Annotated in this window: 59 protein-coding genes and 2 pseudogenes; 39 read left to right on the top strand and 22 right to left on the bottom strand. The window is 66.3% G+C overall.

Going from position 1 to position 54260, the window contains the following annotated elements; translation table 11 throughout:
* Positions 1 to 488: 488 nt before the first annotated feature.
* From VE25_RS05875 to VE25_RS05845, 7 genes are all read left to right on the top strand, one after another.
* Positions 489 to 1976 carry a replicative DNA helicase gene (locus VE25_RS05875; RefSeq protein WP_046107659.1) on the top strand — a complete coding sequence of 496 codons (1488 nt, stop codon included), beginning with the start codon at positions 489 to 491 and terminating at the stop codon, positions 1974 to 1976.
* Between the two features lie 16 nt (positions 1977 to 1992).
* Positions 1993 to 3129: an alanine racemase gene (gene alr, locus VE25_RS05870; protein ID WP_046107658.1), complete on the top strand. Its 1137-nt coding sequence runs from the start codon at positions 1993 to 1995 to the stop codon at positions 3127 to 3129.
* Complete coding sequence (locus VE25_RS05865) at positions 3126 to 3641, top strand: AAA family ATPase (RefSeq protein ID WP_046107657.1); 516 nt, start codon at positions 3126 to 3128, stop codon at positions 3639 to 3641. Before alr ends, VE25_RS05865 begins: the two co-directional genes overlap by 4 nt.
* A gap of 82 nt (positions 3642 to 3723) precedes the next feature.
* Complete coding sequence (gene radA / locus VE25_RS05860; RefSeq protein ID WP_046107656.1) at positions 3724 to 5112, top strand: DNA repair protein RadA; 1389 nt, start codon at positions 3724 to 3726, stop codon at positions 5110 to 5112.
* Between the two features lie 161 nt (positions 5113 to 5273).
* Positions 5274 to 5912: a CvpA family protein gene (locus VE25_RS05855; protein ID WP_046107655.1), complete on the top strand. Its 639-nt coding sequence runs from the start codon at positions 5274 to 5276 to the stop codon at positions 5910 to 5912.
* A 169-nt stretch (positions 5913 to 6081) separates the two neighbouring features.
* Positions 6082 to 7572, top strand: coding sequence for an amidophosphoribosyltransferase (gene purF / locus VE25_RS05850; RefSeq protein ID WP_244466871.1), 1491 nt, complete (start codon positions 6082 to 6084; stop codon positions 7570 to 7572).
* On the top strand, positions 7572 to 8306 hold the full coding sequence (locus VE25_RS05845) for an SDR family NAD(P)-dependent oxidoreductase (RefSeq protein ID WP_046107653.1): 735 nt from the start codon (positions 7572 to 7574) through the stop codon (positions 8304 to 8306). Before purF ends, VE25_RS05845 begins: the two co-directional genes overlap by 1 nt.
* A 47-nt stretch (positions 8307 to 8353) precedes the next feature.
* Here VE25_RS05845 and VE25_RS05840 read toward each other — a convergent pair whose 3' ends face one another.
* The 5 genes from VE25_RS05840 to VE25_RS05820 form a co-directional block, all read right to left on the bottom strand.
* Entirely contained in the window at positions 8354 to 9637 is a 1284-nt protein-coding gene (locus tag VE25_RS05840; RefSeq protein WP_083988745.1) for a hemolysin family protein, read from the bottom strand.
* 331 nt (positions 9638 to 9968) lie between these two features.
* Positions 9969 to 11378 (bottom strand): ribosome biogenesis GTPase Der, encoded by a 1410-nt coding sequence (gene der / locus VE25_RS05835; RefSeq protein WP_046107652.1) that lies wholly within the window; start codon positions 11376 to 11378, stop codon positions 9969 to 9971.
* A gap of 36 nt (positions 11379 to 11414) precedes the next feature.
* On the bottom strand, positions 11415 to 12149 hold the full coding sequence (locus tag VE25_RS05830) for a tetratricopeptide repeat protein (protein WP_046107671.1): 735 nt from the start codon (positions 12147 to 12149) through the stop codon (positions 11415 to 11417).
* Positions 12150 to 12296: 147 nt separating this feature from the next.
* The gene (locus tag VE25_RS05825) at positions 12297 to 13073 is read right to left on the bottom strand and encodes a class I SAM-dependent methyltransferase (protein WP_201776046.1); all 777 of its coding nucleotides are present in this window, start codon (positions 13071 to 13073) and stop codon (positions 12297 to 12299) included.
* Positions 13074 to 13362: 289 nt separating this feature from the next.
* The gene (locus VE25_RS05820; RefSeq protein ID WP_052731750.1) at positions 13363 to 13989 is read right to left on the bottom strand and encodes a TetR/AcrR family transcriptional regulator; all 627 of its coding nucleotides are present in this window, start codon (positions 13987 to 13989) and stop codon (positions 13363 to 13365) included.
* A 100-nt stretch (positions 13990 to 14089) separates the two neighbouring features.
* Here VE25_RS05820 and VE25_RS05815 point away from each other — a divergent pair, with 100 nt between their 5' ends.
* From VE25_RS05815 to VE25_RS05800, 4 genes are all read left to right on the top strand, one after another.
* Positions 14090 to 14935 carry an NAD(P)H-binding protein gene (locus VE25_RS05815; protein ID WP_046107650.1) on the top strand — a complete coding sequence of 282 codons (846 nt, stop codon included), beginning with the start codon at positions 14090 to 14092 and terminating at the stop codon, positions 14933 to 14935.
* Between the two features lies 1 nt (position 14936).
* Positions 14937 to 15413 (top strand): anthrone oxygenase family protein, encoded by a 477-nt coding sequence (locus VE25_RS05810; protein WP_046107649.1) that lies wholly within the window; start codon positions 14937 to 14939, stop codon positions 15411 to 15413.
* Positions 15414 to 15459: 46 nt separating this feature from the next.
* Entirely contained in the window at positions 15460 to 16449 is a 990-nt protein-coding gene (locus tag VE25_RS05805; RefSeq protein ID WP_046107648.1) for an AraC family transcriptional regulator, read from the top strand.
* Between the two features lie 70 nt (positions 16450 to 16519).
* Positions 16520 to 17725: an MFS transporter gene (locus tag VE25_RS05800; protein WP_046107647.1), complete on the top strand. Its 1206-nt coding sequence runs from the start codon at positions 16520 to 16522 to the stop codon at positions 17723 to 17725.
* Here VE25_RS05800 and VE25_RS05795 read toward each other — a convergent pair.
* The gene (locus VE25_RS05795) at positions 17661 to 18617 is read right to left on the bottom strand and encodes a LysR family transcriptional regulator ArgP (RefSeq protein WP_046107646.1); all 957 of its coding nucleotides are present in this window, start codon (positions 18615 to 18617) and stop codon (positions 17661 to 17663) included. The genes VE25_RS05800 and VE25_RS05795 overlap by 65 nt on opposite strands.
* An 86-nt stretch (positions 18618 to 18703) precedes the next feature.
* Between VE25_RS05795 and VE25_RS05790 the strand changes: the two genes are divergently transcribed.
* Positions 18704 to 19309, top strand: coding sequence for a LysE/ArgO family amino acid transporter (locus VE25_RS05790; protein WP_046107645.1), 606 nt, complete (start codon positions 18704 to 18706; stop codon positions 19307 to 19309).
* An 8-nt stretch (positions 19310 to 19317) separates the two neighbouring features.
* Here the strand turns inward: VE25_RS05790 and VE25_RS05785 are convergent, their stop codons facing one another.
* Positions 19318 to 19929: a cysteine hydrolase family protein gene (locus VE25_RS05785; protein WP_046107644.1), complete on the bottom strand. Its 612-nt coding sequence runs from the start codon at positions 19927 to 19929 to the stop codon at positions 19318 to 19320.
* A gap of 40 nt (positions 19930 to 19969) precedes the next feature.
* Between VE25_RS05785 and VE25_RS05780 the strand changes: the two genes are divergently transcribed.
* On the top strand, positions 19970 to 20545 hold the full coding sequence (locus VE25_RS05780; protein ID WP_152664518.1) for a DNA-3-methyladenine glycosylase: 576 nt from the start codon (positions 19970 to 19972) through the stop codon (positions 20543 to 20545).
* Here VE25_RS05780 and VE25_RS05775 read toward each other — a convergent pair.
* Both VE25_RS05775 and VE25_RS23745 read right to left on the bottom strand, forming a co-directional pair.
* A pseudogene (locus tag VE25_RS05775) lies at positions 20542 to 21396 on the bottom strand (SDR family oxidoreductase); the annotation flags it as partial. The gene VE25_RS05780 and the pseudogene VE25_RS05775 overlap by 4 nt on opposite strands.
* Positions 21397 to 21415: 19 nt before the next feature.
* Positions 21416 to 21751 (bottom strand): hypothetical protein, encoded by a 336-nt coding sequence (locus tag VE25_RS23745; RefSeq protein ID WP_046107641.1) that lies wholly within the window; start codon positions 21749 to 21751, stop codon positions 21416 to 21418.
* A 191-nt stretch (positions 21752 to 21942) separates the two neighbouring features.
* On the opposite strand from VE25_RS23745, the gene VE25_RS05765 reads away from it, so the two are divergent.
* The 6 genes from VE25_RS05765 to VE25_RS05740 all read left to right on the top strand — a co-directional run bounded on the left by VE25_RS05765 (position 21943) and on the right by VE25_RS05740 (position 28629).
* A complete protein-coding gene (locus tag VE25_RS05765) occupies positions 21943 to 22947 on the top strand; it encodes a DNA topoisomerase IB (protein ID WP_046107669.1) in 1005 nt (334 codons plus the stop codon).
* Between the two features lie 84 nt (positions 22948 to 23031).
* The gene (locus VE25_RS05760) at positions 23032 to 23598 is read left to right on the top strand and encodes a cytochrome c oxidase assembly protein (RefSeq protein ID WP_083988743.1); all 567 of its coding nucleotides are present in this window, start codon (positions 23032 to 23034) and stop codon (positions 23596 to 23598) included.
* Positions 23591 to 24706: a c-type cytochrome gene (locus VE25_RS05755; protein ID WP_046107640.1), complete on the top strand. Its 1116-nt coding sequence runs from the start codon at positions 23591 to 23593 to the stop codon at positions 24704 to 24706. Before VE25_RS05760 ends, VE25_RS05755 begins: the two co-directional genes overlap by 8 nt.
* Positions 24703 to 25689 carry a cytochrome c oxidase subunit II gene (gene coxB / locus VE25_RS05750; RefSeq protein ID WP_046107639.1) on the top strand — a complete coding sequence of 329 codons (987 nt, stop codon included), beginning with the start codon at positions 24703 to 24705 and terminating at the stop codon, positions 25687 to 25689. The genes VE25_RS05755 and coxB overlap by 4 nt, the downstream gene beginning before the upstream one ends.
* On the top strand, positions 25686 to 28238 hold the full coding sequence (locus VE25_RS05745) for a cbb3-type cytochrome c oxidase subunit I (RefSeq protein WP_046107638.1): 2553 nt from the start codon (positions 25686 to 25688) through the stop codon (positions 28236 to 28238). Before coxB ends, VE25_RS05745 begins: the two co-directional genes overlap by 4 nt.
* 4 nt (positions 28239 to 28242) lie before the next feature.
* Positions 28243 to 28629, top strand: coding sequence for a hypothetical protein (locus tag VE25_RS05740; RefSeq protein ID WP_152664516.1), 387 nt, complete (start codon positions 28243 to 28245; stop codon positions 28627 to 28629).
* An 86-nt stretch (positions 28630 to 28715) separates the two neighbouring features.
* On the opposite strand, the gene VE25_RS05735 is transcribed toward VE25_RS05740, so the two are convergent.
* A complete protein-coding gene (locus VE25_RS05735; RefSeq protein WP_046107636.1) occupies positions 28716 to 29144 on the bottom strand; it encodes a CBS domain-containing protein in 429 nt (142 codons plus the stop codon).
* A 115-nt stretch (positions 29145 to 29259) separates the two neighbouring features.
* Here VE25_RS05735 and VE25_RS23285 point away from each other — a divergent pair, with 115 nt between their 5' ends.
* Positions 29260 to 29574 (top strand): DUF2934 domain-containing protein, encoded by a 315-nt coding sequence (locus VE25_RS23285; protein WP_083988742.1) that lies wholly within the window; start codon positions 29260 to 29262, stop codon positions 29572 to 29574.
* Between the two features lie 78 nt (positions 29575 to 29652).
* Here the strand turns inward: VE25_RS23285 and VE25_RS05725 are convergent, their stop codons facing one another.
* Positions 29653 to 30144 (bottom strand): YciE/YciF ferroxidase family protein, encoded by a 492-nt coding sequence (locus tag VE25_RS05725; RefSeq protein WP_046107635.1) that lies wholly within the window; start codon positions 30142 to 30144, stop codon positions 29653 to 29655.
* 258 nt (positions 30145 to 30402) lie between these two features.
* Between VE25_RS05725 and VE25_RS05720 the strand changes: the two genes are divergently transcribed.
* Positions 30403 to 31161 carry a Crp/Fnr family transcriptional regulator gene (locus VE25_RS05720; RefSeq protein ID WP_052731749.1) on the top strand — a complete coding sequence of 253 codons (759 nt, stop codon included), beginning with the start codon at positions 30403 to 30405 and terminating at the stop codon, positions 31159 to 31161.
* Here VE25_RS05720 and VE25_RS05715 read toward each other — a convergent pair.
* Entirely contained in the window at positions 31151 to 31645 is a 495-nt protein-coding gene (locus VE25_RS05715; RefSeq protein ID WP_052731748.1) for a response regulator, read from the bottom strand. The genes VE25_RS05720 and VE25_RS05715 overlap by 11 nt on opposite strands.
* Before the next feature lie 186 nt (positions 31646 to 31831).
* On the opposite strand from VE25_RS05715, the gene VE25_RS05710 reads away from it, so the two are divergent.
* The 4 genes from VE25_RS05710 to VE25_RS05695 all read left to right on the top strand — a co-directional run bounded on the left by VE25_RS05710 (position 31832) and on the right by VE25_RS05695 (position 36665).
* Positions 31832 to 34378 carry a membrane-bound PQQ-dependent dehydrogenase, glucose/quinate/shikimate family gene (locus VE25_RS05710; RefSeq protein ID WP_046107634.1) on the top strand — a complete coding sequence of 849 codons (2547 nt, stop codon included), beginning with the start codon at positions 31832 to 31834 and terminating at the stop codon, positions 34376 to 34378.
* Between the two features lie 63 nt (positions 34379 to 34441).
* Positions 34442 to 34978: a superoxide dismutase family protein gene (locus tag VE25_RS05705; RefSeq protein ID WP_046107633.1), complete on the top strand. Its 537-nt coding sequence runs from the start codon at positions 34442 to 34444 to the stop codon at positions 34976 to 34978.
* A 30-nt stretch (positions 34979 to 35008) separates the two neighbouring features.
* Positions 35009 to 36073 carry an AI-2E family transporter gene (locus tag VE25_RS05700; protein ID WP_052731747.1) on the top strand — a complete coding sequence of 355 codons (1065 nt, stop codon included), beginning with the start codon at positions 35009 to 35011 and terminating at the stop codon, positions 36071 to 36073.
* Positions 36060 to 36665 (top strand): HD domain-containing protein, encoded by a 606-nt coding sequence (locus VE25_RS05695; protein ID WP_201776045.1) that lies wholly within the window; start codon positions 36060 to 36062, stop codon positions 36663 to 36665. The genes VE25_RS05700 and VE25_RS05695 overlap by 14 nt, the downstream gene beginning before the upstream one ends.
* On the opposite strand, the gene VE25_RS05690 is transcribed toward VE25_RS05695, so the two are convergent.
* Positions 36662 to 36901 carry a hypothetical protein gene (locus VE25_RS05690; RefSeq protein WP_046107632.1) on the bottom strand — a complete coding sequence of 80 codons (240 nt, stop codon included), beginning with the start codon at positions 36899 to 36901 and terminating at the stop codon, positions 36662 to 36664. The genes VE25_RS05695 and VE25_RS05690 overlap by 4 nt on opposite strands.
* Before the next feature lie 11 nt (positions 36902 to 36912).
* Positions 36913 to 37182: a hypothetical protein gene (locus tag VE25_RS05685; RefSeq protein ID WP_046107631.1), complete on the bottom strand. Its 270-nt coding sequence runs from the start codon at positions 37180 to 37182 to the stop codon at positions 36913 to 36915.
* A gap of 153 nt (positions 37183 to 37335) precedes the next feature.
* Here VE25_RS05685 and VE25_RS23100 point away from each other — a divergent pair, with 153 nt between their 5' ends.
* Both VE25_RS23100 and VE25_RS05675 read left to right on the top strand, forming a co-directional pair.
* Complete coding sequence (locus VE25_RS23100) at positions 37336 to 37521, top strand: hypothetical protein (protein ID WP_046107630.1); 186 nt, start codon at positions 37336 to 37338, stop codon at positions 37519 to 37521.
* A 66-nt stretch (positions 37522 to 37587) separates the two neighbouring features.
* Positions 37588 to 38049 carry a YbhB/YbcL family Raf kinase inhibitor-like protein gene (locus tag VE25_RS05675; RefSeq protein ID WP_046107629.1) on the top strand — a complete coding sequence of 154 codons (462 nt, stop codon included), beginning with the start codon at positions 37588 to 37590 and terminating at the stop codon, positions 38047 to 38049.
* 12 nt (positions 38050 to 38061) lie between these two features.
* Here VE25_RS05675 and VE25_RS05670 read toward each other — a convergent pair whose 3' ends face one another.
* The gene (locus tag VE25_RS05670; protein ID WP_046107628.1) at positions 38062 to 38250 is read right to left on the bottom strand and encodes a DUF3008 family protein; all 189 of its coding nucleotides are present in this window, start codon (positions 38248 to 38250) and stop codon (positions 38062 to 38064) included.
* Between the two features lie 131 nt (positions 38251 to 38381).
* On the opposite strand from VE25_RS05670, the gene VE25_RS05665 reads away from it, so the two are divergent.
* Positions 38382 to 38624: a hypothetical protein gene (locus VE25_RS05665; RefSeq protein ID WP_046107627.1), complete on the top strand. Its 243-nt coding sequence runs from the start codon at positions 38382 to 38384 to the stop codon at positions 38622 to 38624.
* Here the strand turns inward: VE25_RS05665 and VE25_RS05660 are convergent.
* The 4 genes from VE25_RS05660 to VE25_RS22915 form a co-directional block, all read right to left on the bottom strand.
* On the bottom strand, positions 38611 to 39588 hold the full coding sequence (locus tag VE25_RS05660; protein ID WP_046107626.1) for a TIGR03885 family FMN-dependent LLM class oxidoreductase: 978 nt from the start codon (positions 39586 to 39588) through the stop codon (positions 38611 to 38613). The two genes, VE25_RS05665 and VE25_RS05660, sit on opposite strands and share 14 nt — an antisense overlap.
* The gene (locus VE25_RS05655) at positions 39585 to 41216 is read right to left on the bottom strand and encodes an alpha-amylase family protein (RefSeq protein ID WP_046107625.1); all 1632 of its coding nucleotides are present in this window, start codon (positions 41214 to 41216) and stop codon (positions 39585 to 39587) included. Before VE25_RS05655 ends, VE25_RS05660 begins: the two co-directional genes overlap by 4 nt.
* Before the next feature lie 74 nt (positions 41217 to 41290).
* Positions 41291 to 41785 (bottom strand): hypothetical protein, encoded by a 495-nt coding sequence (locus tag VE25_RS21710; RefSeq protein ID WP_052731746.1) that lies wholly within the window; start codon positions 41783 to 41785, stop codon positions 41291 to 41293.
* Between the two features lie 16 nt (positions 41786 to 41801).
* Positions 41802 to 41954 (bottom strand): hypothetical protein, encoded by a 153-nt coding sequence (locus tag VE25_RS22915; RefSeq protein ID WP_160299951.1) that lies wholly within the window; start codon positions 41952 to 41954, stop codon positions 41802 to 41804.
* 110 nt (positions 41955 to 42064) lie between these two features.
* Between VE25_RS22915 and VE25_RS05645 the strand changes: the two genes are divergently transcribed.
* Both VE25_RS05645 and VE25_RS05640 read left to right on the top strand, forming a co-directional pair.
* Complete coding sequence (locus VE25_RS05645; protein ID WP_046107624.1) at positions 42065 to 42505, top strand: DUF2267 domain-containing protein; 441 nt, start codon at positions 42065 to 42067, stop codon at positions 42503 to 42505.
* A 33-nt stretch (positions 42506 to 42538) separates the two neighbouring features.
* Positions 42539 to 44254 (top strand): annotated as a pseudogene (locus tag VE25_RS05640) (HAD family hydrolase).
* 3 nt (positions 44255 to 44257) lie between these two features.
* Here VE25_RS05640 and VE25_RS23095 read toward each other — a convergent pair.
* Positions 44258 to 44602 carry a DUF2934 domain-containing protein gene (locus tag VE25_RS23095; protein ID WP_046107623.1) on the bottom strand — a complete coding sequence of 115 codons (345 nt, stop codon included), beginning with the start codon at positions 44600 to 44602 and terminating at the stop codon, positions 44258 to 44260.
* Between the two features lie 173 nt (positions 44603 to 44775).
* Between VE25_RS23095 and VE25_RS05630 the strand changes: the two genes are divergently transcribed.
* The gene (locus VE25_RS05630; RefSeq protein WP_046107622.1) at positions 44776 to 45033 is read left to right on the top strand and encodes a DUF2188 domain-containing protein; all 258 of its coding nucleotides are present in this window, start codon (positions 44776 to 44778) and stop codon (positions 45031 to 45033) included.
* A gap of 15 nt (positions 45034 to 45048) precedes the next feature.
* On the opposite strand, the gene VE25_RS05625 is transcribed toward VE25_RS05630, so the two are convergent.
* Positions 45049 to 45324 (bottom strand): hypothetical protein, encoded by a 276-nt coding sequence (locus VE25_RS05625; protein ID WP_046107621.1) that lies wholly within the window; start codon positions 45322 to 45324, stop codon positions 45049 to 45051.
* 131 nt (positions 45325 to 45455) lie between these two features.
* On the opposite strand from VE25_RS05625, the gene VE25_RS05620 reads away from it, so the two are divergent.
* Together VE25_RS05620 and VE25_RS05615 are read left to right on the top strand one after the other, a co-directional pair.
* Positions 45456 to 45863 carry a VOC family protein gene (locus VE25_RS05620; RefSeq protein WP_046107620.1) on the top strand — a complete coding sequence of 136 codons (408 nt, stop codon included), beginning with the start codon at positions 45456 to 45458 and terminating at the stop codon, positions 45861 to 45863.
* A 9-nt stretch (positions 45864 to 45872) separates the two neighbouring features.
* Positions 45873 to 46070 (top strand): hypothetical protein, encoded by a 198-nt coding sequence (locus VE25_RS05615; protein ID WP_046107619.1) that lies wholly within the window; start codon positions 45873 to 45875, stop codon positions 46068 to 46070.
* A gap of 222 nt (positions 46071 to 46292) precedes the next feature.
* On the opposite strand, the gene VE25_RS05610 is transcribed toward VE25_RS05615, so the two are convergent.
* Positions 46293 to 47156 (bottom strand): Type 1 glutamine amidotransferase-like domain-containing protein, encoded by an 864-nt coding sequence (locus tag VE25_RS05610; protein ID WP_201776044.1) that lies wholly within the window; start codon positions 47154 to 47156, stop codon positions 46293 to 46295.
* A gap of 223 nt (positions 47157 to 47379) precedes the next feature.
* On the opposite strand from VE25_RS05610, the gene VE25_RS05605 reads away from it, so the two are divergent.
* The 6 genes from VE25_RS05605 to VE25_RS05580 are packed head-to-tail and all read left to right on the top strand — an operon-like array spanning position 47380 to position 54209.
* Positions 47380 to 47802: a Rid family hydrolase gene (locus tag VE25_RS05605; protein WP_046107618.1), complete on the top strand. Its 423-nt coding sequence runs from the start codon at positions 47380 to 47382 to the stop codon at positions 47800 to 47802.
* A gap of 22 nt (positions 47803 to 47824) precedes the next feature.
* Complete coding sequence (locus tag VE25_RS05600; RefSeq protein WP_046107617.1) at positions 47825 to 48994, top strand: NAD(P)/FAD-dependent oxidoreductase; 1170 nt, start codon at positions 47825 to 47827, stop codon at positions 48992 to 48994.
* A gap of 40 nt (positions 48995 to 49034) precedes the next feature.
* A complete protein-coding gene (locus VE25_RS05595; protein ID WP_046107616.1) occupies positions 49035 to 50585 on the top strand; it encodes an ABC transporter substrate-binding protein in 1551 nt (516 codons plus the stop codon).
* Entirely contained in the window at positions 50585 to 51526 is a 942-nt protein-coding gene (locus VE25_RS05590; RefSeq protein ID WP_046107615.1) for an ABC transporter permease, read from the top strand. Before VE25_RS05595 ends, VE25_RS05590 begins: the two co-directional genes overlap by 1 nt.
* The gene (locus tag VE25_RS05585) at positions 51523 to 52428 is read left to right on the top strand and encodes an ABC transporter permease (protein WP_083988740.1); all 906 of its coding nucleotides are present in this window, start codon (positions 51523 to 51525) and stop codon (positions 52426 to 52428) included. The genes VE25_RS05590 and VE25_RS05585 overlap by 4 nt, the downstream gene beginning before the upstream one ends.
* Positions 52425 to 54209, top strand: coding sequence for an ABC transporter ATP-binding protein (locus VE25_RS05580; protein ID WP_046107614.1), 1785 nt, complete (start codon positions 52425 to 52427; stop codon positions 54207 to 54209). The genes VE25_RS05585 and VE25_RS05580 overlap by 4 nt, the downstream gene beginning before the upstream one ends.
* Positions 54210 to 54260 lie beyond the last annotated feature (51 nt).

Genomic DNA, 54260 nt, shown 5'->3' with positions numbered 1-54260 from the left:
GTGGCAGGTCGGGCGGTTCACTCGTGGCCACGGGACCGTCTCATCTGCCACCGGGTTCTGGGAGCGGGTGTCTGCCGGGGGTCGCCCCGGCAGAGGCCGAAGTGGCGAGGACGGGCGGTCATCCCAAACAGCGCAAAGACATCGCTGGGCCGTCTCTTGTCGCCCCGGTCAAGAAATCCCCGTGCAACGGGCGGGTGAAAGCCCACCTTTCCTTTTTGAAGCTTCGGTCCCCGGGTATAAGCCCGCCCGTTGCCGCCCACCTTCAACCGCAGGCCACAAGGCCGGGCGGCTCTTGCGCGCGCCTGCGAAAAGCCATCTGGCCGAATCGCCCTGCCCCGGCCATGAAGATCTGCAACGCTGTGATTCGGCGTTCCCCGATTTGCCCGGTGTTCACAGGCACCCATGCACCGCAGTCCCGCGCGGACGCGTGGGCGTCGACTTGCCGGGGCCTGGTGGTTAAAGAACGTTAAGGTTTGGAGAGGGCGAGAATGGCGGAGGTTCAGAGGCTGCACCCGACGGCAGAGGAGAAATCCTTCCGTCTCGCCCCGCACAACATCGAGGCCGAGCAGGCGCTGCTGGGCGCCATCCTCGTCAACAACGAGGCGTTCTACCGCGTCTCGGATTTCCTCGAGCCCGAGCACTTCTACGAGCCGATCCACCGCGAGATCTACGAGGTCTGCGCCAAGTTCATCCGCGCGGGCAAGTCCGCCGACCCGATCACCATCAAGACGCACCTGCCCGACGCGCTGACCGCCGACATGACCATGCCGCAATATCTGGCGCGGCTGGCTTCGGAGGCGACGACCGTCATCAACGCGGCCGACTACGGCCATGCCGTGCACGACCTGGCGCTGCGGCGGGCGCTCATCCTCATCGGCGAGGAAATGGTCTCGACCGCTTACGATTCGGAGGTCGACCAGCCGCCCGAAAAGCAGATCGAGGAGGTGGAGGGCGCCCTCTTCCAGCTCGCCGAGAAGGGCCGCTACGACGGCGGCTTCCAGCCGTTCAATGCGGCGCTGACCGAATCCATCCGCATGGCCGCCGAGGCCTACCAGCGCGACGGCGGGCTTTCGGGCATCGCCACGGGCCTCACCGAACTCGACCGGCAGATGGGCGGCCTGCAACGCTCGGACCTCATCGTGCTGGCCGGACGTCCGGCCATGGGCAAGACCTCGCTCGTCACCAACATCGCCTTCCACGTCGCCAAATCCTGGCGCAACGAGGTGCAGCCGGATGGGCACAACAAGACCGTCGACGGCGGCGTCGTCGGCTTCTTCAGCCTGGAAATGAGCTCGGAACAGCTCGCCACGCGTATCCTGGCCGAGCAGGCGAGCATCTCGTCCTCCGACATAAGGCGCGGGCGCATCCACGACAGCCAGTACAACAAGCTCGTCGACACCTCGAACCTGATGGCGCGCATCCCGCTCTATATCGACGACACCGGCGGCATCTCCGTCGGCCAGCTCGCCGCGCGCGCCCGCAGGCTCAAGCGACAGAAGGGCCTCGACCTTCTCGTCGTCGACTACCTGCAACTGCTCTCGGGCTCGGCCAAGAGCTCGAGCCAGGGGCGCGTGCAGGAGCTGACCGAGATCACCACCACGCTCAAGGCGCTCGCCAAGGAGCTCGAGGTGCCGATCATCGCGCTCAGCCAATTGTCGCGTCAGGTCGAGGCGCGCGACGACAAGCGCCCGCAGCTTGCGGACCTGCGCGAATCGGGCTCCATCGAGCAGGACGCCGACGTGGTGATGTTCGTCTATCGCGAGGAGTACTACCTCAAGAACAAGGAGCCCAAGGAAGGCACGCCGGAACATTTGACCTGGCAGGGAGAAATGGAGAAGGTGCACGGCGTCGCCGAAGTGATCATCGGCAAGCAGCGCCACGGCCCCACCGGCTCGGTGCCGCTTTCCTTCGAGGCACAGTTCACCCGCTTCGGCAATCTCGCCCGGGCAGACTATCTGCCCGAACGTATGGAATAGGATGAAATAAGCGGGAATGGCCGCAGTCACGACGGGTCTTGGGGGCCAGCTGACCATCGATCTCGGGGCCCTGGCCCGTAACTGGCGCGCGCTCGACACCGTTTCGGCGGGCGCGCTGACGGCGGCCGTGGTCAAGGCCGATGCCTATGGCATGGGCATCCCCGAATCGGTCAAGGCGCTCTCGGCCGCCGGCGCGCAATTCTTCTTCACCGCCACGGTCGACGAGGCGCTCGCCGTGCGCGCGACCCTGCCGCTGGCGCATATCTTCGTGCTCAACGGACTCTATCCGGGGGCGGCCAATCTCTACGTGCGCCAGCGCCTCATGCCCGTCCTCTCCTCGATGGCGATGCTCGAGGAATGGCTCGCCAAGTGCATCGAGCGGAACGAGGCGTTCCCCGCCGCCTTCCATTTCGATACGGGCATGAACCGGCTGGGCTTTCGCCTCAACGAGGCGATCGCGGTGCGCGAGCGCATCGAGCAGCTCGGCTTTTCGCCGCAGATGATCATGAGCCATCTCGCCTGCGCCGATCAGCCCAACCACGAGAAGAACCGCACGCAACTGGCGCTCTTCCAGTCGATTCTCACCCATTTTCCGCAGGTGCCTGCCTCGCTTGCCAATTCGGCCGGGCTGATGACCGGGCGGGACTATCACTTCCAGATGGTGCGGCCGGGCATCGCGCTCTATGGCGGACGGGCGGTCAGCGGGCGCAAGAACCCGATGGCGAACGTCGCGACGCTCCACGTGCCGATCCTGCAGGTCAAGGAAGGCCGCACCGGCGAGACCGTCGGCTACGGCGCGACATTCACCCTCTGGCGCGAAAGCAAGCTCGCCATCATTTCGCTCGGCTATGCCGACGGGTTCTTCCGCGCGCTCTCGGGCACCAATTCGCGGCCCGGCGGCAAGGTGTGGCTGCGCGGCAAGCTCTGCCCGGTGATCGGGCGGATCTCGATGGACCTGACCATCGTCGACATCACCGACCTCGGTCCCGACCTGCCGGCGCCCGGCGAAGGGGTCGAGGTCTTCGGTCCTCACATCAGCGTCGACGACCAGGCCGACGCCTGCGGCACCATCGGCTATGAGCTGCTGACCGCCATGAAGGGGCGCTACACGCGCAACTATGTCAGCGGCGCCGGCGACACGCCTCAGCAATGAACCCCGTCTACATCATCACCGGCGCCATGGCGGCGGGCAAATCCACTGTCGCCAAAGCCCTGGTGCAGCGGTTCGAAAGATCCGCTCACGTCGGCGGCGACGCCTTCCTGCGCATGATCGTCAAAGGGGCGGCCGTCATGGGGCCGGTTCTCGACGCGGAGGCGCGGGCCCAGCTGACCCTGCGGCAGGAGATCGCGACCGATGTCGTCCGGCGCTACCACGCCGCCGGCTTCGCCGTCGTCTACCAGGACATTCTGATCGGCCAGGATCTCGTGGCCGCCGTCGATCGGCTGGCCGACCTCGCGCCGCGCGTGGTCGTCCTCGCGCCCAACCCGCAAACATTGGCCGAGCGGGACGCCGCCCGAGCCAAAACCGGATACGTTCCCGGCTTCCCGCCCGAGGTGCTCTCACAGGCATTGGCCAACGAGACGCCGCGGATCGGACTCTGGCTCGATACATCCGAGCTCGATGTGGACGAGACGGTAGCAGCTATCCTGCATCACCACTGGTAGACCAAAGTTCGTGTTTTGTTCTTGAACGCATGAGCGCGAAAAGCTAGCCTGCGTTCGATTCCACGGAACAGGACGCCTGCCCTTGGCCAAATCCCGATCCTCCTTCGTCTGCCAGAACTGCGGAGCCGTCTCGGCGCGCTGGGCCGGGCGGTGCGATTCGTGCGGCGAATGGAACACCATCGTCGAGGAGCTGGTCGATTCAGGCGTCGGCGCCGGGCCGAAATCGGCCAAGGCCAACGGTAAGCCGACTCAGCTGGTGCCGCTCGCCGGGGAGACCGAGAGCGCGGCGCGGGTGATGACCGGCATCGCCGAGCTCGACCGGGTGACCGGCGGCGGATTCGTCAAGGGCTCGACGCTGCTCGTCGGCGGCGACCCGGGCATCGGCAAGTCGACGCTGCTGCTGCAGTCGGCGGCAGCGCTCGCCTCGCACGGGCGCAAGGTCGTCTACGTCTCAGGCGAAGAGGCGGTGGCGCAGGTGCGGCTGCGCGCGCAGCGACTGGGACTCGGCGAAGCCGAGGTGCTGCTCGCGGCCGAGACGAACGTGGAAATCATCCTCGCGACCCTCGAGCATGGGAATGCGCCGGACCTCGTCATCATCGATTCCATCCAGACCCTGTGGACCGACCGGGTCGAGAGCGCGCCGGGCACGGTGACGCAGGTCAGGACGTCCGCCCAGGCGCTGACGCGGTTCGCCAAGAAATCCGGGGCGGCCGTGGTGCTCGTCGGGCACGTGACCAAGGACGGGCAGATCGCGGGTCCCCGGGTCGTCGAGCACATGGTCGATGCCGTGCTCTATTTCGAGGGCGATTCCAGCCACACGTTCCGGATCCTGCGCGGCGTCAAGAACCGATACGGCGCGACCGACGAGATCGGCGTCTTCGAGATGACGGCGCTTGGCCTGAAACAGGTCGCCAATCCGTCCGCCCTCTTCCTCGACCAGCGCGACGAGGGCGCGGCCGGCTCGGCGGTCTTTGCCGGCATGGAGGGCACCCGCCCGATCCTCATCGAGATTCAGGCGCTCGTCGCCCCCTCCCCGCTCGGCACGCCGCGGCGGGCGGTGGTCGGCTGGGATTCTTCCCGGCTCTCGATGGTGCTGGCCGTCCTCGAAACGCGCTGTGGCGTGCGGATCGGGGCCAACGACATCTACCTCAATGTCGCGGGCGGCTTGAAGATCAACGAGCCGGCCGCGGACCTCGCGGTTGCGGCCGCGCTCATCTCTTCGCTCACCAACTCGCCCTTGCCGCCGGATTCCGTCTATTTCGGCGAAATCTCGCTCGCAGGCGGCATCCGCCCGGTGGTGCACGCGTCGCTGCGCCTGCGCGAGGCGCAAAAACTCGGCTTCCGCTCGGTCTCGACCGGACGCCTCAGCGCCGCCGACCGCACGCGGGACCTGGAGGTCACCGAATATTCCGAGCTTGCCGAGCTCGTCGGGCGCATCGCGGCTGGAGGCCAGGTGCGCGAGGAGGCGTAGCCAAAAGCTATCCCCGCGCCCTCGGCATCGACGATCATCTGTGGTGAAGGATGATGTGCGATGCTGTCGACCTATCCGCCCAACCGCTTGGCATTCCCGCGCAAAGCCGCTAAACGTCCGGCAGCAAGACTTTGGCAACGAATTGGGCAGGCTCTTCTGACATGCTGACTGCTTTCGATGTGGGCGTTGGGATTCTGGTGCTGATCTCGGCAATCCTGGCGACCGCGCGCGGCCTCACCCGCGAGATCCTGTCGCTTGCCACCTGGGCGGGCTCGGCCGCCATCGCCATCTACATGTGGCAGTACCATCCCGAGATCGCGCGCGAATACATCGCCGAGCAGGTGGTGGCGGACGTGGCGACGGTGGTCGTCACCTTCATCGTCTCGCTGATCGTTCTCCACCTCATCACCATGCGCATCGCCGATTTCGTCGTCGACAGCCGCATCGGGCCGCTCGACCGTACGCTCGGCTTCGTCTTCGGCGTGCTGCGCGGGCTCCTCATCGCCATCGTCGTCGTGATCTTCGGCCTCTGGCTCCTGCCCAACAACCTGCCGCCGTGGGCGGCCAACAGTCAGAGCCTGCCGCACCTGCGCAACATGGGCGATACGCTCATCTCCATGCTGCCCGAGAACCTCGAGGAGCAGGTGACGCGCGTGCTGCGCGGCGGCACCGGGATCACCGAGGACGAAGCCGATCCGCAGGGACCGCTGGACCAGGGCACCGATTCGACCGAAGATGGATCGCCCCTGCCCGAGCCGCAGAACATGGAGCCGACGCCGAACGCCAACGTCGGCGCGTGAGCACGGCGCATCGAAAGGCAAGGGCATCCCGCTTGAAACCGAGCGGGATGCCTTGAACTTTAGTTTACCGCGTCTTCGAACCGGAAAAGTGATATCGGCTTTTCCAGCGGGAGCGCTTTTCTAGACCACAGAGACTGCTGTTGAGGGCAGACTTGGAATGGAGAGTTCGGTGAACCGACACCCGAGCATCGTGGACGACCTCGATGGCGACACCCTGCACGAGGAGTGCGGGGTGTTCGGTATCCTCGGCCATCCGGAGGCGGCGACGCTAACGGCGCTGGGCCTGCATGCCCTGCAGCACCGCGGCCAGGAGGCGGCGGGCATCGTCTCCTTCGACGGACGCCAGTTCCACTCCGAGCGCCAGCTCGGTCTGGTGGGCGACCACTTCACCGACCCGGGCACCTTGAAGCGCATCCCCGGCAACATGGCGATGGGCCATGTGCGTTATTCGACGACCGGCGAGACGATCCTGCGCAACGTGCAGCCGCTCTTTGCCGAGCTCGAGGTCGGCGGCATCGCCATCGCCCACAACGGGAATCTGACCAACGGGCTGACGCTGCGCCGGCGCCTCATCGCGCAGGGCGCCATCTGCCAGTCGACCTCGGACACCGAGGTGGTGCTGCACCTCATCGCCCGTTCGCAGCGCACCTCCTCCTCGGACCGCTTCATCGACGCGCTCGGGGCCATCGAGGGCGCCTATGCGATGATCGCCATGACGCGCACCAAGCTCATCGGCGCGCGCGACCCCAACGGCATCCGGCCGCTGGTGCTGGGCGAGCTCGACGGCAAGCCGATCTTCGCCTCCGAGACCTGTGCGCTCGACATCATCGGCGCCAAGTTCGTGCGCGATGTCGAGAATGGCGAGGTGGTGGTCTGCGAGATCCAGGCGGACGGCTCGATCACCATCGAATCTTTCAAGCCCTTCCCCAAGCGGCGCGAGCGCGTTTGCCTCTTCGAGTACGTCTACTTCGCCCGTCCGGACTCGGTGGTCGCCGGCCGCAGCGTCTATTCGGCGCGCAAGCGCATGGGCATCAACCTCGCCAAGGAAGCGCCGGTCGAAGCCGATGTCGTCGTGCCGGTCCCGGATGGCGGCACGCCCGCGGCCATCGGCTACGCGCAGGCGAGCGGCATCCCGTTCGAGCTCGGCATCATCCGCAACCACTATGTCGGACGCACCTTCATCGAGCCGACCCAGCAGATCCGCGCCTTCGGCGTCAAGCTCAAGCACTCGGCCAACCGGGCCGAGATCGAGGGCAAGCGCGTGGTGCTGGTCGACGATTCGATCGTGCGCGGCACCACCTCGGTCAAGATCGTGCAGATGATCCGCGAGGCGGGCGCCAGCGAGGTGCACATCCGCGTCGCGAGCCCGATGATCTTCCACTCGGACTATTACGGCATCGACACGCCCGATCCGGAAAAGCTCCTCGCCAACCAGTATGGCAGCCTCGAGGACATGTGCCGGTTCATCGGGGCGGATTCGCTGCAGTTCCTCTCCATCGACGGTCTCTACGAGGCGGTCGGCGGCGAGAAGCGCAACCCGCTCGCCCCGCAGTTCACCGACCATTATTTCACCGGCGACTACCCGACGCAGTTGACGGATTTGAACGGGCGCTCCAAGAACGAGCCCAAGCAAATCTCGCTGCTCAAAGAGGCCGGTTAATGCCAGAACAACAGGATCTTCAGGGCAAGGTCGTCCTGGTCACAGGCGCTTCCCGGGGGATCGGATACGCGGCTTCGCTGGAAGCCGCCCGCCGCGGCGCGCACGTCATCGCGGTCGCCCGCACGGTCGGGGGTCTCGAGGAACTCGACGACGAAATCCAGGAACTGGGCTCTTCGGCCACCCTCGTTCCGCTCGACCTCAAGGATGGCGACGCCATCGACCGGCTGGGCGCGGCGATCTTCGAGCGCTGGGGCCTGCTCGACGGGCTGATCGCCAATGCGGCGATGCTCGGCGTGCTCTCGCCCCTGCCGCACGTCTCGCCCGAGGATTTCGAGAAGGTGATGACGATCAATGTCGTCGCCAACTATCGCCTCATCCGCTCGCTCGACCTGTTGCTGCGCCAGTCGGAGGCGGGCCGGGCGGTGTTCGTCTCCTCCTCGTCGGCGCGCTCGGCGCGGCCCTATTGGGGGCTCTATGCCGCGAGCAAGGCGGCGCTCGACGCCATGGTCAAATCCTGGTCGGCCGAGATGGCGCAGACCCGCGTCAAGGCCAACGTCTTCTACCCGGGCGCGGTGCGTACGGCGATGCGCGCCAAGGCCATGCCCGGCGAGAACCCGGAAACGCTGCCGCAACCGGCCGAGATCGCTCCGAAGCTCGTCGACCTGATCTCGCCCGCGCTCGCCGAGACCGGCAAGCTCTACGACGTGCGCGAGGGCGGGTTCTCGGAGCTCTGAGGACCGGCAACAGGGCCTAAAAAAGGGGCGCATCGCGCCCCTTTTTCTTATTCCGCCCCGATCCGGCGCATCATCACCTTGTCGATGCGGCGGCCGTCGAGGTCGACGACCTCGATGTGCCAGTCCTCGGTGTCCACCGTCTCGCCCACCTTGGGCAGGTGATTGACGAGGGAGAGGATGTAGCCGGCGACGGTCTCGTACTTGGCGTCGCGTGGGATCGAGATGCCGAGGCGATCGCTGAACTCGTCGACCGGCATCCAGCCGGCCACGAGGAACGATCCGTCCTCGCGCTTGACGAGCGCAGGCTCCTCCTCGTCCTCCTCGCGGAAGACGCCGGTGATGGCCTCGAGGATATCGCCGGACGTGACGATGCCCTCGAAGTGCCCGTATTCGTCGAAGACGAGCGCCGTGTGCACGGTCGAGGCGCGCAGCGCCTTGATGACGTCGAGCGCGTCGGTGTGATCCATGACGACGGGCGCAGCCTCGACATAGCGGCGGATATCGATCTTCTCGCCGGCGGCGAAGGCCTGCACGAGGTTCTTGATCGCGATGACGCCGATGATCGAATCGGCGTCGCCATCCTGCACCGGCAGGCGCGAGCGGCGGGTCTCGACGACGGTCTTGCGCAGCTCCTCGGGCGGATCGGCGAGGTCGATGATGTCGACGTCAAGCCGTGGCGTCATCAGGCCGCGGGCGGAACGATCGGCAAGGCGCATGACGCCGGCGATCATCGAGTGCTCGTCGCGTTCCAGAATGCCGGCGGTTGTCGCCTCGGCGATGACGGAGCGCACCTCCTCCTCGGTGACCGAGTCCTCGGATTTGCCGCCCTGGCCGAGCAGCGCCAGGACCGTCTTGCCCGACACATCGAGCAGCCAGACGAGGGGCGCGGCGACCGTGGCGATCAACGCCATCAGCGGCGCGACACGCGCGGCCATCTGCTCGGGATTGCGCAGCGCCAGCTGCTTGGGCACCAGTTCGCCCAGGATCAGCGAGAGATAGGTGATGAGGACGACCACGACGCCGACACCGGCCACATCGGCGATGCCGCTCGGAACGCCGACGGAGGCCAGCCACCCGGTGAGGCGCAAGCCCAGGGTCGCGCCGGAGAAGGCGCCGGAGAGGATGCCCACGAGGGTGATGCCGATCTGCACCGAGGAGAGGAATTTACCCGGATCGTCGGCAAGGCGCTGGGCGGTGGCTGCGCCCTTGTTGCCCTGATCGATCAGGACGCGCAGCCGCGCAGGGCGTGAAGAAACAACCGCCAGTTCCGACATGGCCAACAGACCGTTGACCAGCGTCAGAATGACGACAATAGCGATTTCGATGAACAAGAGAGTTCCATGATATGTGCGGCCCCGCACTCAGCATCGGGTCGCTCGGACTCCACGATTGTTAGGGCAAACCCGGGCACTACGCTATGGGGTAGCACTAAAACTTTTGGGGTGTGGGAAAAGACGGTGCTACGGCTTGGTGGTTGCGAGGAACGTCAAGCCCCCTCACCCGCCCTTCGGGCGACCTCTCCCCTAAGGGAGAGGTGGTGGGCTCCCTGGTTGCGATGCCTTCCTCACCTCTCCCCCAGGGGGAGAGGTCGGCGCAAGCGCCGGGTGCGGGGGCCTTCGCCCCAGTATCGGGTTAGTGCTTGCCCGGATCGTCGTAGGGGTTCTAGCTCGATGCGCGCACCCATAGCCGGATGGGGGTGCCCACGAGGTCGAACGCCTCACGCAGGCCGTTGACGAGGTAGCGTTGGTAGGAGGCCGGCAGCGCTTCGGGGCGGGAGGCGAAGAGGATGAAACTCGGCGGCCGGGTCTTGGCCTGCGTCATGTATCGCAGTTTCAGGCGCCGCCCGGAGACGGCCGGGGGCGGATGGCCTTCGACCATGCCGGCGAGCCACCGGTTGAGCCGCGCCGTCGAGACGTGCCCGTTCCAGGCCTTCTCGATCTCGAAGATGGCGTCCATCAGCCTGTCGAGATTGCGCCCGGTGAGGCCCGAGAGAGTGACGAGGGGAATGCCGCGCAGCTGCGGCAGCAGCCGCTCGCAGGCTTCCCTGAGGGCGGAAAGCGTCGCGGGCTTGTCCTCGATGAGGTCCCACTTGTTGACGGCGATGACCATCGCCCTGCCCTCGCGCTCGACGAGGTCGGCAAGCTGCAGGTCCTGCTTCTCGAAGGGAATGGTCGCATCGAGCATCAGCACGACCACCTCGGCGTACTGGATCGAGCGCAGTGCATCGCCGACGGCGAGTTTTTCGAGCTTCTCGGTCACCCGGGCGCGGCGGCGGATGCCGGCGGTATCGACGAGATTGATGACGCGGCCCTGCCACTCCCAGGGCACGAGGATCGAATCGCGGGTGATGCCGGCCTCGGGGCCGACCAGCACGCGGTCCTCGCCGACGAGCCGGTTGACGAGGGTCGACTTGCCGGCGTTGGGGCGCCCGACGATGGCGACGTTGAGGTAACGGCGCGGATTCCAGCGTAGCGTTGCTTCCTCGCCCTCGCCTTCGAGCTGGCTCTCATCGATGTCGACATCGACCTGCGGCATCGCCTCGGCGTCGGGCTCGTGGCCGGCCTTGGCCTCCTCGGCGCGATCGATCGCTTGCGAGACGATGGAATGGAGGTCGGCCATGCCGAGCCCGTGCTCGGCCGAGAGCGGGATGGGTTCGCCGAAGCCGAGCTTGAACGCCTCGACGAGGCCCGCTTGCGCCTCACGGCCCTCGGCCTTGTTGGCGACGAGGTGCACGTCCTTGCCGGAGCGGCGCAGCACCTGCGCGAAGCGCTCGTCGAGCGGCATGACGCCGGCGCGCGCGTCGATCATGAAGAGCAGGACGTCGGCCTCGCGGATCGCAATCTCGGTCTGCTGACGCATCCGGTCCCAGAGGCTGCCGTCGCGCACGTCCTCGTACCCGGCGGTGTCGAGGACGCGGAAGCGCAGCTCCGCGATCCGCCCCTCGGCCTCGCGCCGGTCGCGGGTGACGCCCGGCGTGTCGTCGACGAGCGCGATCTTGCGGCCGACCAGCCGGTTGAAGAGGGTCGATTTGCCCACATTGGGCCGGCCGACGATGGCAACGGTGACGGTCATGGCGTGTCCGGTCGGCTCTTCAACAATCGCGGCGGGCTATTCGGCCGCCGGGGCTTCTTCTTGAGCGGGCGTAGCTTCGCTCCCGTCCGCCGGCGCGGGTTCCGCCTCGGGATCGATGGCGCCCTCGGCCAGAAGCTGGGCGAGATAGAAGCTGACGCGCTGGCGCTGGCTGTTCTGCGTCAGGGGGTCGTTGACGATGGCCTCGAACGCGGCCTGCGCCGCCGCCATGTCGCCCGCCCGATACTGGGAGAGGCCGATGACCTCGCGCGCGGCGTTGCGCAGCGGATTGCCTTCGACGGCGATGCCGCCGACACGGCTTTCGACGTCGGCGGGCGTGGCGGTATCGACAAGCTGGTTCGCCGCGAGCAGCAGGGCGAGCTCGCGCAGGCGCGGATTGGATTCACTCGTCGCCAGCGCGTCGTAGGCCGCCGCCGCACCTTCGCGATCGCCGCTCTCGGCCAGGAGCCCGGCCGAGCGGAAGCGCGCCAGGGTCGGATAGCCGCCCGAGCCATTGGCGATCAGCTCGTCGAGCGCGGTGCGGGCCGCGGCGATGTCGCCGCCGTCCGCCAGGTCGAAGGCGGCATAGAGCCGATCGGAAGAACCGGCCGCGTTGGACGTGCGCCACCAATGCCAGCCCTCGTTGACCGCGACGACGAGGACGACGGCGATCGCGCCGCCGATCACGAACGGCCCGAACTGCCGCCAGAGCCTGCGCATGCGATCGGAGCGCAGTTCTTCGTCGACTTCGCGGAAGATGTTGTCGTTGGACATGGGGGCCTTTGCGATGGGTATGCCGAAATTTGCGGCACAATAGTTGCGGGCATCCATGTTTGCAAATTGCAAACACCGGGAAAGCGGCGAATTTCCCGCGCTTTGCGCCGCGGGCGGCAATCCCGCAGGATCGCCGCCCGGGTGCGTTCAGCTCTTGATCGCCCGCAGGGCGAGAAAGAGCGGTATCTCCTCGCGCGCCAGCCGCATGGCCTTCGGCTCGTTCCTCGGCGCCAGGTCTTCGCCCGAGACCTCGCGCAGCGCGTCGACGGCGAGGCCGTTGGCCGCGAGCGCCGAGACATAGGCCTCGAGCGGCCGGTGGTAGCTGCGGGTGGTGCCGCGCCCGGCCTCGCCGTAATCCTGCATGGGCACGGCGAGCGGAGTAAGGTAGCGGTCGACACGGCGGAACTGCAGACGCCGCCCCTCGTCCCAGCCCCAGCCGCTCTGGCGGGGGATGCGGAAGCAGGGATGCGTCATCAGCAGCACCAGCCGCCCTCCGGGCTTCAGCGCCCAGGCGGCGGAGGCGAGCGCGTCCTCGAGCGGATCGATGTCCTGGATGCTGAGGAGGAACGCGGCGGCATCGAAGGATGCCGGGCGCAGCTGCGGCATGGCGGGCAGGCGCGTGGCGTCGCCGACCAGGAACCGGGCCTTGCCCCCATAGTGGTGGCGGGCGTGGGCGATGAGCTTCTGGCCGAGATCAACGCCGGTATAGGCGGCGCCTGCCTCCAGAACGGCTGACGCGAACGCGCCTGCTCCGCAGCCGATGTCGATGACCGCCTCGCCGCGGCGTGGCTGCAGCAGCTCCATCAATGCCGGGATGGCGAGCCTCTTATGGTGCCGGCTGCCCTCTGCACCCGACCAGCCGATATACCAGTCGGCCACGCCGTCCCAGCTGCGGCTGGTCCGGTTGCGATTTTTCGTATGCACGGAAATGTCCTCATGCGTCTTCTCCGGCTCGCGGGGGTTAGGGAAGAAGAAGCGCGGACGTCCTGCGGTGGCCCGGATGGCCTTGCGAGCACGATGAAGGGCTCGGGCGCACACTCACGGTGCGAGCCTTGAGGCTCCGAAAGATCAGCTTGGAGGGAGCTCGGGCTCGGACCTTAGCGGCAGAACGCCGCGAAAGGACGGATGCGCACGAAGCATGTGGGCGAATTCATCGGCCTGGATCCTTGCATAAGGCGGCCAACATAGGCAGAGCGGCCGGCGCGCGCAAGGGTCAGGCGGCGAACTTCGCCAGCAGGTCGCGGGCGGCCATGACCTTGTAGCCATCGAGCACGCGGCGCGCCTCGTCGTCCGGGAGGGTGATCGCAAGACGCACCGTGGCGCAGAGCAGATACATGACGAGCAGCGCATAGCTCGTGAGCTCCGTGCCATCGCCTTCGACACCAACCTTGCGCAGCACCTTTTCGAGGAAGGCGGCGTGCGCCCTGGTGTCCTCGGCGTCGATGTCGCGCAGCGCCTTGTCGGCGAGGGTCGCCGACCAGATGTCGCGGGTGGCCGGATAGTCCTGGAACATGCCGTAATACTCGTCGACCACAACCTTGAGGGCTTCGGCGAGGCCATCGAGGCTCGCCACGTCGACCATGATGCGTTCGACGCACTCGCGCCCGATCTGGTTGTAGCGCTCGGCGAGCGTGCGGATCACTGCGCCCTTATCCGGAAAGTACTGGTAGAGCGAACCGATCGAAACCCCTGCCCCATCGGCGATATCGCTCATCTTGACCGCGTCGCTGCCGCGCTCGGCGATGAGGTCGCCCGCCACCGCGAGGATCCGCTCCACCCGCTCGCGGCTGCGCTGCTGGCTGGGCAGCTTGCGCGGCTGGGAGGGCATGGCCTGCGTCATAGTCGTCACGTTCGAACTCCTGTTGACAACCATAATATGAGGGTTTATCACATTTTGCAAATGTGAGGAACGCTCACGTTTCTAAGTAAGGAGACCGAAGATGACTGCGACGACAGAGACGACCGCCCCGATCCTCATCATCGGCGGCACTGGAAAGACGGGGAAACGCGTGGCCGAGCGGCTGACGGCGCTCGGCAGGCAGGTGCGCATCGGCTCGCGCAGTGCTCAGCCGGCGTTCGACTGGGAACGGCCGGAGACCTGGCCGGCTGCGCTCGAGGGCGCATCGGCCGCTTACATCACCTACTATCCGGACCTAACCATCCCCGGCGCGCCCGAGGCTATCGAGGCGTTCGTGCATCTGGCGCTCGACAGGGGCGTCAAGCGGCTCGTGCTGCTTTCGGGACGCGGCGAGCCTGAGGCGCAACGAAGCGAGGAGATGCTGAAGGCCAGCGGCGCGGACTGGACGATCCTCAGTTGCGCCTGGTTCGCACAGAACTTCAGCGAGGGCTTCCTCTTCGAAGCGCTGCTCGAAGACACTGTGCGGCTGCCGGCGGGACCGGTTCCGGAGCCGTTCGTCGATGCCGACGACATCGCCGACGTGGCCGTCGCGGCGCTGACGCAGGCGGGGCATGCCGGCAAGTATTACGAGCTCACCGGCCCCGAGGCGATCACGTTCGAGACAGCGATCGAGCAGATCGCCCAGGCCGCCGGTCGTGATATCCGCTTCGAGCAGATGGCGATCGAGGACTTCACCGCCGGGCTCCACGCCGCAGGCGTCCCGCAGGTGTTCATCGACCTCGAGATCGAACTCTTTACCGAAGTGCTGGACGGCCGCAATGTCGCCGTCGCGGACGGGGTGCGGCAGGCGCTGGGACGCGAGCCCAGGTCGTTTGCCCAATATGTCCGCGAAACCGCCGCCACCGGCGTTTGGAACAGGGAGGCCTGAAATGGACTGGATCTCGACGCTCGCCTTTGTCGGCGCGCTGGGCAGCGGCCTGATGGCCGGCATGTTCTACGTGTTCTCCTTCTGCATCATGCCGGCGCTGGCCCGCGTCCCGCCGCAGAGCGGGATGCGGGTGATGCAGGAGATCAACGTCACCGTGCTGGTGCCGATCTTCCTCGGGGTCTTCCTCGGCATGGCGGTGCTGAGCCTTGCCGCCATCGTCCTCGGCGGCATCAATCCGGGCCGTGCGGAGGGATGGCCAATGGCGCTCGCAGGGCTCCTCTATCTCATCGGCACCTTCGGCGTGACGATGGTTCGCAACGTGCCGCGCAACGAAGTGCTCGCCAAGGCAAATCCGGAAAGTACCGAAGGCCAGGCGTACTGGAGCCGCTACCTCACCGAGTGGACCTTCTGGAATCACGTGCGGGCGATCGCCGCGTTCCTCGCCCTCGCCGCCTTCGCCTATGCAATCGCGGTATGAGCGAGACGGGGCTGGTTCGGGAGCGTTTCGGTGATAGAATGGCGCAATGCTTGATAAATCGTCCGACGCTCCCAACCGCCTCCCGCTCGACCCCCTGAGCGAAGTCCTGCAGGACTTCCGCATGACCGGGGTCAGTTACGGCCGTTACGAGATGGCCCAACCCTGGGGCGTCCACTTCCCCGAGCAGCCGCAGGCGCGGTTCCATTTCGTCGGCAGTGGCACGTGTTGGCTGCATACGCAGGCTGGAGGCTGGATGCGGCTGGCCGAGGGCGACATCGTCCTCCTGCCCAAGGGCATCCCCCACGAGCTGGCCGGCGCGCCAGAGTCGCCCTGCAAGCCGATCGATCCCAGCCGGCTCGATTCCTTCGGCGGCATCGTCTACTGCCTCACCGAGGCCGGCGAGGGTGAAAAGACGACGCTCTTTTGCGGTAGCATGTCGCTCGAGGCGCACGCCTTCCATCCCCTGCTCGACCTGATGCCGCAGGTCATACGGGGCTGCGAGGTGATGGCGCGGGACCGGGTCATCGCAACGCTCCTCGAAGCGATGAGCGAGGAGGTGACTCTCTCGCAACTCGGCGGGGCTACGGTTCTTGCCAGGCTTGCGGACCTGCTGGTGGCGCGTGTCATCCGCTGTTGGGTCAAGGGCGCCTGCGAGACGGCGCAGGGCTGGCTCGCCGCCATTCGCGATCCCCAGATCGGCCGGGCCCTGGCGGTAGTGCATCGGGACCCCGGAGAGGACTGGACGGTGGAGAGCCTTGCGCGCGTCGCCGGCCTCTCCCGGTCGGCCTTCGCCGAGAAGTTCGCGAGCGTCGTCGGGGAAGGACCGGGCCGCTATGTGGCGCGCTGGCGCATGCGGGTCGCTGGCGAATGGCTTTCGCGCGACCATCTCACCGTCGCCGAGGCGGCGCTGCGCCTCGGCTATGAATCGGAAGCCTCGTTCAGCCGTGCGTTCAAGCGGGTCGTCGGGACGCCACCGGGTCAGTGGCGGCGCGGCGGCGGCGCGGCAGACGCCACTTCCGGACGAATGATCACGTAATAGGGATTTTTTGTCATTAATCCTCCGGCAGGGACGGGCTAGCTTGCGCGCCCCCTCCCGGAGATTATCCATGCAGAGTCTCAACTCGTCCTCTTCCCCCCAAGCCGCCCAGGGCGGCTGGCCGCTTGGCATCTGGCTGGCGGTACTGTCCATGTCGTTTGCGACCTTCGCCATCGTCTCGGCAGAGTTCCTGCCCGCCGGACTCCTGACCCCCATGGCCGCCGATCTCGGCATCAGCGAGGGCCTTGCCGGTCAGGCGGTGACGGCCACCGCCGTCGTCGGTGCGATCGCGGCGCTCTTTGCCAACATTCTCATCGGCCGGCTCGACCGCAAGCTGGTGCTCATCGGCCTCAGCATGCTGACGGTCGCGGCCAACCTGCTCGCGGCCTACGCCACCGACTTCACCATGCTGCTCATCGCCCGCGCGGCGCTGGGCGTGGCGCTCAGCGGCTTCTGGTCGCTCTCTTCGGCGGTCGTTGCGCGGCTGGTCGGCATCGGCGCGATGGGACGCGGCATGTCGATCATTTTCGTCGGCGTGTCGCTCGCCACCATCGCCGCTCCGTCGGTCGGCGCGCTGGTCAGCGATTTTTACGGCTGGCGGACGGCCATGTTCCTTGCCGCCGGCGCGGCCGCCATCGCCACGGTACTGCAGGTCTTCGCGCTGCCGCGCCTGCCCACGGCTGCGGGCAACAATCTGATGGGCATTCTCCGCCTCACCACCCGGCGCGGCGTGCAGCTCGGCCTCCTCGCCGTGCTGCTGGTCGCCGGCGGACACTTCGCCGGCTTCGTCTATGTGCGCGCCTTCCTCGAGCAGGTGACTCAGATGTCGGCTGCCGGGGTCGCGATGACGCTCCTCGCCTTCGGCGTCGCCAACTTCTTCGGCAATCTCGTGGGCGGCGCCATTGCCGACCGCAACCAGCGCATGGGACTGGCGACCGTCGGCATCCTCATGGGGCTTTCGGCTCTCGGCCTCGCCTTCTTCGGCGCCGAACTCATCCCGGCGGCGGGCCTTGCCACCATCTGGGGCTTTGCGTTCGGGGCGGGGCCGATCGTCCTGCAGACGGGCGTGGCGAGGGCAGCGCCCGACGACCTCGAAGGCGCCGGCAGCCTCATCGTCGTCCTCTTCCAGGTGTCGATCGCGACCGGCGCGGTCGTCGGCGGGCTGCTGGTCGACAATATGGGTGTCGCCTACGCGATCGGTTTCACCGGCATCATGGCGCTCGGCGCGGTCGCCCTTTCGACCGCTCCGCGCCCTCAGGTGGTGCCGGCCGAATAGCCTCACCGGGCTCGACGAGCCATCTGGCGGCCGCGGTCATCACCGCGGCCGTCATCTTTTTCAGCACCGGCTCGACCGAGCGGCTCCACTGCCAATGAAGCGGCACGTCGAGCGATCGGCCGGGCAGGAGTTCGACCAGCCGCCCCTCCTCGATATGCCGTCGCACCAGCGCTTCCGGGTTCATGCCCCAGCCGAGCCCGGCGAGCGAGGCATCGACGAAGGCCTGCGTCGCCGGCAGCCAATGGCCGGGCATGGCGATCTGCCGGCCGGTCACTCCGGCCACCCAGCGCGCCTGCAGCTCGTCCTTGGCGTTGAAGACGAGACAGGGCGCTCGGCGCAGCGCGTCCTCCGCGATGCCGTCAGGGAACCAGCGCTCCACATAGCCGGGGCTTGCCACCGCCAGGTAGCGCAGCGCCCCGAGCGCACGCACGCTGCACCCTTGCACCGGCCCGGCATTGGCGGTGACTGCCGCGCCGACCTCTCCGCGCCGCAGCCATTCGGCGCTGTGACCCTCGTCGTCGACGACGAGATCGAAGAGCAGCCCCTCCCCTGCGCCGGCCATGGCGTCGATGAACCAGGTGGCGAGGCTGTCGGCGTTGACGGCGATGCGCAGGCGCGCCGGCTCGCCGGCCGGTACGGAACCGCCGAGGTCCTCGGCGAGCGTCGTTTCGAGCAGGCCCACCTCCTCGAAATGGCGGCAGAGGCGCTGTCCTGCGCTGGTCGCGGTGCAGGGCTGGCCGCGCACCACCAGCACCATACCCAACCGTTCCTCCAAGAGCTTGATGCGCTGGGAGACGGCGGAGGGCGTGACGTTCAGGCGCTCGGCCGCTTTCTCGAAGCTGCCGGTGCGCACGACTGCCGAAAGCGCGGCCAGATGTGCATAATCCATCATTAGTGTAGCTAAACTTGCTTCATTATATTTAATTTTACTAATCACAAGCGACCGACTAGTCAAACGCCTCCACTTTCGGAGGCGGCATGACGACGGCATTCATTCCGGGATTCCTGCTGGGGCTCGGCCTCATCGTCGCGATCGGCGCGCAGAACGCGTTCGTGCTGCGACAGGGGCTGCGCGGCGAGCACGTGTTCGCCGTCTGCCTGACCTGCGCACTTTCGGACGCCGTGCTGATCGCGGCGGGAGTCTCAGGCTTCGGCAGGTTGACCACCGCCCTGCCATGGATCGAGACGGTGCTGCGCTATGGCGGCGCCGCGTTCCTCATTGCCTACGGCCTTCGCGCGTTCGTATCGGCGCTGGGCAAGGGCGGCTCACTGGTTCCCTCGAACGAGGCGCCGGGGAGCCTCACGAGCGCGCTTCTCGCCTGCCTCGCCTTCACCTGGCTCAACCCGCACGTCTATCTCGACACGGTCCTGTTGCTCGGATCGATCTCGACGCAGTATCCGGGCGAGGAGGCGATCTTCGCGGCGGGCGCGGTGGCGGCCTCCTTCTGCTTCTTCTTTTCGCTCGGCTACGGAGCGCGGCTGCTGCGGCCTCTGTTCGCTCGCCCCGCGGCATGGCGGGTGCTGGACCTCATCATCGGGGTCGTCATGTGCGCGATCGCGCTGCAGCTGGTGACGCGGCACTGACGTGCTCGTCACCCCTCGCGCCGCCAGATGTCCATCACCTCGGCGCTCGTGCAGTCGACGAGCTGGGAGCTGAACCGGTTGCGGTAGATGCGCAGCATGGCATCGTGCGTCTCGTCGGCGGAGCTGCAGAGCGCATCGACGGGCAGGACGACGCTGTAGCCATGGTCGATGGCGCCGAGCACGGTCGCCGAGACGCATACTTCCGTCTCTCCCCCCGTTATCACGAGAGTCTCGACATTCCTTGCCCGCAGAGCCCGATGCAGGTTCGTTTCCAGCCAGGGCGAATAGACGCTCTTGTCGACCACGTGGGCCGGCGGGACGTGACGGGCAAGCGGTGTGCAAAGATCGATGAGGCCGGGTGTCAGGCGTTCGCGCGTCATCGCTTCCCAATCGCGGTAGTAGGCCTGCCATGCCCCGTGCGCGGCCTCGGCGGCCACCGGCGGGATGAAGCGGGTAAAGACGGTGCGCTCCGGGTACACCGCCACGATCGCCTCGATGGCAGGCAGCGTGCGGGTGACCCACGGCGTATGCCAGGGCGTCTCCTCCTCGAACATGCGCTGCATGTCGACGCAGACATGCGCAACCTGTCGCCAGGCGACGCGATCGAGGCTAAGAGGCATGGCGCACCCTGGATAAAGCGAGCGGGAAGACAGCGTGGACGTGACAGCCGAATTCTTCGACCGCCCGGTGGCGGAGGTCGCCGCCAGCCTCATCGGCGCGACCTTTCTCGTCGACGGCGTCGGCGGTGTGCTCGTCGAGACGGAAGCCTATGACGCGACGGACGCCGCCTCGCACAGCTTCAACGGCGAGACCGCGCGCAATGCCGCCATGTTCGGCCCGCCCGGCACCGTCTATGTCTACCGCTCCTATGGCATCCACTGGTGCATCAACTTCGTCTGCCGTCGCGGGGCAGCGGTGCTGATCCGGGCGCTCGAGCCCACCGCCGGTTTCGATGTCATGGCGGAGCGTCGAGGGATCGAAAACCGGCGGCTCCTCTGCTCCGGGCCGGGGCGGCTGACGCAGGCCCTTGGTGTCGATCTCGGCCAAAACGGGCGCCCGATCTTCGGACCGCCCTTCGAGCTGCGGCAATCGACCAGCGTGCCGCCGCTCGTCGTCGGTCCGCGCATCGGCATCTCGCGCAACCAGGATGCGCCATGGCGCTTCGGTCTTTCGGGATCGCAATTCCTCAGCAAACCTTTCGCGCGAGAGCAACGCCTGAGGCAGGCCGCCGGCTAGCTGCTGGGAAAGTCGCCGCCGTCGACGTGGATCGTCTGGCCGGTCATGTAGCGGCTGTCCTCGCAGGCGAGGAACAGGAATGCCGGGGCAACCTCGCTGGGTTGGCCAGGCCGCTTCATCGGCACCGAAGTGCCGAACGTCTTCACCTCCTCGGCCGGAAAGCTGGCGGGGATCAGCGGCGTCCAGATCGGCCCCGGCGCCACGGAGTTGACGAGGATGCCCTTGTCGACGAGACGCGCCGAAAGCGAGCGGGTGAGCGCGACGATCGCGCCCTTGGTCATGGAATAGTCCATCAGCTGCGGCTGGCCGCGATAGGCGACGATCGAGGACGTATTGATGATCCGCGCGCCCTTCTTCAGGTGCTTCAGGGCCGCCTGGATCATGAAGAAATAGCCGAAGATGTTGGTCTGGAAGACCTGCTTCAGGCTCTCTTCACTGAGCTTGTCGAGCTCCTCGCGCACGTATTGCTCGGCGGCGTTGTTGACGAGGATGTCGAGCCCGCCGAACTCCTTGACGGTCTGCTCGACGAACGACTTGCAGAACTCGCGGTCGCCGACGTCGCCCTTGACCAGCAGCGCCTTGGAACCCTCAGCTTCGATCAGGCGCTTGGTTTCCTCGGCGTCCCTGTCCTCCTCGAGATAGCCGACGGCGACCTTGGCGCCCTCGCGGGCAAAGAGGATGGCCACGGCGCGGCCGATGCCGGAATCGCCGCCGGTGATGATGGCGACCTTGCCCTTGAGCCGCCCGCTGCCCGGGAAGAGAGGCATGAACTCGGGCTCGGGGTGCATCTCGTGCTGCCGGCCGGGCTGGGTGTCCTGATGCTGGGCGGGCATTGCGTTGGCCATTCTCGGTCTCCGATGAGTTCGTGTTTCAGCCGCCCGGCGATTCGACTGCCGGGGTGTCGGTGGAGGTCGGTGCCGGTTCGACTTCGGCCGGCCCGCCCTCCCAGAAGGTGAAGATGATCGCCGCCAGGGCGACGAGGATGACGAGGCCAAGGGCGATCCCCACGGGCGTCGTCATCACGTGGCGCCGCTGCTCGCCGCCTTCGGTCTTGTAGAGGCGGCGCGCGCCGGCCTCGGATTCGGCCTGCTGGCGGCGTGTCGCCTTGGAACTGCGGTACATCGCATAGGCGAGCACCAAACCCAGCACCACGGTTCCCGCGATGACGATCCAGGTCCAGGAAACGGCGGCCAGGTCCTGTTGCATGGGTGCACTCCATTCTGGAGGTCAATGCGGTGGGCCGGTTCGGGGTTGCCAGTGCGAAGGAGGAACCTCCGGCCGTGCGCAGGCATTTCCCGAGCCTTGGAGGAACCGACATGCTCGATTCGCCCGTCAGGCTGCTCGCTTCCCGTGCCGCATGTTTCGATCGCGCGCGTGCCGACGAGCTCGGACCGGGCATGGAAACCCTGGTGCATGTGTCGGACGAGGACCCCGGCATCCGTCGGCGCAAGCATGGACGGTATTTCGCGTATTTCTCGCCGGACGGCGCGCGGATCACCGACCGAAGCGAGGTCGACCGGATCGCGTCACTCGCCATTCCCCCGGCCTGGACGGATGTATGGATCTCGCCCGAATCCGGCGGCCATATCCAGGCGACGGGGCGCGATCAGAAGGGACGCAAGCAGTATCGCTATCATGCGCTGTGGATCGCATGCCGCGACGAGGCCAAGTACGGCAACCTTCGGCGCTTCGCGGCCGCACTGCCCAAGCTGCGCAGCCGGATCGACGAGGACCTGTCGCGGCGGGGGCTCGACTTCGAGAAGGTCTGCGCCTCGGTCGTCTGGCTGCTCGACCGCACGCTGATCCGCGTCGGCAACAGCGCCTATGCGCGCGACAACAAGAGTTTCGGGCTCACGACCCTGCGCGACAAGCACGTCGATATCGAAGGCTCGCAACTGCGCTTCGATTTCCGCGGCAAATCCGGCAAGCACTGGCGGCTGCGGCTCGCCGACAGGCGCATCGCGCGGATCGTGCGCGGTGCCCAGGAACTGCCCGGCCAAAAGCTCTTCCAGTACCTCGACGAGGAGGGCGCACGGCACCCGCTCACCTCACAGGACGTCAACGACTACATCCGGCAGGCGGCAGGCGAGGACTTCACCTCCAAGGACTTCCGCACCTGGGCCGGCACGGTGCGTGCCCTCGACCGGTTTGTCGCAACGGAGCTTCCGGCGACGAAGACCGAACAGGCGCGGGTCGCCAACGTCATCATCGATGAGGTGGCAGCCCGCCTCGGCAACACCCGCGCGGTCTGCCGGCGCTGCTACATCCACCCGCAGGTCTTCGCTTCGTGGACAGAGGGCTCCCTTGCCGAAGAGCTGGCGCAGGTGCGCTCGCGCAGGTCGCAGTACCTCGATGGTTCGGAAGCACGGGCCAAGGCGTGGCTCGCCCTGCACGAGGCCTAGACCAACTTGGCGGGAACCTCGTAGCAGCCTGATGCGTCTTGCATTTGTCCCGCCACCAGACGCGAGAACCGGAAACGGCGCACGATGCTTGAAACCCTCGGCATGGATACCGCTTTCGGTCCCCTGAGCCTTCATATGCTCCAGCACGTCGTGGTGATGAACCTCATCGTGCCGGCCGCGGTGTTCGGCCTGTCGTTGCGCGGCGGGCCATGGCTTTGGAAATCCTGGCCGGTGGCGACCGCCTGCCAGCTCGCGCTGCTTTGGATCTGGCACGCCCCGCCGGCCCTCGCTTTCGCCATGTCGCAACCGTTGGCGATGATCGCGATGCACCTCAGCCTCGCGCTCGCGGCGCTCTGGTTCTGGATGTCCATCGCCTCGGCCCCGCCGACCGGGCGCTGGCGCGCCATCTTCGCCCTCATCGTCACGGGCAAGCTCTTCTGCCTGCTCGGCGCGCTGCTGGTCTTCGCGCCGCGCCAGCTCTTCGACATGGGAGGGCATGCCCATCACATGGCTGCCGACGGGCTTGCGGATCAACAGCTCGCCGGCCTGATCATGCTCACCGCCTGCCCGCTGAGCTATGTGCTGATCGGCATCGTCATCTCCACGCGCTGGTTCCTGTCGCTCGAACGCGAGGCCGCGCGGAATGGCTGAGCGCGAGCGGGATTCGAGCGACCGGAGCGGCTATCTGCGACGCCTGGGCGAGGCGGTGCTGGTGGTGCTCGGCGTGCTGCTGCTGGGCGGCACGCTCTTCATCTGGTCGGGCGTGTACAATATCGGAGCCAGCCGCGATCATTTCGGGATCGTCACCTGGCTGATCGCGCAGTTGCGCGACCAGTCCGTCAACGCCTCGGCGCAAGGCGTCGACGTGCCGGACCTTTCCGATCCGGGTCTCGCCATGCTCGGCGCGGAACACTACCGCAGCGGATGCGCCGCCTGCCACGGCGTGCCCGGGGAACCGCTCAATCCGGTGTTCACGAGCATGCTGCCGGCGCCTCCGGATCTCTATCACGCGGCCAGCGACTACGAGGCGGCCGAGCTCTTCACCATCATTCACCACGGCCTCAAATACACCGGCATGCCCGCCTGGCCGGCGATAGAACGGGCCGACGAGGTGTGGCCGGTCGTGGCGTTCCTGCTGAAGGTGCATCGCGAAGGCCCGCAGGTCTACGACGCCACGCTTGCCGAGGGGCAGGTGGATGAACCCGGCACCGGCCGCATCGCCTTCGAGAACTGCGTACGCTGCCACGGCGACGACGAGACCGATCTCATCGACGACCTCGTGCCGCGGCTCGAAGGCCAGTCGGCGGCCTATCTGGCGCGGGCGCTCACCGAATATCGCGACGGCACACGGCCGAGCGGCATGATGCAGCCCATCGCCCATGAGATGAGCGACGATGAGATCGCCGAACTTGCCGAGTACTACGCGGGGCTGACCGCGCTCGCGCCTGCGAGCGATCTTCAGGGCGAAGACGTGGAAGCCGGCCGGCAGATCTTCATGAATGGCGTTCCGGAAACGGGCGTGCCGGCCTGCGCGTCCTGCCACATGGGCGCCAACCCGCAGTTTCCCCTGCTGGCCGGGCAACCGGCGGCGTACCTGATGGGCCAACTGCAGCTGTGGCGAAACGGCATCCGCGCCGAGACCGGATACGGCGCCATCATGGCGACCGTCGCCCAGCGCCTCACTCCCGAGCAGGCGCAGGCGGTGAGCCTTTATCTCTCCTGGCTGCCCCTGCCCCGTGACGGAGGGGACGGACCATGATGCGCCGACTGATCCTCCTGCTCCTCATCCTCCCCGCCCTCGGCGGCTGCGCCGGCAGCCAGTCCGCCTTCATGCCGCGGGGGGCCGAGGCGGAGCGGATCGATACGCTCTTCTGGGTGATGACCATCGGCGGCGGGATCATCTTTGTTGGAGTGATCGCCATCACGGCCGTTGCCATGCTCGGCGGCGCGCGGGTGCGACGGGCGCTCTCCAGCGAGCCTTTCATCAACGGGGCAGGCATCGCCTTCCCGTCGGTCGTGCTGACGGTGCTGCTCGTCTATGGCCTGCTCATCCTCGGCGCCGGAGCGAGGACTCCGCCGGCAGGCGACGGGCTGCGCATCGCCGTCAGCGGCGAGCTCTGGTGGTGGCGGGTGACCTATACCGATGCCGAAGGCAACACGTTCGACACCGCCAACGAGCTGCATCTGCCGGTCGGCGAGCCGGTCGCCGTCGAACTGACCTCCGCCGACGTCATCCACAGCTTCTGGGCGCCGAACCTTGCCGGCAAGCTCGACATGATCCCGGGCCGCACCAATACGCTGACCCTGACAGCGACGCAGCCCGGCGTCACCCGTGGGCAATGCGCCGAATATTGCGGCGGCGCGCACGCCTTCATGTCCTTCCACGTGGTCGCCCAGCCGCGCGAGGAATTCGATGCCTGGATGCGGCAGGAGGCGGGTCCGGCCGTTCCGCCGGCAAGCGAGGCGGCCGAGCGCGGCGCGGCGCTCTTCCTTTCGGCCGGGTGCGGCGCATGCCATGCGGTGCGGGGCACCGAGGCGACCGGCACCATCGGTCCGGACCTCACCCATATCGGCGCGCGCCGCTCGATCGGAGCCGGCATGCTGCCCAACGATGCCGCGGCCATGCGCCAGTGGATCGTCGACAACCAGCACATCAAGCCCGAGAACAAGATGCCCGCCTACGAGATCTTCACCGAGGCAGAGCTCGACGATCTTTCCGCCTATCTCGAGGGGCTGAAATGAGCGACGCGCCGCACGGAACGCCCCGCAACGACGAGTTCCCCAACAGCCTGCCGCGTCCCGAAGGCGAGCTCGAGGCACTGGAGCGCGCCTGGGAGATGCCCAAGGGCATCCGCATCCTAACCGAGATCAACAACAACTTCGTGGGCCCGCTCTATATCGCGGCCGCCTTCCTCTTCTTCGTGCTGGCAGGAATCCTCGCGCTCCTCATGCGCACCCAGCTCGCCTTCGGCGACAACGACTTCATCGGCCAGGATCTCTACAACCAGCTCTTCACCGTCCATGGCACGACGATGATGTTCCTCTTCGCCGTGCCGGTGGTGGAGGCGCTGGGAGTGATGATGCTGCCGCAGATCATGGCCTCGCGCGACCTGCCCTATCCGCGCCTCAGCGCATTCGCCATCTGGGCCTATATCGTGGGCGGGCTCGTCTTCTTCTCGACGATCTTCTACGACCTCGCCCCCAAGGGCGACTGGTTCATGTATCCGCCGCTGACGCTGACCGAGTATTCGCCGGGCGACAACGCCGATTTCTGGCTCCTGGGGATCGGCTTCATCGAGATCTCGGCGATCGCGGGCGCCATCGAGATCATCGTCGGCGTGCTGCGCACCCGGCCGCCCGGCATGACGCTGGCGCGGATGCCGATCTTTGCCTGGGGCATGCTGATCTTCGCCTCGATGATCGTCTTCGCCTTCCCGGCGGTGATCCTCGCCACGATGCTCCTCGAGATCGAACGCGCCTTCGGCTGGCCGTTCTTTACCGCAGAGCTCGGCGGCGACGCCCTCCTCTGGCAGCACCTCTTCTGGTTCTTCGGGCATCCGGAGGTCTACATCATCTTCCTGCCGGCGGCCGGGCTCGTCTCGATGATGGTGCCGACAATGGCGCAGACGCCGCTGGTCGGCTACCGGCTGATCGTCGTCGCGCTGATCGCCACGGGCTTCTTCAGCTTCGGGCTCTGGGTCCACCACATGTTCACGACGGGCATTCCGGCCCTGAGCCTGGCGTTCTTCTCGGCGGCGAGCATGGCGGTCGCCATCCCCTCGGGCATCCAGGTGTTCTCCTGGATCGCGACCATCGCCGCCGGCCGCGAAAGACTGCGGATGAGCGTGCCCTCGCACTTCATCCTCGGCTTCCTCTTCATCTTCACCCTCGGGGGTCTCACCGGGGTGATGGTGGCCGTGGTGCCGTTCGATTTCCAGGCGCACGACAGCTACTTCGTCGTGGCGCATTTTCACTACGTGCTGGTCGGCGGCATGGTCTTCCCGCTCTTTGCCACCTTCTATTACTGGGCGCCGGTCATCAGCAGCAGGATGCTCTCCGAACGGTTGGGCAAATGGGCGTTCTGGCTGATGTTCATCGGCTTCAACGTCACGTTCTTCCCCATGCACATCACCGGCCTTGCCGGCATGCCGCGCCGGGTGTGGACCTATCCCGGCAACATGGGCTGGGACCTGCTCAACACCATCTCGACCATCGGCGCCTTCACCTTCGCGACCGGCGTCCTGGTCTTCATCGTCGACGTCGCGCTCAACTTCCGCTTCGGGCTGCAAGGACCGCGCAACCCGTGGAACGCGGGTACGCTCGAATTCATGCCCAACGGCAACTACTCGATGCGCAGCATCCCGCGCGTCACCAGCCGCGATCCGGTCTGGGACAACCCTTCGCTGCCCGAGGAGATCGAGCAGGGCCGCCACTACCTGCCCGGCACCGTCACCGGCGGGCGCGAGACGCTCGTCACCTCGCCGATCGAGGCGGAGCCGCAATACATCATGCAAATGCCCCAGCCGAGCTGGACGCATGTCTCGGCCGCCGTGTTCACCGCCGGCTTCTTCCTGCTGCTGACCATCAAGCAGGTGGAGCTGTCGCTCACCTGCGGTGTCATCGCGGTCATCTCGTTCATCGCCTGGGGCTGGCAGCTCGACAAGCCGGACAAGGGCATGGTCGATATCGGCGGCGGCATCCGGGTGCCGACCTATGCATCCGGTCCGCAATCGCACAGCTGGTGGGCGATGGTGGTGCTGATGCTGGTCGCAGCAGCACTCTATGCCTCCTACTTCTTTTCCTATCTCTATCTCTGGACCGTCTCGCCCGAGGTCTGGCCGCCGGGCGGTTCGCCGGAGCCGCCGCCCCTGCTCTATCCCCTGGGCTCGGCCGTGCTGATGGTCGGGGGCGGCATCGCGATCCGTTGGGCCGGTCGCCGACTGCCGGCGGAGGGCGCGCGGTCATTCGCAGCGCCTGCGGTGCTGGCGCTGGCGGCCCTGCTCCTTGCCGGCGCGCTGGCGCTCGAGATCTATGGACATCTCGGGACGGGCCTCTCGCCGACGGCGTCATCCTATGGGGCGCTCGTCTACATGAATGCGTTTCTCGTTGCCGAGACCGTCGCGGCGACGGTGGTGCTCTGCCTCTTTGCCGCGGCGCGGCAGATACGCGGACATGTCGACGCAGTCCGGCGCGCCAACTTCGACAACGCGGCCCTGCTCTACTATTACACCAGCGCCCAGGCGCTGTTCGGCCTGGTGCTGATCCATGGTTTTCCAAGATTGATCGGGTGAGGCGATGGCAAAAGGTTCACCGAGCCGGCAGGCGATGGGCACCCTCGTCTTCCTCTGCCTCGGGCCCCTGCTGTGGGCAGTGCAGCTCACGCTGATCTACGGCCCGCAATCCTCGCTCTGCGCCTATGGCATCGGCACAGGGCAAGGCGGAAGCAACCTGCTGGTGGCAGGGCTCATCCTCATCGTCTCGGCACTCTGCATGGGACTGGCGGCGGCGGCGCTCTTGAGGCCCGGAGCCGCCTACGAGCTGGCGACAGGCACGCGCCCAAGCGGAGAAACGTGGCCATTCCTCACCTGGGTTATGCGGGCGCTCGCCGCGCTTTCTCTGCTGGCAATGCTCTATGCCGGTCTCGGCGCGTTGCTGCTGCCGGCTTGCGCACAACTGCGCTGAGCCACTGAAGGGGCCTCGGCAGCGGTCGCGAGGTCCCCTCAGCTGCCGGCCGGTACCAGAGGAGGAGATGGCCGGCCGAATCCGGTTCAGTGGGCGCGCGCGTTGGGCTGCGAGATGCCCGAAAGTGCCGTCTCGGCCGCATCCGCCGAGAGCGCGTCTATCGCCATGTCGCCGAGCGAGACGACGCCGACGAGGCGCTTGTCGCGGTTGACGACCGGCAGGCGGCGTACCTGGATCTCGCCCATGTTGCGCGCCACGTGCTCGACGTCTTCGTCCTCGAAGCAGTATTTGACCTCCCGGCTCATCACCTCGGAGACGGGCGTTTCCGGTCCCAGCCCTTCGGCGAGGGCCCGCAGCGCCATGTCCCGATCGGTAATGGTGCCGACGAGCCGGTCGTTGTCCTCGACCGGCAGGAAGCCTGCGTCGATAATGCCCATCAGGCGTGCCGCATCCTGAAGGCTGTGTTCGAGGGTCACCGTGCGCACCTCGCGCGTCATGATCTCGTTTATGCGCATTTGTCTGTCCTCCGCTTGCTGTTGGCCTCAACACAACCCGCGACCCTCACCGGGCGTTCCTCGCAGGAGCGTTTGCCTGCCGGCTGCGTTCTTTCCGAAACAGCAGGAGGAAACCATGCAAACACCGGCAACCGACGAGCAGATCAGACTGCGGGCCTATCAAATCTGGGAAACGGAGGGCCGGCCCGAGGGCCGCGCCGAAGAGCATTGGCAGCAGGCCAGCGACGAAGTCACGCTCTCACGCGGGGACGCGCGCGCCGATGCTGCCGACCGCGATCTCGACAGCAATCCGGGCATCGGCCAATCGCCGGGCCTGGATAGAGACGCCAATCCGATGGCGGGGGAGAACACCGTCGAAGGCGACGTGATGAACGACACCACCCGCGCCGGCGGCATCGATCCGAACCAGCGGGGCCGCACCAACAAATAACGGCTAAGTCCTTCCAACATAAAGGCGCCGGAGACCCGAAGGCCTCCGGCGCTTTATGTCTCCTGGTGGTCGCCGGGCTCAGGCCGCCTTGAGGTTGACCGAGGCTTCGGCGATCTGCGTGAGCTTCTGGTCGGTCTGGATCTCTTCGCTCAGCGTTGCGTCGAGCAGGCGAACGGCCTCCGCCATTCCGAGCTCCTGTGCCCAGGTCTTGAGGGTGCCGTAGCGCGCGATCTCGTAGTGTTCCACCGCCTGGGCGGCCGAGATCAGGCCCGCATCGAGGGCGGCCGAGCCCTTGAACTCGTCCATGATGGTCTTGCCCTCGTCGATGATGCCCAGAATGGCGTCACAGGTCTTGCCGCGGGCCCGCTTGCCGAGAAGCTCGAAAACCTGCTCGAGCCGCTCGATATGGCCCTCGGTCTGCTCGAGGTGCTGCTCGAAGCCTTTGCGCAGCTCCTCGGATTGCGCGGCCTTCGCCATTTTCGGCAGCGCCTTGGTGATCTGGCGCTCGGCATAATAGATGTCGCGAAGCGTATCCTCGAAAAGATCTTCGAGCTTCTTGTTTTCGGCCATTGCTAGTCCTCACAGCTTCTGATGGTTGGTGCACTAGCAAACGGGCATCGCCGGCGGCGCGTTCCAGAACGAGGTCCGGAAAGCCGCAACTTGATGCGGGTAAAGATATGCGGCTCGGCAAGAAAAGCGGGAACCGATCACCCCCTCACGCTCGCCTAACCTGGGTTAAGTCGCCTCGCGCGCGCTTTTGCGCGCGAGCCACAACCTTTGTCGCGATGCGACGTTCAAGCTGCAGCCCACCACTCACCGGACCGCCTCGTGACCGACCGCAATCTCGTCAGCATCAGGCCTTTTCTCGCCAATCTCGCGGGTCTCGTCCGTATGAGGGAGGAGGAGCTCACCCACCTGATGCACCTCGTCAAGGCTCTCAACCGGCACACGGCTCACCAGCACATCCTCGAGGAGGAAGCGCCTTCGGACAGGATCGTCGTGCTGATCCAGGGCTCGGCCTGCCGCTTCCGGCGCCTGCCCAACGGACGCCGCCAGATCACCGCATTCCTCGTGCCAGGCGACATCTGCGACTACCGCTTCCTTTCGTCAGGGACTGTCGGACAGAGCGTTGCCGCGCTCTCCCCGGTGGCGGTCGCGCGCATTCCCGTCGAAGCCTTCGTGGCCGCCAGCGAGACCTATCCGGTCTTCATGCGGGCCATGCTCTCGGCCAGCGCGGTCAACGACGCCATCATGCGCGAATGGATGATCAGCCTCGGCCAGCGCAATGCGCTGGAGCGCGTGGCGTACCTGTTGTGCGAACTGGAACTGCGCATGCGCCGCGTGGGACTGGTCGAGGACGGAAGCTTTTCCTTCGCCGCTACCCAGGCCGATCTCGGCGACGCGCTGGGGCTTTCTTCGGTGCACGTCAATCGGACCCTGCAGGAGTTGCGGCGCAGGCACCTCGTCGGCATGAGCAAGGGGGTCGTCACGCTATACGACGTCGACAGCCTCGGGCGCCTCGCGCTCTTCGAGCCGCACAGCCTCGGCTACGACCGGGCCGGCCGCGCCGCCGTGCCTATGCATTGATCCTGTCGCGCAGCGCCCTTGCCACCAACCGGCCCATGCGCAGATCGAGCGAGAGAGGGTTGACGCGGAGCGGAGACGCGGCCGGCGCCCGCGCGGTGCCGGCATCCTGCCGCCGCACGAGCCGGCGAACCTGCTCGATCACCTCCCCAGTCGAAAGCGGTTTGAGGATGCGAGGCGCACTGCCGAACTCGGGGGGAATATCGGGATCCGACCCGGTGGTGAAAAGCATCGGGACGTTGAGCTCGCGCAGACGCCGCGCCAGCTCGAATATGGCGCTTGCGTGCGATCTGACGTCAAGGATCGCCCCGTCGACGCCGCGCCGGCCGAGCAAGAGGCTATAGGCATAATATGCCGTCGGGGCCGGCCCGAGGACGGTGGCCCCGTTCTCGCGCAGGTAGCGGCAAAGGTCCTCTCCCAGCGCCCGGTCGTCTTCCACGACCAGCACCCTGCTGCCGCTGAGAGCGGCACTGCGTATCTCTGTCATTGTTCGACTCCAGTTGGCAGCGGAGCTGCCAATCCCGGCTCAGTCACGCACCGGAAAACGAGTGGACGCGGGGCGGCGTTCCGTCCTTGCGCACGAATTCGTCCCGGCGCCGTCAATCGGCTTGGGCTCGGGCGGAACGCTTGCCGGATGCGTTCGTTTGCGAATTAGAACAAGGGAGCTCCACGCATGACCGATACACGCCACCAAGACCGCCGCAGACATGGATTCGGATACTGGGCGGTCATGCTGCTCGCCGTGATTGTCGCGATCTTCGGCGCGCTGATCGCAGGCGGCGGCGCCTGGCTCGCGGCTCTTGGCGGGTCCTGGTACTACGTCCTGGCGGGCATCGGCCTGCTCGCGACGGCCTTCTTCCTCTTCCAGCGCTCGATGCTGGCGATCTGGGTCTATCTGGTGACGTTCGTGGGCACCGTGCTCTGGGCGCTCTGGGAAGCCGGCCTCGACGGCTGGGCGCAGGTGCCCCGGCTCGTTGCGCCGACCGTGATGCTGGTGCTGGTGCTGCTCACGCTGCCGGTGCTGCGCAGGCACCGCACGTGGCGGCGCGAGGCCGTGGCCGCGGGCGCCGTCGTCGCCTTCGGCCTCGTTGCGTCAGCCGCCATGTTGCTGGGCCAAACCGAACATCGCCTGAGCGCACAGGAAACCACGCCTGCCCCGGAGGCTCCGGCGACCGAAGCTCCGGCTCCGGAAGCCGAAACTGCGCCCCCGGCGGAAACCGAGCCTCCTGCCGCGCCGGAAGAGCCCGCCCCTGCCGAAGCGCAGCCCGCCGCGACGACCGCGACCGGCATAGCGGCGCGGGGCGCGCTGCCGGTCTTGCCGGTGGGAGCCGACTGGCCGGCCTATGGCGGCGACTACCATGCCAACCGCTTCTCCTCCCTCGACCAAATCACGCCGGAGAACGTCGGCCAGCTCGAACGCATCTGGGAATACCGGACCGGCGACATGCCGAGCGAAGCGGCGCGTGGCGAGTATTCGCCCGAGAACACGCCGCTCAAGGTCGGCAACGACCTCTTCCTGTGCTCGGCCATGGGCATCGCCATTGCCGTCGATGCGGCGACCGGGCTCGAGGAATGGCGCTATGATCCGGAGGTGTCGGAGGACGCCATTCCCTATGGCGCGACCTGCCGCGGCGTCGCCTATTTCGAGGTGCCCGACGCCGGCCCCGACGAACTCTGCGCCCGGCGCGTGCTCTGGGGCACGCTCGACGCACGCCTCATCGCGGTGGACGCCACGACCGGCCAGCTCTGCACGGAGTTCGGGACCAATGGCGAGGTGAACCTTGAAGAAGGCATCGGCGACACGGTGCCGGGCTGGTATTCCATCACCTCCCCGCCCACCATCGTCCACGGCGTCGCCGTGATGGGCGCACAGGTGCGGGACGGCCAGGCGGAGGATGCGCCCTCGGGCGTCGTGCGCGGCTATGACGCCGTCACCGGCGAGCTTGCCTGGGCCTGGGACCTCGGCAACCCCGACAACCGCGGCGCTCCCGCCGAAGGCGAGGTCTATACCCGCGGCACGCCCAACATGTGGACGATTGCTGCGGCCGACGAAGAACTGGGCCTCGTCTATCTGCCGCTCGGCAACTCGTCCGTCGACTATTACGGCAGCAACCGCAGCGAGCTCGAGAACGAGTACGCGACGTCCCTGGTCGCAGTCGACGCGGCGACGGGCGACGACGTCTGGCACTTCCAGACGGTCTACAACGACGTGTGGGACTATGATCTCGGCTCCCAGCCGAGCCTCGTGGACTTCCCCGCCGATGGCGGCACCGTGCCGGCCATCATCCTCTCCTCCAAGCAGGGCGACATCTTTATCCTCGACCGGCGCACCGGCGAGTCGCTGTTCCCCGTCGAGGAGCGGGAGGTGCCGACGAACATGGGCGTCGAGCAGGATTATCTCTCGCCCGTCCAGCCGTTCTCGACCTACCACAGCCTGCTTTTCCCCGATCTCGACGAGAAGCACATGTGGGGCATGACGCCGATCGACCAGCTCTGGTGCCGTATCCAGTTCCACCTGGCCAACTACGAGGGCGTCTATACCCCACCGACGTCGGACGCCTACTGGATCCAGTATCCGGGCTACAATGGCGGGCAGGACTGGGGCTCGATGGCGGTCGACGTGGAGCGCGGCATCCTCATCGCCAACTACAACGACATGCCCAACCACAATCGCCTCGTCCCGCGCGAGGAAGCGCCGAACGCACGGGCGATCTTCGAGCCGGAATACGATGCCGAGGCGGACGAACCCGGCCCGCAGCTCGGCTCGCCCTACGCCATCGAGGTCAACGCCGGCTGGCGGGAAGATTGGACCGGCCTCCTCTGCAAGCAGCCGCCCTATGGCGGCATCCGCGCCATCGACCTCGCCACCGGCGAGACCCTGTGGGACAAGCCCCTCGGGACGGCGCGGGCCAACGGTCCGTTCGGCCTGCCGACCTTCCTGCCGTTCGATATCGGCACCCCCAACAATGGCGGGCCGCTGGTCACCGCCGGCGGGCTGATCTTCATCGCGGCGGCGACCGACAACCTCATCCGGGCCATCGACATGGAGACGGGAGATGTCGTCTGGAGCGAGGTCCTGCCGGCGGGCGGGCAGACGACGCCCATCAGCTACGAAGTCGACGGGCGGCAGTTCATCGCCATCGCCCCGGGCGGGCACCACTTCATGGAAACGCCCATCGGCGACCAGGTGATCGCCTGGGCCCTGCCCGGAACCGAATAAAGCAGCGGGCACTCCCTTGCCAAGGGAGTGCCTTCCCACAGCACTCCCAGCCCGGAGGATATCATGAAGACGACCATCCTGACGCTCGCGTCTCTGGCGCTTCTCACCGGCGCCGCCACCGCGCAGGACACCAATCCCGGTGCCACGGCGAACTTCGTCGACGTCGAAGGCAACGAGATCGGCGCGGTAACGCTTCTGCAGACTCCGGAAGGCGTCAACATCACCGGTGCCCTGGAGATGGGCGTTCCCGAAGGCGAACACGGCTTCCATATCCATGAGACCGGGGATTGCGACCCGGCCGATGCGTTCGAATCCGCCGGAGACCATTTCGACGTCGCCGACCATCAGCACGGCTTCGACAATCCCGAGGGCCCGCATGCCGGCGATATCCACAACATCATAGCCGACGCGGACGGGCGGGCGGTCGTCGAGGTGACGAACGACATGGTCTCGCTCGTCGAGGGCGAAGACGGCTATCTCTTCGACGACAATGGTTCGGCCCTCGTCGTCCATGCCGATCCAGACGACTACGTCACCGATCCCAGCGGCAATTCCGGCGACAGGATCGCCTGCGCAGTGATCGAGGCGGCGCCGAACTAGCGTCGACCGGGCGCCGTCGGGCCAGCCGTCATGCGCGACCTCGATCGCCAGCGCCGGGTGAACAGCAGCGCGTTGCGCGTGATCCTGGCGGCGGCTGCGGTCATCGCCATCGCGCTCCTCGCCTGGAACACCGTGCAGGTGCTGCTGCTCGCCTTCGGATCGGTCGTGGTGGCGGCGGTGCTGGTCAGCGGCGCAAACCTGCTTGCCTTCCTGCCCCTCGATCATCGTTGGCGGGTGGCGCTCGCCGCCGCTGCCGCGGTCGCCGTCTTCGCCGGTGCCGGCGTGCTCCTCGGCAATCAAGTCAAGGACCAGCTGGCCGGCCTCGCCGTCCAGCTCCCCGACATGATCGACACCCTCGGGCGCTATGTGGGCATCCTCGACCTCTGGGACCGGCTGACCGAATATGCCGAGCGCCTGATCCTGCGCACCGACGCGCCGCGCAACATTGCCGGCTACACGTCCGGACTGGTCGGCGCCGTGGGCGGGCTGGCGCTCGTGCTGGTCGGCGGCGTCTACCTCGCCTGGGCTCCCGGGCTCTACAAGCGCGGCCTCGTCGCGCTCTTTCCGCCGGAGCTTCGCGCGCGGTTCGCCGATGCCCTCGACAGGTGCGGCGAGGCGCTGCAGCACTGGATGCTCGGCCAGCTGCTGACCATGGTCGTGGTGGGCGTGGCAACGACCATCGGCCTGACGATCATCGGCGTTCCCTCGGCTGTCGCGCTCGGCATCGTGGCCGGCCTCTTCGAGTTCATCCCCTTCGTCGGGCCGATCCTCGCCGTCGTTCCCGCCGTCGTCGTCGCCGCCTCCGAAGGCGGTACGATGGTCTTCTGGGTGGCGGGGCTCTATCTTCTCGTCCAGCAGCTCGAGAACAACCTGATCGTGCCGGTCGTGCAGCAGCGCACAGTCCACCTGCCGCCGGCGCTGGGGCTCTTTTCGCTCCTGGCGATGGGCATCGTCTTCGGTCCGCTGGGCGTGCTGCTCGGCACGCCGTTGACCGTGGTGCTGATGGTTGCGGTGCGCGAACTCTGGATCGAGCCGAACGGCGGCATGGAACCGCGACCACCCGATACCTCGTTGGAGCGACATGAAACCCGATAGGACTGCGAGAGACCTGCCCGGCGATGCGGCAATGGAAACCGCGCGCATCGAAAGGGCCTTTCTCGACCGTTTCGGCGGCTCGCACGCCGTGAATGCGGCCTATACCTTCGCGCGCGATGCGCACGCCCGGCAGGGCCAGAAGCGTAAATATTCGGACATGCCTTACATCGTCCATCCGATCGCGGTCGCCGAGCTGGTGGCGGGCGTGCCGCACACGCCGGAAATGGTCTGCGCCGCGCTCCTGCACGACGTCGTGGAGGACACCGATATCGACCTTTCAGTAATCCGCGAAACGTTCGGACCGAAGGTGGCCGAACTCGTCGATTGGCTGACGGACGTTTCCCGCCCGCAGCACGGCAACCGCAAGGCCCGCAAAGCGCTGGACCTTGTCCACACCGCCAAGGCGCCGCCCGAAGCCAAGACGATCAAGCTTGCCGACATCATCGACAACAGTCGCACCATCTCCCGGCACGACCCGGCTTTCTGGCGGGTCTACCGTGCCGAGAACCTAGCGTTGCTCGATGTGTTGGCCGAGGGCGACCCGCAGCTCCGGCAGAAGGCCAGAGTTGCGCTGGCGCGGCCGGAGACCTAGTCCGCCCGCTTCTTGGTGTGCTCGGTTTCCTGGCTGGTGCCGCGCTTGATGGAGCGGTCGCCCCGGCTCATGTCCGGCCCGAGGCCCGAGGCGGGCTTGGCATCCTGCAACTCGTCGTCGCGCCCCTCGGCGCGCTTCAGGTCCCGGCGGGTATCGAAGTCCGCCGGTGCGTTCTTCGTGTTGATGCGCTTCTCGACGATCTTGCGGTGCTGCTCGTGCGTCTTGGGGGATTGCATCGTACCCTCCTTCAGTTTCGCTTGCCGAGGTCGCGCCGGGCGCGCTCGTCCTTGTCGAGCTTCTCGAAGCTCTCGATGAGGCCATCGGTCTCGCCCTTCTCGCCGGCCTGTGCCTGGCGCTGGCTGTTCGCCCGCTCCTGGTCGAGCCCCTGCAGGCTGTTCCGGCCCTTGATGTCGGAGGCGAGATCGAATTCGTCGAGGCGCTCGACGCCGTCGTCGGGACCGACCGACTTTGCCCCGTGCTGGCCCTGGGCGCGTGCACCGATCTTCTTTCCGGACATGGTCATACTCCCTTGCTTTACCTTCTGGGCCAACGAATGCCGGCCCGACCGGTTGCGCCCGGGCGGCGAACCTTCTGGCTGTTGAACAGTTGATTGCCCAGAGCCGGAATATCGGCCTGGCGAACACCACTCATCGTGCAGGAGAGGCGCATTTTGTATCAGCTCAACCTCTATATCCCGCCGGGCGAACCGCCCACGCCCGAGCCGGAGCCTCAGCCCAATCCGGATCCGAAGCCCGAGCCCGATCCTACGCCCCAGCGCGAACCGGACCCGGACGTTCCTCCGCCCGAGGAGCCCTTTCCCAATCCGGACGAAAACGAGCCCCCCAAATATGTGTGAGCCCCGTGCGGGCGTTTGACCCAGGTTAGCGCCCGCACCCCTCCTTCCGCCTCGGAGACCCACCCCATGCCCCTGATGCTCACCAGCACGGCCTTTGCCGACGGCAAGCCGATTCCCGCCCGCCATGCGCGCGATGCGGACAACCTCTCGCCGCACCTCATCTGGTCGGATGTGCCGGACGGCACGCGCTGTTTCGTGCTGATCGTCGAGGACCCGGACGCGCCGAGCGGAATTTTCCGCCACTGGGGCGTCTTCGACATTCCGGGCGGACAAACCGAGCTGCAGGAAGGATTCGGCAGCAAGCCGAGCGGTAGCGTGCGTTTCGCGCGGAACGATTTCGGCGCGCATCGATATGATGGACCGCAGCCGCCGCGCGGTCACGGCGTTCACCATTACATCTTCCGGATCGCAGCTCTCGACGTGCCGAACCTCGGCGTCCCTGAAGATGCCGGGGTTGAAGAAATCTGGCATGCGGCGCGCCGCCACATGCTCGAGGAAGCGGAGCTGATCGGCACCTACGAGCGGTAGGCCCCGATTTCGTCAGGACTTCGATGCGTGCTCGGGCTTGCCCTTGCGCTTGGTCGAAGCCATCTCCTCGAGCTCCTTCTCGCTCATCGACTCGTACATCGACTTGGAAGCGCCCTGGAGCTCGCTCTTCTTGGTGTCGCCGCGCTTGGCCGAAAGAGCCGCGCCAGCGGCCTTCTGCTGGGATTTCGATTTCGCCGGCATGAGCCTTCTCCTCTTGCAGTGCCGTTGGAAAAGAAACGAACAAGCCCCCCTCCCGGTTCGGCTCGACCTGCCCCGATCAGTGCCGGAACCTTTGCCGCGCGCCTCTGTTCCCCTTCAGACAGGAGATGCCCATGGGCGATGTGATCAATCTGGCCGAAATCCGCGAGCGCAACATGATGCCGGACCCGGACTGCGTCACCGAGGACGCGCAGGGCATTCCGCTCTATTGCTTCGCCATCGACTACTGGCATGGCGAGAGCTGCTTCACGCTCACCCTTTGGGCCTACTCCTGGGAAGATGCCGAGGCGCGCCTCAAGGCCATCCGTTCGACCGGCGCCGTCGTCGGCAAGATCGTCTCGGTCACGCCCCTCTGAGCGCCGGCAGCACCTGCCGGCCGAACATCTCGATGAACGCAGGCTGGTTGCGCCCCACATTGTGGATGTAGATCGCGTCGACCCCCATTCCGGCATCGCCGCGCAACCACTCGACATGCCTGGCGGGATCGGCGGATATGCGAACGTACTTGTCCATATCGGCGGCAGACACATCGGCTGTTTCGGCTTCGAAGGCTTCGGGCGTGTCGAGGTTTTCAGCGGCATAGGCATCGACGGCATTGCTGCGCCACTGGTCGAAGGCGTTGGCGCGCGCAGCCTCCTCGCTTTCCGCCCACGACACGTGGACCTGCAGATAAACCGGCTTGGCCTCCCCGCCGCCACGGCGGAAAGCGGCGATGATCTCCTCGAGCGCTCGGGGCGACTGGCAGGCCGTCAATAATCCATCGGCCCAGCTTGCCGCCCACTCGGCGGTTTCGGGCGAGAGCGCCGCGGCAACGAGGCGGACGGGGTTGGCGGGGCGCGTATAGAGTTCGGCCTTCTCGACACGCAGCGGGCCATTCCGGGTAACGCGCTCGCCGTCGAACATCCCGCGCAGGATTTCGGCCCCGGCGCGCAGACGCTCGTTGCGCTCGGCCTTGCTCGGCCAGCCCTGACCCACCACCGCCTCGTTGAGCTTCTCGCCGCTGCCGAGCGCCAGCCAGGCGAAGCGGTCGGGGAACAGGTCGGTCAGCGTCGCCGTCGCCTGCGCGACGATTGCCGGATGGTAGCGCCAGCCGCCGGGGACGGTGATCAACCCGAAGGGCAGAGACGTCGTCGCCTGCATCGCCGCGCCAAGCCACGACCAGGCAAAACCCGAATGGCCCTGGGCGCGGCTCCACGGCGCGAAGTGGTCCGAGCACATCACGCAGTCGAAACCCGCCTTTTCGGCCGCGACGGCATGATCGACGAGATCGCGGGGAGAGAACTGCTCGTGGGAGGCGTGGTAGCCGAAGAGCACCGTCATTCCCGCCTCGCGACGATCCACTGATAGGCATAGGGCCCGAGCTCGAACCGTTCGGTGTCTTGCGGGGCGATCGGCGCTCCGGTCAGGAGATCGCGGAAGGACGCTTCGGCGGGAAACGTCGTATCGACCTCGACCCTCACCTTGCGGTTGGCGAGGTTGTGCAGCAGCAGCGCCGTCTGGGTGCCGTCCTGATACGAGTAGGCGAACACCGACTTGTCGCTGACGGTCGGACAGGCGATGCGCCCTTGCGAGAAGATCTTGTTCTCGCGGCGCGTGTAGATCAGCCCGCGCACGCGGTTGAGGAGCGAATCCGGGTCGTCCTGCTGGGCGGCGACGTTGACCTTCTTGTAGGAGAACGGTCCGTCGGAAAGGGGCCTGTTCGGCAACCGGGAGGCCGGCGCCTTGGAGAACCCGCCATTGCGTGACGCGTCCCATTGCATGGGCAGGCGCACCGCCTCGCGACCGTTGGCGGAAAGGTCCTCACCGAGGCCGATCTCGTCGCCATAGACGAAGAGCGGCGCGCCGCGCACAGCCATGATGATGGCGAAGGCCAGCTCGATACGCCGCTGGTCGCCGCCGAGCATCGGGGCCAGCCGCCGGCGCACGCCCCGATCGTAGACCTGCATCTCGGGCTTGGGAGCGAAGGTCGCGAAAACGTCGTTGCGCAGGTCCTGCGGCACGCGGGAGAAATCGAGTTCGTCGAGATTGCGCAGGAAATTCGCCCAGCCGCATCCGGGCGGCGGTTGCGGCAGCAGCGCCTCGGCATTGGAAATGGGGCTCGCGTCCTCGCGGGCGAGCGCGGCGAACACATAGCAGGCGAGCGAGAAGTTGAAGAGCAGGCCCATCTGGTCGCCGTCGCCGAAATAGTTCCGCAGGTTCTCGGCGGGCATGTTCACCTCGCCCAGCAGCACCCCCTGGTCCCGGCGCTCGCGCACATAGAGCGCCATCTCGCGCAGCACCCCGTGCGGGTCGCTCGGGTTGGCGCGGTGGAGGCCGTTGTCGCCGATGATCAGCGGCGCGGCATCGATGCGGAAGCCGCTGATGCCGAAGGCAAGCCAGTAATCGATGACCCGCAGGATCTCCTCGCGCACTTCCCGGTTGGCGATGTTGAGGTCCGGCTGGAAGCTGTAGAACTTGTGGAAGTAGTAGGCCCTGGCGATCTCGTCATAGGTCCACACGCTCGTCTCTTCGCCCGGGAAAATCGAATGCGTGTTCGGCTCCACCGGGGGTGGGTCCGTATGCCAGACATAGTAGTCGCGGTAGCGGGACTTCTCGTCACGCCGCGCGGCCTGGAACCAGGGATGCTGGTCGGAGGTGTGGTTGGCGACGAGGTCGATGATGACCCTTATGCCGTGCTCGCCGGCGCGATGCAGGAAGAAGAGGAAATCGTCGCGCGTGCCCATTCGCGGATCGACGGCGTAATAGTCCGACACGTCATAGCCGTTGTCCCGTCCCGGCGAACCGAAGAACGGCAGCAGCCAGACGCAGGTGACGCCGAGCTCGGCGATATACGGCAGGCGCTCGGCAAGCCCGATGAAATCCCCGATGCCGTCCCCGTTGCCGTCCGCGAACTTCTCGACGTCGATGCCGTAGATCACGGCATCGGTATACCAGGGCTCATGGAACATTCGGGACCGCCGCTGAACTGGTGACAGGAAATAGCTTTGCGGTGGAACGGCTTAGCCGCGAGGTTTGTTCCTCGCTAATAGTCTTCCTGCGCCTGCGGACCGGTCGGCACCGCATGGAAGCTGGCCTTGAGCACCTCACGCGGGCCCTCTGCCGGATACTGGGTGTCGGTCACGAAACGGACCGCATAGAGATGGGAATCGCGGAAGGCGCTGGCGAGGAGCTGGGTGGTTTCCACCGCCGGATCCTTGCCTGCGGCGCGTGCTTCCCCTTCGGACGCGACCACCCGGGCATCACCCGAGGAGCGGGCACGCACGAGAACCTCGCCCTGGTCGGTCGTGCGGTCCCAATTACTGTCGTCGGGCCGGGCTATGGGAACGAGCCGGTAAATGCCCATTGGAGCGGGATCGCGGACCTCCGCCTCGCGGATGGCCTCATTTTCCGCTTCGTTCGCATCGCGTCCGAGATCGTCCTTGTTGTCGTCGAGCTGGCGGCCGGGGCGGGATTCGGGCGGGCCCTCTTCGGCGCGATAGGGGCGCTCATGCTGCCGATCGTCGATATTGGCGGCCATAGCATTTCCCTTTCCGTCAGTTGCTGCCGACGATGAAGAACCAGACGTAGATGAGGGCGAACGCCAGCACGACGGCGATCGTCGAGATGACCAGCACGCGCGTGTTCATCCAGCGGGTGCTACCCTGGCGGACTTCCTTGGTGTTCTTGTGGGGATCGTAGGTTTGCATGTTGCTCTCTCCAGTTCGTTCAATCCCGACACGCATGGGGAGGTTCCCCGGAACCCGTGTGGCGGGCGTCCGTTTGATGGGTATCACCCGAACTTTCATGGGAGGCGGCCATGAGCGCGACAGGGCTCGACGCATTCGACAAGACCCTTCAGGTCACCAACACCTGGCTCAAGGAAATCATGGAGGACCACGGCCCCGACCGGCAGGTTGCCTGGCACGTGCTCAGCGCCGTGCTGCGGTCGCTGCGCGACCGGTTGCCGCCGGACCTCTCGGCGCATCTGGGCGCACAATTGCCGCTCCTCGTGCGTGGTACCTATTACGACCAGTACCAGCCTTCCAAGCAGCCGGTTCGCTCGCGCACGCTCGAGGAGTTCCTGTCCCAGGTGGAACAGGAGCTGAAATTCATCAGGCCGGTGGATTCCACCGACGCGGTGAAGACGGTGTTCAAGGTGCTCTCGCACTATGTGGACCCGGGCGAGGTGCGCAAAGTGCGCGAAGCGCTGCCCTCGGAGGTACGCAACCTCTGGCCCGATCCCGATACGCTTCACTGACCAGCCAGCCATATCATAGGAGCGCGGCCCAGCGTGTACTTCCATGCGCTTGCCACGGACTACGACGGTACGATCGCCGAGCACGGCGGCGTGCCGGAGACGACTATCGCGGCCCTCACGCAACTGCGCGAGACCGGTCGCAGGTTGATCCTTGTGACCGGCCGCGAATTGCCGGACCTGAAACGGGTATTCAAACGGCTCGATCTTTTCGACAAGGCCGTCCTTGAGAACGGCGCACTGCTCTATACCCCGCAAACCGAGGAGGAACGGCCGCTCGGTCCTCCTCCTCCACCCGAGTTCGTTGAGCGCCTTCGGCATAGGGGTGTCGAGCGCCTCTCGGTCGGCCGCACCATCGTCGCCACCTGGGAGCCTTACCAGTCGAGCGTCCTCGAAACGATCCGCGAGTTCGGCCTCGAGCTGGAGATCATCTTCAACAAGGGCGCCGTGATGGTGCTGCCCACCGGGATCAACAAGGCCAGCGGGCTCGATGCCGCGCTTGCCGAGCTGGGCCTTTCGCCGCTCAACGTCCTCGGCACGGGCGATGCGGAAAACGACCATGCGTTCCTTCGTGTCTGCGGGCTGAGCGCCGCCATGGCCAACGCCGTCCCCTCGCTCAAGGAGACGGCGGACCTGGTGACGAAATCTCCGCGCGGGGCCGGCATGGAGGAGTTGATCGGGCGCCTGATCTCCGATGAATCCTCCCTCGGCATCAGCAAGCGCCACGCCATCGTGGTCGGCACCGGCGATGACGGCGAGGACGTCGAGATCGACCCGCGCGACGTGGTCCTCATCGCCGGCAGCTCGGGCATCGGCAAATCGACGCTGGTGACGGCGCTGACCGAGAAGCTGGTGGGTCTCGGCTTCCAGTTCTGCGTCTTCGATCCCGAAGGCGACTACGACGAGCTCGAGGACGCCGTCACGGTGGGGGGCGCCGACAACCCGCCGAGCAAAACCGAGATCGTCGAACTGGTGAAGAACCCGCGCACCAATGTCGTGGTCAACACGCTTTCGCTCGAGATGCGCGAGCGGCCGGATTTCTTTGCCAGCCTCAATCCGGAGCTTCTGAGCCTGCGCTCGCGCACGGGCCGCCCGCACTGGGTCATCATGGACGAGGCCCATCATCTGCTGCCCGCCGCCCATGACGGCGCGCCGCTCGCCCTGCCGCAGAAGCCGAGCGGCATGATATTGGTGACCGTTCATCCCGAAGCGATCTCGCGCGAGGCGCTCGCCCATGTCTCGGTGGTGCTGGGGCTCGGGCCCAAGGCCGGAAAGGTGCTGGAGGCCCTCTCGCAGAGCCTTGGCGAGGACTCCCCGCACATTAAGGATCCGCCGGACGACGAGCACGTGCTCTATTGGCGGCGTTTCACCGACCGCGCGCCCAAGAGGGTGAAACCGGTGCATCCGCGCCAGGTTCACAAGCGGCACACGCGCAAATATGCCGAGGGGGTGCTGGACGAGGAGCGCAGCTTCTATTTCCGCGGCCCAGACTACGCGCTCAACATCCGGGCGCACAACCTCATCATCTTCCTGCAGATCGCCGAAGGGCTGGACGATGCGACCTGGGAGCATCACCTGCGGCTCAACGACTATTCCAAATGGTTTCGCGGCCGCATCCAGGACGACGCGCTCGCCGACTAGGCGGAGGCGATCGAGAACGACACGTCGCTCTCCGCGCACGAGAGCCGCAAGCGCATCGCCCGGATCGTGCGGCAACGCTATACGGGGCCGGTGTCGGAGCGGGTGAGGTGAGCCTCAGGCATCGCGCTCGTGCTCGATCCCTTCTGCGACCTGCAGCGCCTCGTCTTCCGAGAGGTCCGTTTGGCTGATATCGCCGATGGGCTCGGTTTCACCGGGCTGCCGGCTCCCCTCGCCTTCCGCGCCCGCTCCCTCGCCTTCCGCAAACGTCCCGTCCTCCTCGAGCTGGCGCCGCCAGATGCCGTAGGCGCGCTCGCGCACATGGATGGCGAGAGCCTGGTACCAGAACTCGTCGGAGCGGCCGTCGGGACGGCCGGCCTGTTCCCAGAGGAAATAGGCCGTATCGCGGACCGCTTCCTCGAAGCCTTCGATATGCTGCGGATCGTCGTAGTGGGGTGCCATCGGGTCGTTCGTCCTTTCCAGATGACCAATTCGCCAGCAGGGACACGGGTTGCAGAGATCGGCCATCCATGTGGATCGCCGCACTTCCGGGACGGACGAGCCCTGCTTAACCCATGTTAAATCCCGAACTGTGACGAGCCGACGTGGTTTCAGTGCAAACCCGGAGATTTGCCATGACTGTCCGATACGAGATCGTCGAGCACGATGACGGCTTTGCCTACAAGGTCGGCGACGTTTTTTCCGAAACCTACCCGACCCATGCTGCGGCGCTGGAGGCTGCCGAACAGGCGGCGGAGCGGCAGAGAGCCGCCGGCCAGAGCGAAGCCATCCAGTACCAGGACAAGGAGGGCGATTGGCACGAGGAGGTCGCGCGCGGCGACGACCGTCCCGAGACGGAAGTCGAGGACGATGCTCCGCCGCGCAAGGCCTAGCAAGCGCCCCCTGACCTAACCCTTGCGGTTGTGCAGGACGGGCTTCAGCGCGTCCTCATCGCTGTCGGCGATGTGGTCCGATCTGGCCTCCTCGGGCACTGGCGCATCCGCCAGATCGTCGACCCGGTGCTCGCGGGCGTTCTTCTCGCTCGAGAGCGTGTCGGCCTCGCTCTCGTCGTCCGCAACAAGGCCGGCGGCCTTGGGACTGGCGATGCCGAACCGGTCGACGAGGAAATCGACGTTCTCGCTCTTTGCCCGCCCGCCGGTGGGCTTCTTCTGGGAGTGCGGCATGTGTCGTCTCCGCGTTTGGGATGTCTGACCAGAACGCATGCGCCTTCCAAAGGATCGATCGCGCAGGACCGTCGGATGCCGGAACCCGGACAGCCGGCAGTCGGTTCATTCCGCATCAGCGAGGAACCCCGATGACAGCGACCACCGGCCTTTCCACCAACCTGCTCACCCGCGACATCCGCGGCAGCACCGATTTCTACCAGCGCCTGACCGGCTTCGAGCTCGTGCGCTCGGAACCCTGGTACGCCCTCCTGGCGCCGGGACCGGACAGCGACGCGCAGCTCGGGCTCATCGACTGGGTCAGCGAGTTCGTACCCAAGGCGGCACGCGGCGAGGCGCAGGGCTCCTACATCGAGATCGTCGTGCCGGACGTGATCGCCGCGCTCGACGCGGTGCGTTCGTTCGACATCGAGATCATCGAGCAGCCGGGTGACGTGCACGGAGAGCGGGCAGTGTTGCGCGACCTGGATGGGCATGTGGTGACCCTCATCACCCCGCAAGGCCGCTTCGCCGTCCCGCCCGAGCAGCATGTCGGATGACACAGACCGATGCCCGACACGGAAAAACCGAATACCGACATCGACAGGCCAGAGGAGAAACCGTCCCTCGAGGATCTGGGCAGCGGCCCGGCCGAACGCGCGGTCTTCGGGCTCGATCCGCGCACCGGGGCTCTCCGTATCGCGGTCTTCGTCGCCGCCTTCATCGTCCTCTTCGGATGGCTTTTCTACGCCCTGCTGAATGACTAGCCAGCGGAAGCAACCAAACAAGAGTTAACGGGTTTTTACCATCGGGAGCCCCACTTCGCCTGTCCCCAACGGCTTGTCCCCGAGCCGGGGCTCCCGACCCTAAATCTAGCCGTCCACAACTGCCGCCCGTTCAACGCTCCACGGGCGGCTTTCTTGTTGGCGCATGCGATCCGCTTTTAGGGCGCGGTTCACCGGGCGAATCCCCTCGCGTTCGAGTCGATGTCAGGGGGTGAACAGCCGCCAGTTCCCTTCGGAGACGACCTCAGTCTTGCCGCCGACCACCTTGATGGCCGTCTCGTCATCGATCGCATATGTCGGGACCGGGATCCCGGACGCCCATTTTTCGATGTTGGCCAATGTCGTGTCCGGCATCTCCGGATGATTGAGGTGCGGATACAACGTGAAATCCACCAAACCAAGCGCCCTGTCGGCTCCCTGCCCCATATCGCTGCCGTCGGGTACAAACTGCAAGTCGAACTCCGCGTCGCAATTGTAGGGGGTCATCGCGATGCTCCCGGCGCTTACCCCCACGTAGACCGTTTCGGTCAGCGACGGCAGGATGTCTGCCAGACCCGACTGACGCATCCAATAGGTCAGATACAGCACGTCACCTCCCCAAACGAGGAGCGCGTCAGCTTCCCGGACCGCCGGAACCCAGTTTTCTTCCCGGATGCTCGGCAGCGCGGTGAGTTCCAGCACGCCCAGGGACTTCCAACCCAGCTGGCACAACGGGTTCGGCCCCTTGCCGCAGATCGCCTTCCAGGCCATGCCCGCGCCGCCGGGAAAGGGATAGATGGCTGTCGGGATGAAAAGGGCGTTGGACTGGGCAATCGGCTTGCCCAGCAAATCGACGAGCGCATCGGAGATGCTCGGGTTGCTGATGCCTGCGGAAGTTAGAAGAAACTTCATGAAGACCTCCGGGAGCCGCACAGCGAACCGGCAGTCGCGGCACGACCTGCTGACGCGCTCTTCCTCGCTCGGGAATGCCAGGCGATCGATGCCGCCCTCGAGAGTACCGTTGAAGACGGTACGCAAACCAATTGCATTTTGCAAGTGGTATGACAGATCGGCGGATGCGTACGGCATCGATATTGCCGCCCTCCCTACCCCATTCGTCAGCTCAGTGTGGGGCGGCATCCGCCCGGGGAGACGCCGAAGCCTCCTCATAGAGTTCCTATAATCGGAATTTCCGAAGAATTTATAAATCGATAGTTGGAATATCTGTTGACAGGAGCCAATTGCCGGTCTTCCATGCCCATGAAATGGACACCCGCGGTGGGTGCCTAAAAAACGACTCAGGAAGTAGGCAATGGTTGCGGTGGAGCGCGTCAAAAGCGGCAGCAAATACGAGGAGATGTTCAAGTTTTCCCGCCTGGTGAAGGTAGGGAACTGGATCTATTCGTCCAACACGGCGGGCCGGAACTACGAGACCCGCGAGATGTCGCCCGACGTCACCCGCCAGGCGCATCAGGCGCTGGACAATCTCTCCGGAGCGCTGGCCGCTGTCGGCGCCAGGCTGTCCGATACCGTGCGCTTCCATGTGAGCGTTGGCAGCCCGGAAGATCTCGAGCCGGTGCTGGCCGTAATCGCAGAACGCGTCGAGGCCAACGACCCGGCCCACACCATCGCCATCGGTCCGCTGCCGCATGCCGAAATGAAACTCGAGCTGGCCCTCATCGCCTACATCCGCGATCCCGAAACGCCCGACGTCGTCACCCGGGTGACGGTCTAGGCAGGAGGATCGGGAGCGACAAATGGCTGATGTTGTCATTATCGGCGCCGGCATTTCCGGCTCGTCGAGCGCCTATGAGCTGGCCAGGGAAGGACTGGACGTGGTCCTGGTGGACCGCTTCGGCCCGGCGGCCATGGCCTCCGGCTGGACGCTGGCGGGGGTGCGCCAATCGGGCCGCCATCCGGCCGAATTGCCGCTGGCCAAGGCGGCGGTGGATATCTGGGCGACCCTCGCCGACGAGCTCGACAGCCCCACCCACTACCGGCGCGGGGGCAACCTTCGGCTTGCCCGCACGCCCGAGGAAGCCGCCGTCATCGAGGACATCGTGCGCGACCAGACGGCAGCCGGGCTCGAGCTGAAACTGCTCAAGACCAACAAGGACATCCGCGAGATTGCCCCGGCCATCGCCGAGCACGTGCTCACGGCCTCGCTCTGCCCCACCGACGGCAGCGCCGATCCCTCCAGCACCGTGCTCGGGTTCGTGCGCGCCGCCGAGCGTCTCGGCGTCAAGACCCGCTTCGGCGAGCGCGTGCTCTCGATCGAGGTCGAGGACGGCAGGGTGACTGGCGTCGTTACCGATCAGGGACGCATTCCCACCAGGAAGGTGGTCGTGGCCGCCGGCATCTTCGGCAACGAGATCCTGAGGCCCCTCGGCATAGACGTGCCGCTGCAGATTCCCATGGTCACCGTGCTGCGCTCGGCCCCCGTTGACGCCGTCCTCACCCAGGTCATCGGCGTCGCAAATGCCGATTGCGCGGGCCGGCAGGAATACAACGGGCGCTTTCGCGTCACCAGCGGACTGCAGGACTGGCACGGGGGTCTTTCCGAGACCCGCACCGAGGTCGGCACGCGCCCGCGCGTGCTGCCGACGGGTCAGAGCATGGCCGAAGTCGTCGATCTCTTCGGCGATATCGTGCCGGCATTCGCGGCCGCGCAGATCGAGGACTACTGGGCAGGTCTCATCGACCTCACCCCGGACGCCATTCCGGTCATCGACGCTGATGTCGGCATCGAGGGCCTGGTCGTGACGATGGGCTTTTCCGGTCACGGGTTCTGCCTCGGTCCCATCACCGGAAAGCTGGTGAGCGATCTGGTCCGGGAACGCCCGGCGCGCCTCGCCATAGAGCCGTTCAAATACAGCCGTTTCCACAACAGCCGTGAGTTCACCGAGGGGGCGACACTGCACGGATAGACTTCGAACCGATTGAGTTATGGAGCAAGGGAGCACACTCATGAACTACAAGACACTCGCCCTGGGCGCGGCAACCGCCGCCGTGCTGGCCGGACTGGGAACACCGGCCGCACTCGCCCAGACCCTGACGATCGCCGTGCCGGGCAACGACATGGCGACCCTCGACCCGCACCGCGCCAGCGCCACGCTGGACAAGAACGTCATCAACTGGATGTTCAACGGACTGGTGCGCACCGCGCCGGGCCAGTTCTCGCTCGAGACCATCGAGCCCGACATCGCCGAAAGCTGGACCACGTCCGCAGACGGGCTGACCTGGACCTTCAACCTGCGCCAGGACGTCACCTGCCAGCGGGATTACGGCCCGCTCACCGCCAGTGACGTCGTCTATTCGCTGAAGCGCGCCGCTTCACCCGAGACGTCGAGCTATGCCGGCGACTATGCCGCCTTCGAGCGCATCGAGGCGATAGACGACCATACCGTCGAAATCGGCCTCGCTCACCCCGTTCCCAGCATGCTCGGGCTGCTGGTGCCGTTCAACGGCGGCTCGATCGTCTGCGAGGCCGCCGGAACCGAACTGGGCGAGGACTTCGGCCGTAATCCGGTAGGTACTGGTCCGTTCGCGTTCGCCGAATACCAGTCGCAGCAGTTCGTGCGCCTCGTCGCCAACGACGGGTATTTCCGCGGCACCCCCGAGATCAAGGAGATCCTCTTCCGCTATCTCGGCTCCGACTCAAGCCGCGACCTGGCCTTCCAGTCCGGGGAAGTCGACCTCGTCAACGGCCGCTTCGAGCAGTCGTGGCTGGACCGCACCGCCCAGTTGCCCGACACGACCGTCTCGGTGCTCGGCCCCTACGAGTTGCATCAGCTGCACCTCAACATGAACCAGCCGCCGCTCGACGATATCCGCGTCCGCCAGGCGATCGCCCATGCGGTCGACCGCGCCGGCCTCGTCGCCTTCCGCGGCGAGATGCTGACCCGCGAGGCCACCTCCGTCATTCCGTCGGGCTATCTCGGCTACGAGGCGCAGGACCTGCCCGAATACGATCCGGAAAAGGCCCGGGCCCTATTGGCCGAAGCCGGCTATCCGGACGGCATCGACCTGAAGACCGTGCAGACCACCCTGCCCGCCATGCTGACGACCATGGAAGTGGTCCAGGCCCAGTTGGCCGAGGTCGGCATCCGGCTCAACTTCGAGCTGGTGGATCACCCGACCTTCCACGAGCAGATCCGCCAGGACCTCTCCCAGGTTGTCTACTACGGCGCCGCCCGCCTGCCGGTGGCCGATATCTTCCTGACGCAGTTCTTCGACTCCAACTCCATCGTTCAGACGCCCGGCGCGGTCACCAATTTCTCGCACTGCGATGTGGCGGATGCCGAGATCGAGGCGGCCCGCACCGAGATCGATCCTGAACGCCAGAAGGAGCTGTGGGCTGAGGCGCAACGCAAGATTGTCGAGGCGTTGTGCGCCGTACCGCTCTATGAGATGGGCCAGCCCTATGCATGGAATAACAAGGTGCAATTCGCCTACCCGCTCGCCGGGTCGCTCAATCTCTCCCCGATGATCGACGAAACCACGCGACTGGTCGACTGATGCTGGGCTTTGTTCTGCGCCGCCTCGGCTTTGCCGTCGTTACCCTGCTTGCGGTCCTGACCCTGGTGTTCTTCGTCATCAGGATCCTGCCGGGTGATCCCACCGTCGTCATCCTCGGCGACCAGGCCAGCGCGCAGAGCATTGCCCTGCTCAGGGAGAGAATGGGCCTCGACCAGCCCATAGCGCTGCAATATCTGCAGTTCCTCGGAGGTGCCCTGCGGGGTGATTGGGGCACCTCCCTCGTTTCCGGCCGCCCGGTCATCCAGGAAGTCCTGAACGTCTTACCCCATACGCTGGAGCTGACGGCCGTCGCGCTGGTCCTGGGGGTGGTCCTCGGCCTGCCTGCCGGGGTCTGGGCGGCGGTCAACCGCAACCGCATCCCCGACTACGTCACCCGCGTGGTGTCGTTGCTGGGCCTGTCGGCTCCGGCCTTCGTCTCCGGCATCGTGCTGCTGCTGGTCTTCGCCATCGTGCTGCGCTGGTTCCCCGTCATCAGCGGCGGCCAGGGCACCACGCCTCTCGAGCGCCTGCGCGACCTCGCCCTGCCGGCGCTGAACCTGGCGCTGATCATGGCGGCCTATGTCACCCGCGTGACCCGCTCCTCCATGCTCGAGGTGCTCAGCCAGGACTATGTGCGCACGGCCATGGCCAAGGGCGCGTCCGGTTTCGCCATCGTCTGGCGGCACGCGCTGCGCAACTGCCTCATCCCGGTCGTGACCGTTGTCGGCCTCTACCTCGGGATCCTGATCGGCAATTCCGTGCTGACCGAAATCGTCTTCAACCGCCCCGGCCTCGGCAAGCTGATCGTGGGTGCGCTCAACCAGCGCGATTACACCATGCTGCAGGGCATGATGGTCATCTACACGCTGATCGTCGTTCTCGTGAACCTTGCCACCGACCTCGTCTATGGCCTCATCGACCCGAGGGTTCAGTACAAATGAGCAAAACCGACACGGCAGCCGCCCCGCGGCCGCGCAACGAGTTTCTGCTGCTTGCCGGCAACGCCCTGCGGTTCACCGGCAAGGCCCTGACCAGCAATCCGACGACGCTCGTCGGCGCGATCATCTTCGTCGCCATCGTGGTCCTGGCCATCCTCGCTCCCTACATCTCGCCCTACGATCCGGTTGCCCAGCGGATCACCATCCGCCTGCAGGGACCAAGCTGGGAGCATTGGCTGGGCACGGACTACTACGGCCGCGACATCCTTTCGCGCCTGCTGCATGGCGCCCGCTATTCGCTGGTCATCGGCATTCTCTCGATCACGCTCGCCGTCATCCTCGGCTCGCTGATCGGGCTGATCGCCGGCTATTTCGGCGGCCGCATCGATATCGTGATCATGCAGGTCATGGACGTGGTCCTCGCCTTCCCTGCGCTGATCCTCGGCATCATCCTGGTGGCGGTGCTCGGAGCGAGCGTCACCAACATCATCATCGCCATCGCCTTCACCGCCGTACCCGCCTTCGCGCGCATCGCGCGGGCGCCGGTGATGACGCTGCGCGAGCGCGAGTTCGTCCAGGCCGGATATGCATTGGGCTTTTCCGATCTGCGCATCATGTTCCGGCACATCCTGCCAAACATCGTCCCCGAGATCATCGTCATGGCCTCGCTGTGGATGGCGACCGCTGTTCGCACCGAAGCGTCGCTCGCCTTCATAGGCCTCGGCATCGCGCCACCGACTCCCACCTGGGGTGGCATGGTGCGCGAAGGTTTCGAGAACATCCTCGACAGCTATTCGGTCGCCCTCTTTCCCAGCCTCGCCGTGCTCGTACTGGTGCTGGCACTCAATCTCATCGGCGATGGCCTGCGTGACGCCATCGATCCCAAGGTGGGCACGAACTCATGAGCGAACCGGTTCTCTCAGTCGACAACCTGCGCATCGCCTTCGGCAAGTCCGAGGTGGTCAAGGGCGTCTCCTTCACCCTCGCGGCCGGCAAGACCCTCGCCCTTGTGGGTGAATCCGGTTCGGGCAAGAGTGTCACGGCGCTCTCCATCATGCGGCTACTGCCCGCGAAGTCGCGCGTGTCCGGATCGGTCCGCCTGGCGGGAACGGATATGCTTGCCCTCGACGGACGCCAATTGCGAAAGGCGCGCGGCAGCCTCGCCGGCATGATCTTCCAGGAGCCTATGACCAGCCTCAACCCGGTGCTGCGGGTGGGCGACCAGGTCGCCGAGGCGCTGCGCTACCACACGCAGCTTTCGCCGGCCGAGGCGAAGCAGGAGGTCCTTCGCCTTTTCGACAGGGTGCGCATCCCCGACGCGGCCCGCCGCTACACGGAATTCCCTCACACCTTTTCGGGCGGCATGCGCCAGCGCGTGATGATCGCCATGGCCCTCGCCTGCAAGCCGCGCCTGCTCATCGCCGACGAACCGACAACGGCGCTCGACGTCACCATCCAGGCCGAGATCCTGGGGCTTCTGGCGGAGTTGCAGCGTGAAACCGGCACCAGCGTGCTCTTCATCACCCATGACATGGGCGTGGTGGCCGAGATCGCCGACGACGTCCTGGTGATGCGGCGCGGCGAGCTGCTCGAGCAAGGCGCCGTCCGGCAGATTTTCGCTGCACCGCAGCACGCCTATACCCGCGATCTTCTCGCCGCCGTGCCGCGGCTCGGCGACATGACCGCTCATGAGGGCCCCATGCGGTTTCGCCCTCGCGCCTCGGCTCCCGCCGCGCCGGCAAAACCGCAACGGCCCGAGCAGGATGCACCGATTCTCGAGGTCAAGGATCTGGTGACCCGCTTCCGGGTGCGGAGCGGCATGTTCGGCCGCCACACCGGCAATGTTCATGCCGTGGATGGAGTATCCTTCGCTATAAAGCGCGGGGAAACCCTGGCGCTGGTCGGCGAATCCGGCTGCGGCAAATCGACGACCGGACGCTCGATCCTGCGGCTCAATGCACCGACGTCGGGCGAGGTCCGGTTCGAGGGCGAGAACGTCCTGGCCAGTTCCGGCGAGGACCTGCGGCGCATCCGCCGGCAAATGCAGATGATCTTCCAGGATCCCTATGGCTCGCTCGACCCGCGCCAGACCATCGGCTCGGCCATCGCCGAGCCCATTCGCGTGCATGGCATCGCCAGTGGCAGCGAAGTGGAAGACCGCGTTGCGCATCTGCTCGGGCGCGTCGAGCTCGATCCGTCATCGGCCAACCGCTTCCCGCACGAGTTCTCGGGCGGCCAGCGCCAGCGCATCTGCATTGCCCGGTCCCTGGCGCTCGATCCGCGCCTGGTGATCGCCGACGAGGCCGTGTCGGCGCTGGACGTGTCGATCAAGGCGCAGGTCACCGACCTCATGCTCGACCTGCAGGAGGACCTGGGCCTCGCCTATCTCTTCATCAGCCACGACATGGCGGTGGTCGAACGGATCAGCCACCGCATCGCCGTGATGTATCTGGGCAGGATCGTCGAGATCGGCCCGCGCGCCGCCGTCATCGGCTCTCCGACCCATCCCTATACGCGCCGCCTGCTCGCCGCCGTCCCCGTCGCCGATCCGTCGGCACGGCGCGAGCGGCGCACGGACAGGGTCGCAGAAGAGCTGCGCAGCCCCATCCGGCCGCTCGACTACAGCTCGCCTCCCGCGAGCTACAGGCAAGTGACGCCCGGCCATTTCGTGCTGGAAGACGCCTGAGACTGCCCGTCCGGCCGGCTCCCCTCCCCCTTGAGGGGAGGGGTCGGGGGT

The organism is Devosia geojensis, from assembly GCF_000969415.1.
Lineage (GTDB): Bacteria > Pseudomonadota > Alphaproteobacteria > Rhizobiales > Devosiaceae > Devosia > Devosia geojensis.
This window is presented reverse-complemented; position numbering and strand designations above follow the sequence as displayed.

Bases quoted from the DNA above. Each gene is read 5' to 3' on its own strand.
- VE25_RS05875 (WP_046107659.1), top strand. From the start codon at position 489: ATGGCGGAGGTTCAGAGGCTGCACCCGACGGCAGAGGAGAAATCCTTC.
- alr (WP_046107658.1), top strand. From the start codon at position 1,993: ATGGCCGCAGTCACGACGGGTCTTGGGGGCCAGCTGACCATCGATCTC.
- VE25_RS05865 (WP_046107657.1), top strand. From the start codon at position 3,126: ATGAACCCCGTCTACATCATCACCGGCGCCATGGCGGCGGGCAAATCC.
- VE25_RS05855 (WP_046107655.1), top strand. From the start codon at position 5,274: ATGCTGACTGCTTTCGATGTGGGCGTTGGGATTCTGGTGCTGATCTCG.
- VE25_RS05845 (WP_046107653.1), top strand. From the start codon at position 7,572: ATGCCAGAACAACAGGATCTTCAGGGCAAGGTCGTCCTGGTCACAGGC.
- der (WP_046107652.1), bottom strand. From the start codon at position 11,378: ATGACCGTCACCGTTGCCATCGTCGGCCGGCCCAATGTGGGCAAATCG.
- VE25_RS05830 (WP_046107671.1), bottom strand. From the start codon at position 12,149: ATGTCCAACGACAACATCTTCCGCGAAGTCGACGAAGAACTGCGCTCC.
- VE25_RS05820 (WP_052731750.1), bottom strand. From the start codon at position 13,989: ATGACGCAGGCCATGCCCTCCCAGCCGCGCAAGCTGCCCAGCCAGCAG.
- VE25_RS05815 (WP_046107650.1), top strand. From the start codon at position 14,090: ATGACTGCGACGACAGAGACGACCGCCCCGATCCTCATCATCGGCGGC.
- VE25_RS05810 (WP_046107649.1), top strand. From the start codon at position 14,937: ATGGACTGGATCTCGACGCTCGCCTTTGTCGGCGCGCTGGGCAGCGGC.
- VE25_RS05805 (WP_046107648.1), top strand. From the start codon at position 15,460: ATGCTTGATAAATCGTCCGACGCTCCCAACCGCCTCCCGCTCGACCCC.
- VE25_RS05800 (WP_046107647.1), top strand. From the start codon at position 16,520: ATGCAGAGTCTCAACTCGTCCTCTTCCCCCCAAGCCGCCCAGGGCGGC.
- VE25_RS05795 (WP_046107646.1), bottom strand. From the start codon at position 18,617: ATGATGGATTATGCACATCTGGCCGCGCTTTCGGCAGTCGTGCGCACC.
- VE25_RS05790 (WP_046107645.1), top strand. From the start codon at position 18,704: ATGACGACGGCATTCATTCCGGGATTCCTGCTGGGGCTCGGCCTCATC.
- VE25_RS05785 (WP_046107644.1), bottom strand. From the start codon at position 19,929: ATGCCTCTTAGCCTCGATCGCGTCGCCTGGCGACAGGTTGCGCATGTC.
- VE25_RS23745 (WP_046107641.1), bottom strand. From the start codon at position 21,751: ATGCAACAGGACCTGGCCGCCGTTTCCTGGACCTGGATCGTCATCGCG.
- VE25_RS05765 (WP_046107669.1), top strand. From the start codon at position 21,943: ATGGAAACCCTGGTGCATGTGTCGGACGAGGACCCCGGCATCCGTCGG.
- VE25_RS05760 (WP_083988743.1), top strand. From the start codon at position 23,032: ATGCTTGAAACCCTCGGCATGGATACCGCTTTCGGTCCCCTGAGCCTT.
- VE25_RS05755 (WP_046107640.1), top strand. From the start codon at position 23,591: ATGGCTGAGCGCGAGCGGGATTCGAGCGACCGGAGCGGCTATCTGCGA.
- coxB (WP_046107639.1), top strand. From the start codon at position 24,703: ATGATGCGCCGACTGATCCTCCTGCTCCTCATCCTCCCCGCCCTCGGC.
- VE25_RS05745 (WP_046107638.1), top strand. From the start codon at position 25,686: ATGAGCGACGCGCCGCACGGAACGCCCCGCAACGACGAGTTCCCCAAC.
- VE25_RS05740 (WP_152664516.1), top strand. From the start codon at position 28,243: ATGGCAAAAGGTTCACCGAGCCGGCAGGCGATGGGCACCCTCGTCTTC.
- VE25_RS05735 (WP_046107636.1), bottom strand. From the start codon at position 29,144: ATGCGCATAAACGAGATCATGACGCGCGAGGTGCGCACGGTGACCCTC.
- VE25_RS23285 (WP_083988742.1), top strand. From the start codon at position 29,260: ATGCAAACACCGGCAACCGACGAGCAGATCAGACTGCGGGCCTATCAA.
- VE25_RS05725 (WP_046107635.1), bottom strand. From the start codon at position 30,144: ATGGCCGAAAACAAGAAGCTCGAAGATCTTTTCGAGGATACGCTTCGC.
- VE25_RS05715 (WP_052731748.1), bottom strand. From the start codon at position 31,645: ATGACAGAGATACGCAGTGCCGCTCTCAGCGGCAGCAGGGTGCTGGTC.
- VE25_RS05710 (WP_046107634.1), top strand. From the start codon at position 31,832: ATGACCGATACACGCCACCAAGACCGCCGCAGACATGGATTCGGATAC.
- VE25_RS05705 (WP_046107633.1), top strand. From the start codon at position 34,442: ATGAAGACGACCATCCTGACGCTCGCGTCTCTGGCGCTTCTCACCGGC.
- VE25_RS05700 (WP_052731747.1), top strand. From the start codon at position 35,009: ATGCGCGACCTCGATCGCCAGCGCCGGGTGAACAGCAGCGCGTTGCGC.
- VE25_RS05695 (WP_201776045.1), top strand. From the start codon at position 36,060: ATGAAACCCGATAGGACTGCGAGAGACCTGCCCGGCGATGCGGCAATG.
- VE25_RS05690 (WP_046107632.1), bottom strand. From the start codon at position 36,901: ATGCAATCCCCCAAGACGCACGAGCAGCACCGCAAGATCGTCGAGAAG.
- VE25_RS05685 (WP_046107631.1), bottom strand. From the start codon at position 37,182: ATGTCCGGAAAGAAGATCGGTGCACGCGCCCAGGGCCAGCACGGGGCA.
- VE25_RS05675 (WP_046107629.1), top strand. From the start codon at position 37,588: ATGCCCCTGATGCTCACCAGCACGGCCTTTGCCGACGGCAAGCCGATT.
- VE25_RS05670 (WP_046107628.1), bottom strand. From the start codon at position 38,250: ATGCCGGCGAAATCGAAATCCCAGCAGAAGGCCGCTGGCGCGGCTCTT.
- VE25_RS05665 (WP_046107627.1), top strand. From the start codon at position 38,382: ATGGGCGATGTGATCAATCTGGCCGAAATCCGCGAGCGCAACATGATG.
- VE25_RS05660 (WP_046107626.1), bottom strand. From the start codon at position 39,588: ATGACGGTGCTCTTCGGCTACCACGCCTCCCACGAGCAGTTCTCTCCC.
- VE25_RS05655 (WP_046107625.1), bottom strand. From the start codon at position 41,216: ATGTTCCATGAGCCCTGGTATACCGATGCCGTGATCTACGGCATCGAC.
- VE25_RS21710 (WP_052731746.1), bottom strand. From the start codon at position 41,785: ATGGCCGCCAATATCGACGATCGGCAGCATGAGCGCCCCTATCGCGCC.
- VE25_RS22915 (WP_160299951.1), bottom strand. From the start codon at position 41,954: ATGCAAACCTACGATCCCCACAAGAACACCAAGGAAGTCCGCCAGGGT.
- VE25_RS05645 (WP_046107624.1), top strand. From the start codon at position 42,065: ATGAGCGCGACAGGGCTCGACGCATTCGACAAGACCCTTCAGGTCACC.
- VE25_RS23095 (WP_046107623.1), bottom strand. From the start codon at position 44,602: ATGGCACCCCACTACGACGATCCGCAGCATATCGAAGGCTTCGAGGAA.
- VE25_RS05630 (WP_046107622.1), top strand. From the start codon at position 44,776: ATGACTGTCCGATACGAGATCGTCGAGCACGATGACGGCTTTGCCTAC.
- VE25_RS05625 (WP_046107621.1), bottom strand. From the start codon at position 45,324: ATGCCGCACTCCCAGAAGAAGCCCACCGGCGGGCGGGCAAAGAGCGAG.
- VE25_RS05620 (WP_046107620.1), top strand. From the start codon at position 45,456: ATGACAGCGACCACCGGCCTTTCCACCAACCTGCTCACCCGCGACATC.
- VE25_RS05615 (WP_046107619.1), top strand. From the start codon at position 45,873: ATGCCCGACACGGAAAAACCGAATACCGACATCGACAGGCCAGAGGAG.
- VE25_RS05610 (WP_201776044.1), bottom strand. From the start codon at position 47,156: ATGCCGTACGCATCCGCCGATCTGTCATACCACTTGCAAAATGCAATT.
- VE25_RS05605 (WP_046107618.1), top strand. From the start codon at position 47,380: ATGGTTGCGGTGGAGCGCGTCAAAAGCGGCAGCAAATACGAGGAGATG.
- VE25_RS05600 (WP_046107617.1), top strand. From the start codon at position 47,825: ATGGCTGATGTTGTCATTATCGGCGCCGGCATTTCCGGCTCGTCGAGC.
- VE25_RS05595 (WP_046107616.1), top strand. From the start codon at position 49,035: ATGAACTACAAGACACTCGCCCTGGGCGCGGCAACCGCCGCCGTGCTG.
- VE25_RS05590 (WP_046107615.1), top strand. From the start codon at position 50,585: ATGCTGGGCTTTGTTCTGCGCCGCCTCGGCTTTGCCGTCGTTACCCTG.
- VE25_RS05585 (WP_083988740.1), top strand. From the start codon at position 51,523: ATGAGCAAAACCGACACGGCAGCCGCCCCGCGGCCGCGCAACGAGTTT.
- VE25_RS05580 (WP_046107614.1), top strand. From the start codon at position 52,425: ATGAGCGAACCGGTTCTCTCAGTCGACAACCTGCGCATCGCCTTCGGC.